57 protein-coding genes, 1 rRNA gene, 1 pseudogene and 1 riboswitch (1 of these 60 running past the window's edge) are annotated in these 57,671 nt (G+C 51.5%); of the genes and pseudogenes, 54 read left to right on the plus strand and 5 right to left on the minus strand.

What is annotated here, in order from left to right:
* Positions 1-81 (plus strand): 5S ribosomal RNA (rrf, locus tag PUT07_RS35725); the annotation flags it as partial.
* Positions 82-182: 101 nt separating this feature from the next.
* On the opposite strand, the gene PUT07_RS33505 is transcribed toward rrf, so the two are convergent.
* A complete protein-coding gene (locus PUT07_RS33505) occupies positions 183-710 on the minus strand; it encodes a hypothetical protein (protein WP_274473162.1) in 528 nt (175 codons plus the stop codon).
* Between the two features lie 137 nt (positions 711-847).
* Between PUT07_RS33505 and PUT07_RS33510 the strand changes: the two genes are divergently transcribed.
* From PUT07_RS33510 to rsmI, 10 genes are all read left to right on the plus strand, one after another.
* Entirely contained in the window at positions 848-1,051 is a 204-nt protein-coding gene (locus tag PUT07_RS33510; protein WP_274473163.1) for a sigma factor G inhibitor Gin, read from the plus strand.
* 95 nt (positions 1,052-1,146) lie between these two features.
* Positions 1,147-2,682, plus strand: a complete 1,536-nt coding sequence (locus tag PUT07_RS33515; protein ID WP_274473164.1) for an aminotransferase class I/II-fold pyridoxal phosphate-dependent enzyme — start codon at positions 1,147-1,149, stop codon at positions 2,680-2,682.
* A 42-nt stretch (positions 2,683-2,724) separates the two neighbouring features.
* Positions 2,725-3,381 carry a dTMP kinase gene (gene tmk / locus PUT07_RS33520; protein ID WP_274473165.1) on the plus strand — a complete coding sequence of 219 codons (657 nt, stop codon included), beginning with the start codon at positions 2,725-2,727 and terminating at the stop codon, positions 3,379-3,381.
* Between the two features lie 64 nt (positions 3,382-3,445).
* Positions 3,446-3,775, plus strand: a complete 330-nt coding sequence (locus tag PUT07_RS33525; RefSeq protein ID WP_079417169.1) for a cyclic-di-AMP receptor — start codon at positions 3,446-3,448, stop codon at positions 3,773-3,775.
* Between the two features lie 39 nt (positions 3,776-3,814).
* Positions 3,815-4,261 carry a YaaR family protein gene (locus tag PUT07_RS33530; RefSeq protein ID WP_274473167.1) on the plus strand — a complete coding sequence of 149 codons (447 nt, stop codon included), beginning with the start codon at positions 3,815-3,817 and terminating at the stop codon, positions 4,259-4,261.
* Positions 4,262-4,277: 16 nt separating this feature from the next.
* Entirely contained in the window at positions 4,278-5,255 is a 978-nt protein-coding gene (gene holB, locus PUT07_RS33535; RefSeq protein WP_274473168.1) for a DNA polymerase III subunit delta', read from the plus strand.
* A 1-nt stretch (position 5,256) separates the two neighbouring features.
* Positions 5,257-6,060 carry a PSP1 domain-containing protein gene (locus tag PUT07_RS33540; RefSeq protein WP_274473169.1) on the plus strand — a complete coding sequence of 268 codons (804 nt, stop codon included), beginning with the start codon at positions 5,257-5,259 and terminating at the stop codon, positions 6,058-6,060.
* 60 nt (positions 6,061-6,120) lie between these two features.
* Entirely contained in the window at positions 6,121-6,462 is a 342-nt protein-coding gene (yabA, locus tag PUT07_RS33545) for a DNA replication initiation control protein YabA (protein WP_274473170.1), read from the plus strand.
* A gap of 81 nt (positions 6,463-6,543) precedes the next feature.
* Positions 6,544-7,305: a tRNA1(Val) (adenine(37)-N6)-methyltransferase gene (locus PUT07_RS33550; protein WP_274473172.1), complete on the plus strand. Its 762-nt coding sequence runs from the start codon at positions 6,544-6,546 to the stop codon at positions 7,303-7,305.
* A gap of 36 nt (positions 7,306-7,341) precedes the next feature.
* Positions 7,342-8,229 (plus strand): 16S rRNA (cytidine(1402)-2'-O)-methyltransferase, encoded by an 888-nt coding sequence (gene rsmI, locus PUT07_RS33555; RefSeq protein WP_274473174.1) that lies wholly within the window; start codon positions 7,342-7,344, stop codon positions 8,227-8,229.
* Positions 8,230-8,406: 177 nt separating this feature from the next.
* On the opposite strand, the gene PUT07_RS33560 is transcribed toward rsmI, so the two are convergent.
* Complete coding sequence (locus tag PUT07_RS33560) at positions 8,407-8,661, minus strand: AbrB/MazE/SpoVT family DNA-binding domain-containing protein (RefSeq protein ID WP_127457122.1); 255 nt, start codon at positions 8,659-8,661, stop codon at positions 8,407-8,409.
* A gap of 372 nt (positions 8,662-9,033) precedes the next feature.
* On the opposite strand from PUT07_RS33560, the gene PUT07_RS33565 reads away from it, so the two are divergent.
* Together PUT07_RS33565 and PUT07_RS33570 are read left to right on the plus strand one after the other, a co-directional pair.
* Positions 9,034-10,311 carry an HD domain-containing protein gene (locus tag PUT07_RS33565; protein WP_274473175.1) on the plus strand — a complete coding sequence of 426 codons (1,278 nt, stop codon included), beginning with the start codon at positions 9,034-9,036 and terminating at the stop codon, positions 10,309-10,311.
* Positions 10,312-10,366: 55 nt separating this feature from the next.
* The gene (locus tag PUT07_RS33570) at positions 10,367-11,134 is read left to right on the plus strand and encodes a TatD family hydrolase (protein WP_274473176.1); all 768 of its coding nucleotides are present in this window, start codon (positions 10,367-10,369) and stop codon (positions 11,132-11,134) included.
* Here PUT07_RS33570 and PUT07_RS33575 read toward each other — a convergent pair.
* Entirely contained in the window at positions 11,120-12,352 is a 1,233-nt protein-coding gene (locus tag PUT07_RS33575) for an ABC transporter permease (protein WP_274473177.1), read from the minus strand. The genes PUT07_RS33570 and PUT07_RS33575 overlap by 15 nt on opposite strands.
* Positions 12,349-13,092 carry an ABC transporter ATP-binding protein gene (locus PUT07_RS33580; protein ID WP_274473178.1) on the minus strand — a complete coding sequence of 248 codons (744 nt, stop codon included), beginning with the start codon at positions 13,090-13,092 and terminating at the stop codon, positions 12,349-12,351. Before PUT07_RS33580 ends, PUT07_RS33575 begins: the two co-directional genes overlap by 4 nt.
* A 282-nt stretch (positions 13,093-13,374) precedes the next feature.
* Positions 13,375-13,568, plus strand: a riboswitch (cyclic di-AMP (ydaO/yuaA leader).
* A 289-nt stretch (positions 13,569-13,857) separates the two neighbouring features.
* Here PUT07_RS33580 and PUT07_RS33585 point away from each other — a divergent pair.
* From PUT07_RS33585 to PUT07_RS33640, 12 genes and pseudogenes are all read left to right on the plus strand, one after another.
* A complete protein-coding gene (locus PUT07_RS33585; protein ID WP_274473179.1) occupies positions 13,858-14,997 on the plus strand; it encodes a 3D domain-containing protein in 1,140 nt (379 codons plus the stop codon).
* A 163-nt stretch (positions 14,998-15,160) separates the two neighbouring features.
* Entirely contained in the window at positions 15,161-15,706 is a 546-nt protein-coding gene (gene rnmV / locus PUT07_RS33590; RefSeq protein WP_274473182.1) for a ribonuclease M5, read from the plus strand.
* A gap of 18 nt (positions 15,707-15,724) precedes the next feature.
* Positions 15,725-16,633 (plus strand): 16S rRNA (adenine(1518)-N(6)/adenine(1519)-N(6))-dimethyltransferase RsmA, encoded by a 909-nt coding sequence (gene rsmA, locus PUT07_RS33595; RefSeq protein WP_274473185.1) that lies wholly within the window; start codon positions 15,725-15,727, stop codon positions 16,631-16,633.
* A 56-nt stretch (positions 16,634-16,689) separates the two neighbouring features.
* On the plus strand, positions 16,690-17,568 hold the full coding sequence (gene yabG / locus PUT07_RS33600) for a sporulation peptidase YabG (protein ID WP_274473186.1): 879 nt from the start codon (positions 16,690-16,692) through the stop codon (positions 17,566-17,568).
* A 253-nt stretch (positions 17,569-17,821) separates the two neighbouring features.
* The gene (gene veg / locus PUT07_RS33605; RefSeq protein ID WP_028557365.1) at positions 17,822-18,097 is read left to right on the plus strand and encodes a biofilm formation stimulator Veg; all 276 of its coding nucleotides are present in this window, start codon (positions 17,822-17,824) and stop codon (positions 18,095-18,097) included.
* A gap of 117 nt (positions 18,098-18,214) precedes the next feature.
* Positions 18,215-18,385 (plus strand): annotated as a pseudogene (locus tag PUT07_RS33610) (small, acid-soluble spore protein, alpha/beta type); the annotation flags it as partial.
* A gap of 325 nt (positions 18,386-18,710) precedes the next feature.
* Positions 18,711-19,565: a 4-(cytidine 5'-diphospho)-2-C-methyl-D-erythritol kinase gene (ispE, locus tag PUT07_RS33615; protein WP_274473187.1), complete on the plus strand. Its 855-nt coding sequence runs from the start codon at positions 18,711-18,713 to the stop codon at positions 19,563-19,565.
* A 269-nt stretch (positions 19,566-19,834) separates the two neighbouring features.
* Positions 19,835-20,671, plus strand: a complete 837-nt coding sequence (gene purR, locus PUT07_RS33620; protein WP_274473188.1) for a pur operon repressor — start codon at positions 19,835-19,837, stop codon at positions 20,669-20,671.
* Positions 20,672-20,673: 2 nt separating this feature from the next.
* A complete protein-coding gene (locus tag PUT07_RS33625) occupies positions 20,674-21,057 on the plus strand; it encodes a RidA family protein (RefSeq protein WP_274473189.1) in 384 nt (127 codons plus the stop codon).
* Between the two features lie 119 nt (positions 21,058-21,176).
* Positions 21,177-21,461, plus strand: a complete 285-nt coding sequence (gene spoVG, locus PUT07_RS33630; RefSeq protein ID WP_028557369.1) for a septation regulator SpoVG — start codon at positions 21,177-21,179, stop codon at positions 21,459-21,461.
* A gap of 136 nt (positions 21,462-21,597) precedes the next feature.
* On the plus strand, positions 21,598-23,004 hold the full coding sequence (gene glmU, locus PUT07_RS33635; protein WP_274473191.1) for a bifunctional UDP-N-acetylglucosamine diphosphorylase/glucosamine-1-phosphate N-acetyltransferase GlmU: 1,407 nt from the start codon (positions 21,598-21,600) through the stop codon (positions 23,002-23,004).
* A 151-nt stretch (positions 23,005-23,155) separates the two neighbouring features.
* Complete coding sequence (locus PUT07_RS33640) at positions 23,156-23,791, plus strand: 50S ribosomal protein L25/general stress protein Ctc (protein WP_274473193.1); 636 nt, start codon at positions 23,156-23,158, stop codon at positions 23,789-23,791.
* Positions 23,792-23,856: 65 nt separating this feature from the next.
* On the opposite strand, the gene PUT07_RS33645 is transcribed toward PUT07_RS33640, so the two are convergent.
* Positions 23,857-24,057 carry a hypothetical protein gene (locus PUT07_RS33645; protein ID WP_274473194.1) on the minus strand — a complete coding sequence of 67 codons (201 nt, stop codon included), beginning with the start codon at positions 24,055-24,057 and terminating at the stop codon, positions 23,857-23,859.
* A 127-nt stretch (positions 24,058-24,184) separates the two neighbouring features.
* Between PUT07_RS33645 and pth the strand changes: the two genes are divergently transcribed.
* From pth to PUT07_RS33790, 29 genes are all read left to right on the plus strand, one after another.
* Positions 24,185-24,745 carry an aminoacyl-tRNA hydrolase gene (pth, locus tag PUT07_RS33650; RefSeq protein WP_274473195.1) on the plus strand — a complete coding sequence of 187 codons (561 nt, stop codon included), beginning with the start codon at positions 24,185-24,187 and terminating at the stop codon, positions 24,743-24,745.
* Positions 24,746-24,866: 121 nt separating this feature from the next.
* On the plus strand, positions 24,867-25,094 hold the full coding sequence (locus PUT07_RS33655) for an anti-sigma-F factor Fin family protein (RefSeq protein ID WP_274473196.1): 228 nt from the start codon (positions 24,867-24,869) through the stop codon (positions 25,092-25,094).
* An 89-nt stretch (positions 25,095-25,183) separates the two neighbouring features.
* Positions 25,184-28,711 carry a transcription-repair coupling factor gene (gene mfd / locus PUT07_RS33660; protein WP_274473197.1) on the plus strand — a complete coding sequence of 1,176 codons (3,528 nt, stop codon included), beginning with the start codon at positions 25,184-25,186 and terminating at the stop codon, positions 28,709-28,711.
* A 34-nt stretch (positions 28,712-28,745) separates the two neighbouring features.
* Positions 28,746-29,777: a peptidylprolyl isomerase gene (locus tag PUT07_RS33665; RefSeq protein WP_274473198.1), complete on the plus strand. Its 1,032-nt coding sequence runs from the start codon at positions 28,746-28,748 to the stop codon at positions 29,775-29,777.
* Positions 29,778-30,024: 247 nt separating this feature from the next.
* Positions 30,025-30,567, plus strand: coding sequence for a stage V sporulation protein T (spoVT, locus tag PUT07_RS33670; protein ID WP_274473199.1), 543 nt, complete (start codon positions 30,025-30,027; stop codon positions 30,565-30,567).
* A gap of 128 nt (positions 30,568-30,695) precedes the next feature.
* Positions 30,696-32,405, plus strand: coding sequence for a putative polysaccharide biosynthesis protein (locus PUT07_RS33675; RefSeq protein WP_274473200.1), 1,710 nt, complete (start codon positions 30,696-30,698; stop codon positions 32,403-32,405).
* 61 nt (positions 32,406-32,466) lie between these two features.
* Positions 32,467-33,984 carry a nucleoside triphosphate pyrophosphohydrolase gene (gene mazG / locus PUT07_RS33680; RefSeq protein WP_274473201.1) on the plus strand — a complete coding sequence of 506 codons (1,518 nt, stop codon included), beginning with the start codon at positions 32,467-32,469 and terminating at the stop codon, positions 33,982-33,984.
* 157 nt (positions 33,985-34,141) lie between these two features.
* Positions 34,142-34,414 carry an HU family DNA-binding protein gene (locus PUT07_RS33685; protein WP_029197991.1) on the plus strand — a complete coding sequence of 91 codons (273 nt, stop codon included), beginning with the start codon at positions 34,142-34,144 and terminating at the stop codon, positions 34,412-34,414.
* Positions 34,414-34,677, plus strand: coding sequence for an RNA-binding S4 domain-containing protein (locus PUT07_RS33690; RefSeq protein ID WP_274473204.1), 264 nt, complete (start codon positions 34,414-34,416; stop codon positions 34,675-34,677). The genes PUT07_RS33685 and PUT07_RS33690 overlap by 1 nt, the downstream gene beginning before the upstream one ends.
* Before the next feature lie 112 nt (positions 34,678-34,789).
* Positions 34,790-35,077, plus strand: coding sequence for a sporulation protein YabP (gene yabP / locus PUT07_RS33695; RefSeq protein ID WP_274473206.1), 288 nt, complete (start codon positions 34,790-34,792; stop codon positions 35,075-35,077).
* Positions 35,074-35,649 carry a spore cortex biosynthesis protein YabQ gene (gene yabQ, locus PUT07_RS33700; protein WP_274473207.1) on the plus strand — a complete coding sequence of 192 codons (576 nt, stop codon included), beginning with the start codon at positions 35,074-35,076 and terminating at the stop codon, positions 35,647-35,649. Before yabP ends, yabQ begins: the two co-directional genes overlap by 4 nt.
* Before the next feature lie 15 nt (positions 35,650-35,664).
* On the plus strand, positions 35,665-35,985 hold the full coding sequence (locus tag PUT07_RS33705) for an FtsB family cell division protein (protein WP_274473208.1): 321 nt from the start codon (positions 35,665-35,667) through the stop codon (positions 35,983-35,985).
* Positions 35,986-36,080: 95 nt separating this feature from the next.
* Complete coding sequence (locus PUT07_RS33710) at positions 36,081-36,662, plus strand: S1 domain-containing RNA-binding protein (RefSeq protein WP_274473209.1); 582 nt, start codon at positions 36,081-36,083, stop codon at positions 36,660-36,662.
* A 590-nt stretch (positions 36,663-37,252) separates the two neighbouring features.
* A complete protein-coding gene (spoIIE, locus tag PUT07_RS33715) occupies positions 37,253-39,745 on the plus strand; it encodes a stage II sporulation protein E (RefSeq protein WP_274473210.1) in 2,493 nt (830 codons plus the stop codon).
* A gap of 88 nt (positions 39,746-39,833) precedes the next feature.
* On the plus strand, positions 39,834-40,586 hold the full coding sequence (locus PUT07_RS33720; protein ID WP_274473211.1) for a class D sortase: 753 nt from the start codon (positions 39,834-39,836) through the stop codon (positions 40,584-40,586).
* Between the two features lie 181 nt (positions 40,587-40,767).
* Positions 40,768-44,139, plus strand: coding sequence for a collagen binding domain-containing protein (locus tag PUT07_RS33725; protein WP_274473212.1), 3,372 nt, complete (start codon positions 40,768-40,770; stop codon positions 44,137-44,139).
* Positions 44,140-44,285: 146 nt separating this feature from the next.
* Positions 44,286-45,005 (plus strand): vWA domain-containing protein, encoded by a 720-nt coding sequence (locus PUT07_RS33730; RefSeq protein WP_274473240.1) that lies wholly within the window; start codon positions 44,286-44,288, stop codon positions 45,003-45,005.
* Positions 44,989-45,900, plus strand: a complete 912-nt coding sequence (locus PUT07_RS33735) for a serine/threonine-protein kinase (protein ID WP_274473213.1) — start codon at positions 44,989-44,991, stop codon at positions 45,898-45,900. The genes PUT07_RS33730 and PUT07_RS33735 overlap by 17 nt, the downstream gene beginning before the upstream one ends.
* 36 nt (positions 45,901-45,936) lie before the next feature.
* Positions 45,937-47,352, plus strand: a complete 1,416-nt coding sequence (gene tilS, locus PUT07_RS33740; protein ID WP_274473215.1) for a tRNA lysidine(34) synthetase TilS — start codon at positions 45,937-45,939, stop codon at positions 47,350-47,352.
* Positions 47,353-47,422: 70 nt separating this feature from the next.
* Positions 47,423-47,962 carry a hypoxanthine phosphoribosyltransferase gene (hpt, locus tag PUT07_RS33745; RefSeq protein ID WP_274473217.1) on the plus strand — a complete coding sequence of 180 codons (540 nt, stop codon included), beginning with the start codon at positions 47,423-47,425 and terminating at the stop codon, positions 47,960-47,962.
* A gap of 95 nt (positions 47,963-48,057) precedes the next feature.
* Positions 48,058-50,007 (plus strand): ATP-dependent zinc metalloprotease FtsH, encoded by a 1,950-nt coding sequence (ftsH, locus tag PUT07_RS33750; RefSeq protein WP_274473218.1) that lies wholly within the window; start codon positions 48,058-48,060, stop codon positions 50,005-50,007.
* Between the two features lie 200 nt (positions 50,008-50,207).
* The gene (gene nadA / locus PUT07_RS33755; RefSeq protein ID WP_274473219.1) at positions 50,208-51,146 is read left to right on the plus strand and encodes a quinolinate synthase NadA; all 939 of its coding nucleotides are present in this window, start codon (positions 50,208-50,210) and stop codon (positions 51,144-51,146) included.
* 159 nt (positions 51,147-51,305) lie between these two features.
* Entirely contained in the window at positions 51,306-52,916 is a 1,611-nt protein-coding gene (nadB, locus tag PUT07_RS33760) for an L-aspartate oxidase (RefSeq protein ID WP_274473221.1), read from the plus strand.
* 1 nt (position 52,917) lies between these two features.
* A complete protein-coding gene (gene nadC / locus PUT07_RS33765) occupies positions 52,918-53,787 on the plus strand; it encodes a carboxylating nicotinate-nucleotide diphosphorylase (RefSeq protein ID WP_274473222.1) in 870 nt (289 codons plus the stop codon).
* Entirely contained in the window at positions 53,784-54,548 is a 765-nt protein-coding gene (locus PUT07_RS33770) for a type III pantothenate kinase (protein WP_274473223.1), read from the plus strand. The genes nadC and PUT07_RS33770 overlap by 4 nt, the downstream gene beginning before the upstream one ends.
* 23 nt (positions 54,549-54,571) lie before the next feature.
* Positions 54,572-55,438, plus strand: a complete 867-nt coding sequence (gene hslO, locus PUT07_RS33775) for an Hsp33 family molecular chaperone HslO (RefSeq protein ID WP_274473224.1) — start codon at positions 54,572-54,574, stop codon at positions 55,436-55,438.
* Between the two features lie 36 nt (positions 55,439-55,474).
* Positions 55,475-56,425, plus strand: a complete 951-nt coding sequence (locus PUT07_RS33780) for a peptidylprolyl isomerase (protein ID WP_274473225.1) — start codon at positions 55,475-55,477, stop codon at positions 56,423-56,425.
* Positions 56,426-56,535: 110 nt separating this feature from the next.
* Positions 56,536-57,477 carry a cysteine synthase A gene (gene cysK, locus PUT07_RS33785; RefSeq protein WP_274473226.1) on the plus strand — a complete coding sequence of 314 codons (942 nt, stop codon included), beginning with the start codon at positions 56,536-56,538 and terminating at the stop codon, positions 57,475-57,477.
* Positions 57,478-57,586: 109 nt separating this feature from the next.
* A protein-coding gene (locus PUT07_RS33790; RefSeq protein ID WP_274473227.1) for an anthranilate synthase component I family protein crosses the window boundary here: on the plus strand, positions 57,587-57,671 show its 5' end (the start). It continues 1,439 nt past the right edge of the window; 85 of the gene's 1,524 nt are visible here — the first part of the coding sequence; the start codon lies at positions 57,587-57,589; its stop codon lies off the right edge, out of view.

Here is a 57,671-nt window from a genome sequence, read left to right on the forward strand (position 1 = left end):
ATCTCGAACACGACCGTTAAGCCCTCCAGCGTCGATGGTACTTGAACCGCAGGGTTCTGGGAGAGTAGAACGTTGCCAAGCACGAGAGAAAGCCTTTCTGAGAGAAATCTCAGGAAGGTTTTTTTGTATGTACGCAACTGCCGGCAAAGCGGCTGCATGTCAAAGAGACCCTTTACCGCCTGTTATTGCAGGTAGCAAGAGGTCTCTTTTTCCGTAATTTTGATCAAACCGCTCTTCCGGTATGGACGGAAACGAAAAAGCATCCATAGCCGCGGCATGAGCATCCACAAGTGGAAAATCACGAGGTAGAGGAGCCAAGGATGAGGAATCCATGGATAGAGCAGCATGATCATGGAAAGTCCGATCCAGAACAAGTGGAGCTGGATGCGATTAACGAGCTTCACGGAAGCATGTCCCTCTGGCAGCGATCCGCACCAGAAGACGCCCCAGCGATAAGTCCACCCTCGCATAGCCATCCCGATGGTGTATTGAAAATAGACGCGCACGAGCAGCGTATGAAACACAAGTAGAATCGGGTAGCCCAGCAAGAGAGGGAGCCAGTTCTCGGGGTCGAATTTGAAGAAGAGTGCTAGCGCTAAAACTAGAAGATATAAGATCTTTTTATACAGGGAATGATAAATTCGTTTAACTAAAGTATAGCTATAAATCGTAGATTGCTTGGAGAGAGTTGCTTCTTGTTTCGTGGACATGGATGCTGACCTCCGTAAGCCGGTTAATCTTATATTAGGGTATATCGGCACATTCCTTCCAAAATATGAGCGTTTAGCTAGTTTGGGAGAATCGCGAGCCGGATATACTAATAGTAAAAGAACATGGGGTGATTCATATGGAGGAGAACCGAATTGGGATATGTATGATCTGTGAGCAGCAGCGTATTGGCGGCATTCATATTATTACAGCTTTCATTTGCGATGAATGCAGCGGTGAAATTGTGAGAACCAATGTGAGCGATCAGAAATACCCGTTCTTCGTGAAGCAGATGAAAAAAGCATTTTATACAGGGAATTCTAAACAGCATTATATGAATTAATGGGAGAAGCTTCTGTTCGGAAGCTTTTTTGTTTTTTTGGCTTCAATCCACTACTATAAGGGTACTAAGTAGAAAGTTCAAGGAGCCTCTAGCGAATGGATAGCAATTCTCAAAGCAATCACCAGGACAGCCGGCACCGGGCACCGCTGTTTCAAGCGATGGTCGATCATCAAGCACGGAACCCGGTAAGCCTCCATGTCCCCGGACATAAGTCAGGCCAAGGCCTGCTGAGCGAGGGGGCTGATTATTTGCAACAAGTGATGTCGGTCGATTTCACCGAAATAACAGGTCTGGACGACTTGCACCACGCCGAGGGTGTGATTCTGGAGGCGGAGCAGCTGGCCGCGGACTGTTTCGGAGCGGAGGAGACGCATTTTCTCATTGGGGGCAGTACAGTCGGGAACTTGGCGATGATTTCAGCCGTTTGTGAAAGAAACGATATATTGCTCGTACAAAGGAACGTTCATAAATCAGTCCTGCATGGACTTATGTTAGCTGGAGCAAGAGCAGTGTTCATTGCCCCGGCCATCGATTCGGAAACAGGGATAGCGGCCAGTGTACGCATAGAGGATGTAAGACAAGCACTGGAGCAGTATCCCGAGGCCAAAGGGCTCTTCCTCACCAATCCGAATTATTACGGTATCGGCACGGAATTGACGCCTTTCGCCGAGCTGATGCATGCCCATGGGAAGGTGCTGCTTGTGGATGAAGCGCATGGGGCACATTATGGCTTTCATCCGCAGGTTCCGGCCTCCGCTCTCTCGCATGGTGCGGACGCGGTTGTGCAATCCACGCATAAGATGCTGACAGCCATGACAATGGGCGCTATGCTCCATCTGCAAGGTCCGCTCATCGACCGCGGCGCCATCCGGCGGCTGCTCGGGATGCTGCAGAGCTCGAGTCCTTCGTATCCGATAATGGCCTCTTTGGATTTGGCCAGAAAGAGGATGCATACGGAAGGTCAGGCATGGATGGCAGCAGGGATTGCCGTCGTGACAGAATTCAGATCCTTGCTGGATGGAATAAGCAGGTTTCACTATTTCCCGAAGGAATTCCCGGCGGTTCAACCAACAGACGTGAGTGAAGAAGGCCGCGAGACGGCGGACCCGTTCAAGGTCGCCCTATATGATGCAACGAATAGGCTGACTCCGACAGAGCTCAAGGAGCGGTTGGAGGAGCAGGGCGTTTACATAGAAATGACGGATGCCCGTCATGTGCTGCTCGTTTTCACGCCGGCTACGAGTCGTGCGGAGATGTTAAGGGTCGCAGATGCATTGAATAACATTTGTTTGGACGCGCCGGAACAAAAGAAGGAACTTCAGGCGCCCATCTCGAATATACTTAAATTACCCTACTACACACGAATCTCTTCGCCGGTGGCTTTTGATCTGAGAGAAAGATCAGGCGCGAAGCAAGGGGAGGAAGCGGTGAGGAAGGTAAGCATTCAGGATGCGGTGGGCATGAAGTCTGCGGATATGGTCATCCCGTATCCACCAGGCGTTCCTTATCTTTACCCCGGCGAAATCATCACAGAATCGATAGTCCAAGCGCTGGAGCAGCTTGCAGCAAGTGGAATCAAGTTTCAAGGTACAGAATTCGGTCAGACACACAAGTTGAAGATATACACATAAACTATTTTATATCGACTGGTAAAGCAGCATGCAGGAGGAAGAGTGAACGGAATATTCATTACGTTTGAAGGGCCGGACGGCTCAGGCAAAACGACGCAGTTGAAGAAATTAGGTGAGGAGCTGGGGAAATTAGGACATGATGTCCTCGTTACGCGAGAACCGGGCGGAACCGCGATCAGCGACAAGATTCGCAGCATCATTCTGGATCCGGTTAACGAGGAGATGGTGGATCAGGCGGAAGTGCTGCTGTATGCGGCTTCCAGAGCGCAGCATGTTCACCAATTGATTATACCGGCGCTTGAAGCAGGACGGATCGTATTATGCGACCGGTTCATCGATGCAAGTGTTGCGTATCAAGGATATGGGCTTGGCGTTGACGTTGAGCAAGTCAAGGCAATTTCGCGCTATGCCAGCTCCGGACTGCAAGCGACGCGCACTTTCATTCTGGATGTTCCTGTAGAGGTCAGCATGGCCAGATTGCATCAGAGAGCAGCAGGAGCGAGCGGCGCTGCCGAGCAGCTGGACCGCATCGAGCAGAAGCATGTCGATTACCATAGCCGGGTAAGGGAAGGCTTTCATCAGATTGCAGCCGATCATCCTGATCGCGTAAGAGTAATCAATGCGAACCGCAGCGTGGAGGAGATTGCGGAGGACATTTGGACTCAATGCAGCCGACTGCTAGAGGAACATTTTGCATAGGGAGCATTTTTCTCCCTAAAGCAGAAAATGCATTCTTAGTTTATAATAAGAGGAGGCAACCCCTATGAAACTAGTCGTAGCCGTAGTGCAAGATAAGGATAGCAACCGTCTTTCCAATGCTTTGATCAAGGAAGGGTTTCGTGCGACGAAATTGGCAAGTACAGGCGGATTCCTGCGCGCAGGGAACACAACGTTCATGATCGGTACGGAAGATGAGAGAGTCCAGGAAGTTATGCAAGTCATTCGCGCCAATTGCAAGATTCGGGAGCAGCTCGTTACGCCGGTTTCTCCGATGGGAGGAACGACGGATTCCTACATTCCGTTTCCGGTGGAAGTGCAAGTTGGCGGAGCGGCGGTTTTCGTACTGCCGGTCGAACGCTTCGAGCATTACTGATTGCATTGTAAATTAGATCTATACGAGGATGGATGTACGGTGAAAATTAATCCGGGGTGGCAGCCCATCGGTAAGAACGTCAAAGTGAATGAGAACGTCCCGCCGCCACAGATGGCCCCCCGGAATTTCTCTGAAATCATGCAGCAGCATGATGAGAAGTTTACGCAGGAGCAATTGTCCAGAATGGTGCAGCAAATTACGCTGCAGGGAGACCGTCTGTCGCGGGCGATGACGGTGAGAGAGCTGCTTCAGTATAAGCTGTTGATCAAACAGTTCCTGGAGGAAACGGCTCGCCGCGGCGTTAATTTACGAGATACGAAGGGCTGGGACCGACGCGGCCGTTCGAAGCGATATAAGCTGTTGGAAGAAATCGACCTGGAGCTTCTCTCCTTGGCGGATGAGCTGCTGGAGAGCGAGCAGGGGCGCATTGAAATTTTGCAGAAAATCGGAGAAATCCGAGGGATGCTGATTAATTTGTTATTCTAGGATGGTGCCAGAACGAATGTCCTTCCAATCCATACCGGGACAAGCTGCGGCGAAGCAGCTTCTGCAGAACGGGCTGCGACAAGATAAGCTGTCTCATGCCTACATATTTAGCGGACCTGTGGGAACAGGGCGTTCAGCCATGGCGATCGCTTTGGCCAAAGCGATATATTGTCAGCACGGGACGGATGATGCCTGCGGCGAATGTCTGGAGTGCCGCAAGGTGGAGCACGGGAATCATCCTGATTTGCATATCGTGAGTCCGGAAGGAGCTTCGATCAAGATCGAGCAAATCCGTGAGCTGCAGAAGGAGTTCGCTTATCGCGCAACAGCTTCCGGCACGAAAATCTATATGTTGCATCACGCGGATAAAATGACGGTGCAGGCTGCCAACAGTCTGCTGAAATTCTTGGAAGAGCCGACTTCGCGAGTCATTGCGATTCTGATTACGGAGAATGGCAACGCGCTGCTGCCGACGATTCAATCGCGGGCGCAGTGGATCCAATTCACGCCTATGCCGCGTGAACAGATGATCCTCGCACTCCTGGAGGAGGGCTATCCCTCAACGCTTGTACAGCCCGCCGCGCATTTAACCGCAGGATTGCAAGCTGCAAGGGAACTGATCGGTGCGAATTGGTTTGCAGAAATGAGAACCGTAATGTTACAATTAGCGAAGGAGACACTCACGCGGTTTCCTACTTCTATGATTACGGTTCAACAACGAATTGTGAAAACAGAGCTTGCGGAGCATATGTCGAGTCTTTTCGACTTGTTGATCCTCTGGTTTAAAGATATGGTGCAGCTGCGTTTAGAGCGCAGGGACAAGCTTGTATATAACGACCAGCTGGACTGGATGAGCTCCCTCGCGCTTAGCCGGGACGTTTCGGTCTGGGTGCGTATGATGGAGCAAGCCGTAGATTTGCAAAAGCGACTGCGCTTCAATGCCAATTCTCAGCTGGTTATAGAGAAAATGCTCGTGGAGATGCAGGGGGTGTAAAATGTATTCGGTTGTAGGCGTCCGCTTCAAAAAAGCGGGTAAAATATATTATTTCGATCCGATCGATTTGCCGATCGAGAAAGAAAGTGCCGTCATTGTGGAAACCGCTCGCGGTGTGGAATACGGCAAAGTGGTCGTAGGCAAGAAGAATGTCAAAGAGAACGACGTTGTGCTGCCGCTCAAGAAGGTCATTCGCATAGCGGATGATTCGGATGCTGATTTGGTCGAAGAGAATAAAAAAGCAGCCAAAGATGCCTTCCAGACGTGCCACGACAAAATCAAAGACCATAATCTTAAGATGAAACTTGTGGACGTAGAGTATACCTTTGACCGCAATAAAATCATTTTTTACTTCACGGCTGAAGGGCGGGTCGATTTCCGCGAGCTGGTGAAGGATTTGGCGAGTATTTTCCGGACCCGGATCGAACTGCGCCAAATTGGCGTGCGGGACGAAGCGAAGATGCTGGGCGGGATCGGCCCGTGCGGCCGGATCTTATGCTGCTCGTCGTTCTTGGGTGATTTTGAGCCGGTATCGATCAAGATGGCCAAGGATCAGAATTTATCGCTCAATCCGACGAAAATTTCCGGCTTATGCGGCAGGTTGATGTGCTGTCTCAAGTATGAGCACGACAATTATGAAAGTGCGAAGGATTCATTGCCAACCGTCGGAAGGCATGTAATCACCTCTTTTGGTAACGGTAAGGTATTAGGATTAAACATCAATGAGCGTACGGCCAAAGTTCAGCTGTTTGAACTAGGCAAAACACTTGATTTACCTTTCGACGATGTAGTTGAACAAGAATAGCGACAGTAGGATCCAAGGAGGCGCTGGCCAGTAAGCATGCATGGCACTAGAGGTGAAAGCGTGGATAAACAGGATATTTTTGGACAAATAGATGGAATCGAAGAAAGAATGGGTGCCACTTATGCGGAACTAGGCGCCTTGAAGAAGCAAATCATTATACTCATTGAAGAAAATAAGCGACTAAGCATAGAGAATCAGCAGCTGCGCAAACTGATCCGGCAAGAGGAAACGGTTGTCGAGAAGCCTGTCGGCGTTGCGGAGGAACCGGTGTCCATGCCGGGAGCCGGATATGATAATTTGACCCGCTTGTACAATGAAGGCTTCCATATTTGCAATGTGTACTATGGTCACCTTCGGACTGAGGGAGATTGTTTGTTTTGCTTATCCTTTTTAAATAAATAAGAGCAATTGACCGTAGGGGTGTATGCCTTACGGTTTTTTTCCATAACTCAGCAAGACTTAGCAAAGGAATGAAATTGACGAATGGTGCCACTCAGACCAACCGAGCGAATTGACGATTTACTGACTTATGATTTGAAAATCATTCAAAGCGACGAAGTGTTCAGCTTCTCGATGGATGCTGTCCTGCTGGGACGGTTCTGCAGTTTGCCGCCGAAAGGCCGCGTCATTGACTTATGTACGGGCAACGGGGTCGTACCGCTGCTCTTATCCACACGAACGCGCGCGGAGATCTGGGGCGTTGAGATTCAGGAGCGTCTGGCCGATATGGCGGTGCGCAATGCCGTGTTGAATGATTTGGGGGACAGGCTGCATATGATACAAGGTGACCTCAAAACGATTCATGGCACCTTGGGCCACGGGCAGTTCGATGCCGTAACGGTGAACCCGCCGTATTTGCCTGTACCGAACGGAGAACAGAACGTGAACGCGCATGTTGCGGCAGCCCGGCATGAGATTCATTGCAACCTGGAGGATGTCGTTGCTGCGTGCGCGAAGCTGGTGAAAGCAGGCGGGAAGACAGCGATGGTGCATCGGGCTACGCGTGTGGTCGACATCATATGCTTGATGAGGAAATACCGCCTGGAGCCGAAGCGGATTCGCTACGTTCATGCCCGGGCCGGCGAAGAGGCGATGATGGTGCTGATCGAGGCGATCAAGGATGGAAAGCCCGAAATCCGTACGCTGCCTCCACTTATCGTCTATGATGAGAACCAGGAGTACTGCAAAGAACTGAAAGACATTTATTACGGGGGCAGAGCCTCGTTAGAGTTTTCAGAAGCGTAAAGGTAGAACAGACTATAGGCGAAGAGGGAACTGACATTGAGCTTGCATGTGCAGAAAAGTTATCGCGAAGACGGGAGCGCCGCAGGTACGCTCTATCTGGTTGCCACACCGATCGGCAACCTTGAAGACATGACCTTCCGGGCGATCCGCATCCTGAAGGAAGTGAACCTGATTGCCGCAGAGGACACGCGGCAAACCCGCAAGCTGCTGACGCACTTCGAAGTCGCCACGCGACTCGTCAGCTATCACGAACACAACAAGCAGGCAAGCGGTCCGGAGCTCGTCCGCTTGCTGCTTGAAGGGCAGAGCATCGCGCTGGTCAGCGATGCGGGTCTGCCGGCCATCTCCGATCCAGGCTACGACCTGGTGAGGATGGCCATAGAGCAGGGCGCGCCGGTGGTACCGGTGCCCGGCGCGAATGCAGCCCTGTCGGCGCTGATTGCATCAGGCTTGCCGACAGAGCGTTTCACCTTCGTTGGATTTCTCCCCCGGGAGAAAAAGGAGCAGACGAAGGTGCTGGAAGGGCTGCAGCATGCGCAGGAGACGCTGCTGTTCTATGAATCGCCGCACCGCGTCGACAAGACACTTGCCCGCATGGCGGAAGTGTGGGGGCCGGAGCGCCGGGTGTGTATGGCCCGCGAGTTGACGAAGCGGTACGAGGAGTTCGTGCGCGGCACGATTGCAGAGTGCCTGGCGTTCCTGGAGCAGAATCCGCCGCAGGGCGAATACTGCTTGATCGCCGAAGGCGCGTCGGCCGAAGCGGCCAAGGAGGCCGCGGACGGCTGGTGGGAGGCGAAGACGCTTGCCGAGCATGTCGAGCATTATGAGGCGCAAGGCAGCGACCGGAAGGAAGCCATGAAGCAGGTGGCGAGCGACCGCGGGCTTTCCAAGCGAGACGTCTACAATGCTTTGCTTGATCGTTAAGGCGAGGGTGCCGATCGGGGTGGGGAGAGGGAACCGCAAGCAAGGTTCCCTGCGTTCCGGACAAAAAAAGATCTCTAACCTGTGGCCGGAGCCAACACGATTAGAGATTAGAGGAGATATGAAAAAGGTTAGAATTACCAATAGGATAAGTGCTACTTCTATTATATACTATTTTTCTTATTTTGTCACAGGTGTTGGCATCTCTGCTAAACAAATATGACAAACAATTTTTCCCTTAAAGTACGAAACGCCTTCGGCATTCCCGCAGAAGATGCAGGCAGGCTCATATTTCTTAAGCATGATGCGTTCGCCATCTACATAAATTTCCAAAGCGTCCTTCTCGCCAATACCTAGCGTACGGCGCAATTCAATTGGAATTACGACGCGCCCCAACTCGTCAACTTTTCTTACAATACCCGTAGATTTCATCATCTATGTAAACCCCTTTCGATTTTATTAAAATTTTATCAATATCGTCATGTTTCGACATATCTTCTTGTCTTATGATACCAACCATTCCCAAAATAGTCAACTGGTTTTTCGCTCTTTCAAGCATAAAATTCATTTTTTTTCAAAAACCCGTTTTGCATGAAAAAGAGCGAAAAACCTTATAGAATAGGGGTTTGTAAATAATATATTACTACCATTCCGCGATAAAAGGATGAATTAGCCAATGGGTACGCAGAGGTCGAGGGTAAGAAAAATTGGGATTTGCTAATTCGACAAAATACGACATACCTTGTCGAAGTGTTGGATGGAAATGTCGAAAGTATGTAGAATGGAAGGAAGAGAGGTTGTGGACAGATGAAAGAAGAGAAAGTGTTTAAAGATCCGGTTCATAAATATATTTACGTACAGGATGATACGATCTGGGATTTAATCAATACGCGGGAGTTTCAGCGACTGCGCCGCATCCGGCAATTGGGCACCTCGTATTTAACTTTCCATGGCGCAGAGCATAGCCGGTTCTCGCATTCGCTCGGCGTATATGAAGTTACGCGCAAAATCATTTCTCAGTTCGAGCGCAATCAATATGAAGACTGGCCGAAGGAAGAACGGCTGTTGTGCCTGTGTGCGGCGCTGCTTCACGATTTGGGCCATGGCCCCTTCTCCCATTCCATCGAGAAAGCTTTCGGTACGAGGCATGAAGACTGGTCCTGCAAAATCGTGCTTGGCGATACGGAGGTCAACAGGGTACTCAGCCGGGTTTCGCCTGATTTTCCGAAAAAGGTGGCTGGCGTTATCTGCAAATCCTATAGCGAGGAAATCGTCGTTTCCCTAGTCTCCTCTCAGTTGGATGCCGATCGGATGGACTACCTCCTGAGGGATGCGTATTTCACCGGCGTTAACTACGGTACGTTCGATCTGGAGCGGATTCTTCGTGTCATTCGCCCTTACCGGGGGCATATTGTGGTCAAGGAGAGCGGCATGCATGCCGTTGAGGATTATTTGATGTCCCGCTATCAAATGTATTGGCAAGTCTATTTCCATCCGGTGACACGGAGTGCGGAGATTTTGCTGCATAAAATTTTCGCCAGGGCCAAACATTTATACGAGGATCATTATACGTTTGGCTTCATGACCGACCCGATTCTGCACCTCATTCAGAACCAAATTTCGCTGGACGATTATTTGCTGTTGGATGAATCCGTGATGCAGTCGATGCTGACGTTCTGGATGAGCGAGAAGGACCTCGTACTGGCCGATATGTGCAAGCGGTTCTTGGATCGGAAGCTGTATAAATACAGCACCTTCGATGAGTCCAATCAGCGCGTTATTCCGCTTATGGAGCAAGTGATGGAGGAGGTCGGCTTCGATCCGATCTACTACATGGAAATTGATTTCCCGACGAATCAGTCCTATGATGTGTACAGACCCGGGGAGACGGAGGACAATTTGCCGATTCTGTTGCTGGATCATAAGGAGACGCTGACGGAAATTACGCATCGGTCGGAGATTGTGCAGTCGATCAGCGGCTTCCAGATGGGCAAGCATCATGTCTACTATCCGGAGGAGTTTCTCGAACGCTTGAATCCGGGGGATTACCCGGATTTATGGAAGCTGCTCGGCGAGCGGGATTAGGAAATAGCTGAATTATGAAAGTATACATAAGAGATAAGGGAGAGTTACAGTTACCATGCTGACGGATTCGCATACACATCTAAATGCAGAACAGTTTCAAGAGGATCAGGAGGAGGTCATTCAGCGTGCGCGCGATGCCGGTGTTACGCGGATGGTGAATGTCGGATTCAACCGGGAGACGATTCCCAGTTCCATCGAACTTGCGGAGAAATATGATTTCATCTATACGACAGTGGGATGGCACCCTGTGGATGCTATCGATATGATGCCCGGTGATTTGGAATGGATTGAATCGCTATGCGCGCATGAGAAGGTGGTCGCTATCGGGGAGATCGGGCTGGACTATCACTGGGATAAGTCGCCGAGGGACGTACAGCAGCGTGTCTTCCGGGAGCAGATCGCACTTGCGCGGAAGCTGCGGATGCCTATCGTCATTCATAACCGGGACGCCCATCATGATATTCTGACCATATTGAAGGAGGAGAAAGCGTCCGAGGTCGGGGGCATTATGCACTGCTTCTCGGGCAGCTGGGAGACGGCGAAGCAATGTCTCGACATGAATTTCCATATTTCCTTCGGGGGTCCGGTAACGTTCAAGAATGCCAAACAGCCCAAAGAAGTCTTGGCTCAGGTTCCGTTGGACCGGTTGTTAATCGAGACGGATGCCCCTTACCTGACTCCGCATCCTTTCCGCGGCAAGCGCAATGAATCGGCTTATGTTCGACTGGTCGCTGAGACAGCCGCGGAAATACGGGGGCTTACGCTGGAAGAGATTGCAGAAATTACGACAAACAACGCTATTCGTTTGCTAGGACTCAAGTGATGCGTTCTTCGCGAATTTGCGCCGAAGGATGACGCCGCAGCCCAGCGAGATGAGAGCGAGCCCTAGAAGCGGAACTGTGTAATAAATCGGTGTGGAGCGGATGAGCAGAGGCACCGAGAGGATGCACAGCTCCAAGAGCAGGACGGCCCAGATGATGAAGGCCACAGAGCCTGCTTTCAGCCGGCGGTCCAGCGGATACATCTCCATCCAGAAGGTGTAGCGGTGCGCTCGCTCCAAGGGTGTCAGCTGGATCATCGAGACAAGTAAGGCGATCAAGAAGATAAGCGTTCTCGCCGCAGGGCTGCTCGAGACGGCGATGGCGAGTGCTCCCAGCAAGGAAACCCGCAGCACGATGGAGAACAGCTCGGTACGCAGTAAAGTTTTCATATATATGTAGAGATAGGTTGCATCCTGTTTAAAAGGAATAAATCTCGTCACCCCGCTGATCCAGCTTCGGCGGGTTATTCGCGTTCCCAGCTGAGGCACGTCAACGAACCAGTTGAAGAAGGCGTAAAGCCGTGCCTGCTGCTGCTTTTCCCTTGTAATGAGGTAATCCCAGCCGATGACAAATTTGGTGACGTAATGCGCGGCGGTCAGCCAAGCGAGCGTCAGCAGAAGAGCGGCTGCGCTTGCCCAGAATACGCTGCCCAGGAATTGCAGGGATACGAGGCCTGCCGTAGCGATCCAGCGAAAGCCTGCCGAAAGCCGTCTAGCCCGCTCGCTCGTGAACCGGCTCTCCTGCCAGCTTGCCAATAAATTGGCTACCTTTATTAATAGTAGAAGAACCAGCATGACGAGAAAGTGCTGTTCGGAAGACCCGAGACAATGGTGGTACAGCGGCCATAGGACGACCCAGGCAATGAATGTCCAGAAAGCCTGCAGAGCCAGACTGTACATGAAGCTGCTGCGGAAGTAAGGGCCCATTCGATGCTCGGCGGGAAGCAGGAACATCCGGTCGGCGCCCCTGACCAACGTGCGAATCGGGCTTGATGCCAGCAGGGGGACAAGCAGCAGGAGGACGACCCAAAGATAGGGATAATCTGTCGGAAGACGCTGTAATATTTTTGCATAATAATAGGAAGAAACGATGACAAGAAATAACAGCAGGCCGAAAAAATTGCTGCGTGCCGCATACTGCAGATAGCCCATGGATTCCTTCATATAATGTTCGAATCTGCGCTGCCACAGGGTGCGGGTGTCTAGGTCCATGGCATTCATAAGGACTCCCCTTTGACCAGTTTATAGAAGATGTCGTCCAGTGACGCTTGCTGGAGCCCGGTTTGCTGACGCAATTCGACTAAATCTCCCTGTGCGACCATATGCCCTTTGTGCAGAACGACATAGTTATCGCAATATTTCTCAATTGTAGACAAAATGTGTGACGAAATCAGGAAACTTGCGCCTCGGCGTTTCATCTGCACCATAAGCTCCAATAAAGAGCGGATCGCCAAAGGATCGAGGCCGAGGAACGGTTCGTCGATAATGTACAAGGAAGGCTCGATAAGGAAGGCATTCATGATCATGACCTTCTGTTTCATTCCTTTGGACAAGTGGCTGGCGAAGGCGTTCAGCTTGTCCTGCATCTGAAATTGCTCCAGAAGCTTCTGCGAGCGCGACAAGTAATCCGCTTCGTTTAATCCGTAAGCCCTAGCGGTGAGCTCGAGGTGCTCGCGGATCGTCAATTCTTCATACAGCTCCGGACTTTCCGGCACGTATGCGTAAGTTGCGCGATAAGGCAGCGGGTTCTCCGCCAGCGTCAGGCCGTTGATTTTGATCGATCCCTTTTGCGGTTGAAGCAGGCCGAGGATATTTTTGATTGTTGTGCTTTTACCTGCTCCATTCAATCCGATCAATCCCATCATTTCGCCTTGTCGAATCGAAAATGTGAGGTCATGAAGTACAGGTTTATTTGGCAAATATCCCCCATATAAAGCGTTTACTTCTAGAATGGGCCCCATCTCATAGCCTCCCTGAATAGCAAATTATTGGTATTTCGGAACGTATTTCTTTCACGAACATTATAAACAAATTTAGTTTCTAAGCCTAGTTTCGTAGTGAAAACACGAAAAAACCTAGTATTCGTACGTTATAGTGAGAAAAAGGTAGATAAAAAGTGGTTTTATTTCACAAACAAGCGAATTTTAATCGATTTAGCCCTTTTTAATAGGTGTCAATCCCTTTACAGCCAGAGATTAACAGCGTAATATACTTTTCATAATAACTTAATAACCAATTTGCCATTTTTCCATTCGCTGAGTTCCAATTATGGGAACGGGGGAACCACTGTAAGCCGGATTAGCGCATAAGCTGATCAAGCGAACAGAGTGTGTAACAGGGGTGAATCTTGGGTGTTAAACGTAAGTTGACATCCGAGTAGGGCGACTCTCACGTCCGAATCCGTCAGCTAACCTCGTAAGCGTAAGAGAGGTAACGATTGTCGTGCGTGCTATTTTGTGTATTTAACTATGCAAACTAAGCCAGCGAGAAGAGTCCTCTTCTTGCTGGCTTTTTATTTCCTGTAAGGACCTATCCGATCCGGACGACGATTCGCGTACCGGAACTCAGAGGAGGATGAACCGGCAATCGGGGTGAATCGCCGATTCGCAGCTCTATATTCAGCGGGCTGGCGGTGATGAACACGTTAAGTTAAATTTAAACCTTAGTCGCGTCAAATCTAATCATGCTGTAACCTGGCGGCGAGGCTTTGAAGGAGGACCGAAGAAGTGGGCAGTATCTCTTTAAGCGAGACCCATGTAAAACGATCATCCAGCATGTCCTTCGCATTGCGATGGAAGCATGAAAACTTGCGTTTGATTTTGAGTTTGGCTCTTATCTCAATCGCAATGACTTTCATGTTTTTGGTGTTGTTGTACGGTACGGCTACCAAGAGCGTATCCGTGGTTGTGAATGGACAAGAAACCGTTGTGCACACGAAGCAATGGGTCCTGCAACGCCTACTGGATGAACAAGCCATAACGATTGGTGAACACGATGAAATATCTGCAGAGCCTTCGACTACGATCAAGGGCGGAGATAAATTCGTCATCGAACACGCTTCCCCAATTCAATTGACTGCTGATGGAAAGACCACCACTGTTTACACAACTGCAAGAACGGTCGAAAGTGCATTGCAACGTTTACATATTGCACTTGGGGAGCAAGATAAATTAACTCCTGAACCGACAGCCGCTCTGAACGCCGGCGATGAGATCAAGATCGTCCGCGTAAAGAAAGAGACGGAGGAAGTGACCGAAGCGATTGCATTCGATACCGAGAAGAAGAACGATGCATCGATGCTTAAAGGCAAAGAGCAAGTTGTTCAAGAAGGCAAAGAGGGCGTTCTGCTGAAAAAGAAAGAGAAAACGTATGAAGACGGTGTACTCGTTGCGGAAGCCGTTGTAAGCCAAGAAGTGAAGCAAGAAAGCGTCAATAAAGTCGTGTCCGTCGGCACGAAAAATCCCGTTGTTGTTCTATCGGCCTCATCTCCAAGTGTGGATGAAGTTTCTAAAAATGGTGTTACATTCGGCTATAAGCAAATTCTGAAAAATGTGAAGCTGACCGCCTATTCGGCAGGGGTTGATTCGACAGGCAAAGCGGAAGGAACTCCTGGGTACGGTAAGACATACACAGGAACTACGGTTACTGAAGGCAGAACGATTGCAGTTGATCCCAAGGTGATCCCGCTCGGATGGTGGGTTTACATTGAGGGTGTGGGCTTCCGTCGTGCCGAAGATATCGGCAGCGGTGTGAAAGGCCAAATGATTGACGTATACTTCGAAGACCATAACTATGCCAATAAATTCGGAACGAAACAAGGGTACACCGTATATGTCGTAGGACCAAAAAAACCGTCTGAAAACTAAGTGTAAACGTCTGTTATAGCGGGAAGAATGTCATATATACGTGGCCAGGCTGGCAGTCTGGGCGAAAGAAGAGGGGTCCCCTCTTCTTTTTCTGCGTAGATAAGATATTATATACTTTAGGCTTGCAATGGCTGTATCTGGGGTACGGAAAGGGAATCGATTTATGATCAAAGAAGTCATTGTCGTCGAAGGCAAGGATGACACGGCCGCGATCCGCCGAGCTGTCGAGGCGGATACGATAGAAACCGGCGGCTCCGCCATCGGGCAAGCCGTCTTGAAACGCATTGCGCTAGCGCAGCAGCGCAGAGGCGTTATTATTTTCACGGATCCCGATCACGCCGGCGAGCGGATCCGCAAGATTGTCACCGCCAAGGTGCCGGGCTGCAAGCATGCCTTCATCACGCAGGAGCAGGCGGAGTACAAGGGCGACATCGGCGTGGAGAATGCGTCGCCGGAGACGATCCGGCAGGCGCTGCAGAACCTTCGGACGGAGTACGAAGGGGCTGTCTCGCAGCTAACCATGGAGGATCTCGTGAAGGCAGGGCTGATCGTCCATCCCGAGGCTGCGTCACGCCGGCTCGTTGTAGGGAACGCGCTTGGCATCGGCTACTGCAATGGCAAGCAATTTTATAAGCGATGTGCGATGTTCCAGATTTCGCGTGAGGAATTCGAGGCGGCTCTGGAGCATCTGGAAACGACGAATATATAGATAAATGAGGTCTATAGGATGAATATACCCGGCAATCCCGTGAATGTAACAGCAGAGGACGTGGCAACACCCAGCAAGACGAAGCAAATTATCAAGAAGCATAATCTCGTGCTCAAGAAGAGTCTGGGTCAGAACTTCCTGATCGACCAGAACATCCTGAGCAAGATCATCTCGGCCGCCGAGCTCGGGCCGAATAAAGGCGCGTTGGAGATCGGCCCCGGCATCGGGGCGCTCACCCAGCAGCTGGCCAAGCTCGCAGGGCGCGTCTTGGCCGTGGAGATCGACCAGCGTCTGCTGCCTATTCTAGGCGAGACGCTGGAACCGTACCCGCATGCCACCGTCGTCCATAGCGACATCTTGAAGACCGACCTGCCGGAGCTGTTCCGGCAGCACTTCGCGGGCGTGGATGGCGTCAGTGTCGTCGCCAATCTGCCCTACTACATCACGACGCCGATTATCATGAAGCTTCTCGAAGAGAAGCTCCCTCTGGAGAATATTGTCGTGATGATTCAGAAAGAAGTGGCGGATCGCATGGCCGCCCGCCCCGGCACCAAAGATTACGGCAGCCTCAGCATTGCCGTTCAGTTCTACTGCGAGCCGGAGCTCGTCACGATCGTGCCGCGCACCGTCTTCGTGCCGCAGCCGAACGTCGATTCCGCCGTCATCCGGCTGCGCGTGCGCCAAGCGCCGCCGGTCGAGGTGGCGGACGTGGACTTCTTCTTCGCCGTGGTCCAGGCCTCCTTCGTGCAGCGGCGCAAAACGCTGTACAATAACCTGGCTGCGCGGTTCTTTACCAAAGACAACAAGGCCGAGCTGGAAGCGCTGCTGCACGGCTGTGAGATCGAGCCTTCGCGCCGCGGCGAAACGCTCAGCATGGCAGAGTTCGCGCGTCTGTCGACGGCGCTGCGCGCGCACGGCTGCAAATAAACCCGCACCAAATGCCCAGTCCCGCCATAGGATAACCCTAGGAGGGGATTGGTGCGATGAGGCAAGGAGATTTTGTAACCCGTAAATCCTATGGCGGCGACGTCATGTTTAAGATTGAACGCATTGAACAACTGAAGGCTATCCTGCGCGGTGTCGATTATAGATTGCTTGCAGATGCGCCCTTAGTGGATTTAACGTTGAGGAACCCAGCCGATTCGGCGGATCTGGATCATCCCCGGTCGAGTTCGCCGGAGTTCCGAGAATCGCTGCGGAGACTCGCAGTATCCCAGATGCAGCTGCAGGAGAAGAATCATCATTCCGTGACGCATAACCAGAAGCCTGGCATGGGGTATTTCGAAGTGCCCGGCAAGGTGCTGCACTTGGACGGAGACCCGACCTATCTGCGCAAAAGCATGCAGCTTTACGGAGAGCTGCGGGTACCGGCAGAAGGCTATTATATTCCCGAATCCCAAATGGCTGACGCACTTCACCGGCTGCTTCCGCAAATCAAGCCGGACATTGTGGTCATTACCGGGCATGACGGCATTCTGAAGCATCGCAAAGCGGCCGGTCCGAGCGGTTTGGCCAGCTATAAGAACTCGCAGAACTTCGTCAACGCGGTCCATGTGGCCCGGCAGTATGAACGCAATCGGGATTCGATGATTATCGTGGCCGGTGCCTGTCAGTCGCATTTCGAGGCGCTGCTGCGCGCGGGGGCGAATTTCGCTAGCTCGCCGGCCCGTATCCTCATACACGCCCTGGATCCGCTCTGTATTGCCGCGAAGCTGTCTTATACGTCAGTGAAGGACACCATATCCATGCTGGACATTATGGACTTAACGGTAACGGGTCTGGACGGACTGGGAGGCGTAGAGACGAGAGGGAGCTACCGGATGGGGGTTCCTGGCATTCAACATACCGAAGAGCATACGTGAACGGTGCTTACTCATATAATGACACTTTCCTAATGGCCGGCTCCTTGGCGGAGTTGGCGGGGGAGTGTCTTTTTTTATTGGAAAAGTGTGAATAATTTGCGAACTTTGGAGACAACCTGTACAATGGGCAATTCGAGAATTAGGCGAAAATGCCGTTGACAACTGGATTGAGGTGCTGATATAATATTTGACCTCATTTGACATGCCTGTCAGAATGGGTTATAATTACTTAGGAAAGAGGTGGTAGTTGACAATGGCAAAAAATGCGCTGTTGGAAATCAAACGCAGTTTGGAGCCCCACGTCGGGCAGAAGATCATGTTGAGAGCGAATGGTGGCCGTCGAAAGACAGTCGAGCGTTCCGGTGTTTTAGAAGAAACCTACCCTTCTGTGTTTATTGTGAAGCTGGACCAAGAATCACACGCCTTTAAACGAGTATCCTACAGCTACGCCGACATTCTTACCGAATCTGTTGAAGTGACGGTGTGCAATGACGACGGCCAGGTGCGAATTACCTATATCCAACATTAAACAACCGTTTCTATAATGAGCAGACCTGAGGGTCTGTTTTTTGCATTGAATGGACCGAAGACCCCTTGTGCATACTAACGTTACTTTATGCTAACCAAGCCAAAGGAGGTTCGCAGTATGAGTCGCAGAAGAAGTGTTATGTCCGAGAGTTTCAAAAACGAGCTCGCCAAAGATCTCGGGTTCTACGAGGTGGTGCAGCGTGAAGGCTGGGAGGGCATTCGAACCAAGGATGCCGGGAATATGGTCAAGCGGGCTATACAGATTGCCCAGGAAACGCTGGTGAAGCAGCAGACAGCCTCAGCGCCGCCGGCACAAGCTTCTTATCGGCAGCCGTATGCTCAAGCGCCTGCTCCGCAGCCATATGCTCAAGCTCCTGCACCTGCTCAGCAACCGTATGCTCAGACGAGCTATAACCAGGGCGGTTACGGCGGTTATTCACCGAATGCAATGACGAATCAGGCACCAACAGGCTTTCACGGGGCAGGCACGGCCCCTCAGCAAGGATCTCCAGCCGATCAGCGCCCTTCCTACAGCTAAAGCGAATGCTTTAGCTTTTTTTTTGCGCTTTTGTTATAATATTGAAACGGCAAACGAGCAAAAGAAGGTGATTCGGTTGAAAATATTTGAAAAAGCACCGGCTAAAATCAATTTATCCTTAGATGTTTTACATAAAAGACCCGATGGCTATCATGAAGTAGAGATGGTTATGACGATGGTTGACTTGGCTGACCGGATCGAAATGCAGGAGATGTCGCGGGACACGATCATTATATCCAGTCAGGCGGGCTATATTCCGTTAGATGAGAAGAATTTGGCCTTTCAGGCGGCGCGCCTGATCAAGGACCGTTATGACGTCAAGAAAGGCGTCTACATACACTTGGACAAGAAGATCCCCGTAGCTGCGGGACTGGCAGGAGGCAGCAGCGACGCTGCGGCGACGCTGAGAGGCTTGAACCGGCTGTGGGATTTGAATATTCCGATGGAAGAGCTGCAGGTGCTTGGCGCGGAGCTCGGCTCCGACGTGCCTTTCTGTGTAACGGGAGGGACGGCGCTTGCCACGGGACGGGGAGAGAAGCTGGAGCCGGTCGTCTCGCCGCCGCAGTGCTGGGTTGTGTTGGCCAAGCCGCCGATTAATGTGTCCACATCCGAGATCTACGGGAAGCTGAACGCCCGCCAGATTAAGCGGCATCCTTCGACGCAGAACGTCTTGAAGGCGATTCGGGAGAAGCAGTTCGATCAGCTCTGCGCGAACCTCGGCAACGTGCTGGAGGAAGTGACGCTGGACTTGTATCCGGAGGTGAGACACCTCAAGGAATGTATGCAGCGTTTGGGAGCGGACGGCGTCTTGATGTCAGGAAGCGGGCCGACCGTATTCGGACTTGTTTCCAAGGAAGCGAAGGTGCCTCGGATTTATAACGGCTTGCGCGGCTTCTGCAAGGATGTCTATGCGGTGCGCATGCTGACATAAGCGACGGAAGTGTGTGTAGAGGGCCCTGCAAGGGCTCTTTTTTAAGGTGCGGCGTATGGAAGTCCGAAGGGATTTTGGCATTACTAAGATTACTTATGTTTGCTGCTATAGGAATTCGAGGGCAAGCCCAGGAGAACGTATAGCATTTTTAAGTATGTAACGTATGTGTCAGGTGTGTGTCAAGTTAATTTTCATGCTAAGCTTGAATAAATACGTATAAAAGTGGTATATTTTCATTATATTATTCGGATTTTGTGGGGGGTAGTGCGATGAAAAAGTTGAAAAGGAGCGCTAGGCTGGTAGAAATGACGCAGTACTTGTTGTTTCGCCCCCATTCGTTAATTCCTTTAACGACTTTTGCCGAGCGTTACAACTCAGCGAAGTCCTCGATCAGCGAGGATTTGGCAATTATTAAAGAAGTTTTCGAGGAAGAGGGGCTCGGCGAGCTGCAAACGCTTGCGGGTGCTGCCGGCGGCGTGAAGTTTTCGCCCAAAGTGCCTAAGGAGACCTCGCTGAAGTTCATTGAACAGCTGTGCTTGCAGCTGCAGCAACCGGAACGGATCCTGCCGGGCGGTTACTTGTATATGTCTGATATTATGGGGCAGCCCCAATATTTGAATGAAATCGGCAAAACGTTCGCTTCAGCCTTCGCAGGCCGGGATATCGACGTGATTATGACCGTAGAAACGAAAGGCATTCCGCTCGCTTACGCGACGGCTACTTATATGAATTTGCCCGTTGTCGTCGTTCGCAGGGACAGCCGGGTAACCGAGGGCTCCGCTGTGAGCATTAACTACGTATCGGGCTCCAACAAACGGATCCAGACGATGTCGCTCGCCAGACGCGCCTTGAAAGAGGAGTCGAAGGTGCTTATCATCGACGATTTCATGCATGTCGGGGGTACCATTCACGGGATGATGGATTTGCTCGCCGAATTCAAAGCCTCCGTGCAGGGCGTCGGCGTCTTCATGGAGTCTTGCGAGGTCGAGGAGCATCTCGTTGACGATTACGTGTCGCTTGCCCGCCTATATGGCGTAGACTCGAAGACCAAGCAGATTACCGTGGAACCGGGAAATTATTTTGATCATACAAAAGGAGACGCATAGCGATGGAATTCATTTCAACAACGGCAGCGCCTGCTGCTATCGGACCTTATTCGCAAGCCGTTAAGCTGGGCAACCTGCTGTTCACTTCGGGACAAATCCCGCTCGGCTTGGACGGACAAATCGTACAGGGCGGAATGAAGGAGCAGGCGCATCAAGTTTTCGCCAATTTGAAGGGCGTGCTGGAAGCGGCCGGCTCTTCCTTCGGACAAGTCGTGAAAGCGACGGTGTTTCTGAAGGATATGAACCAGTTCGCAGAGCTGAATGAAATTTATGCTTCGTATTTCGGCGATCACAAGCCGGCCAGATCGACTGTCGAAGTTGCTCGATTACCTCGTGATGTTTTTGTCGAAATTGAGTTAATTGCTGTGATTCCTGTCGAAAATTAACAGTAACATTAAGATTGTATAAAATTATCGAAAATTTCAAAAAAAGAAGAAGGAATTTGCACGCCGATGTGGAATATTACACCCAAGTCTCAGAGATGGAAAAAGGTGGTGAACACAAAGTGCAAATTACAGATGTAAGGCTCCGCCGGGTCAACTCCGAGGGGAGGATGAAAGCGATCGCTTCGATTACGATCGATAACGAGTTCGTCGTACACGACATACGTGTTATCGATGGTAACAACGGGATGTTCGTAGCTATGCCTAGCAAACGAACGCCGGATGGAGAGTTCCGCGACATCGCTCATCCAATTTCTTCCACAACACGCGAGAAAATTCAAGCTGCCGTATTGGCTGAATACGACCGCGCAGCCGTGGAAGAAGAAGTTATTGAAGAAGGTGCATAAAGTAAAATATGAAGGGAGCCCTTAGGGGCTCTCTTTTCTTTTGAGTGGTTTTGGTGCTATATTGGAAGGTGATGAACTTATAAATCCATGAATCCAGGCATACAGCATTCACGATAATAAAGGGGTTGGATAGGCATTGAAGGTTATGGCGATAGTGTTGGCGGCAGGGCAAGGTAAACGAATGAAATCGAAGCTGTACAAAGTGCTTCATCCCGTTGTCGGCAAACCAATGGTAGGGCACGTTGTCGATACGCTTCAGCAAATAGACGCAACAAGAACTTTGGTCGTCGTCGGCTTCGGTGCTGAAGCTGTGAAGAGCTACCTTGGCGACCGCGTCGAGTATGCGCTGCAGGAGCAGCAGTGCGGAACCGGTCATGCGGTACTGCAGGCCAAGGACCAGCTTGGCGATGAGGAAGGGATGACCGTCGTGATTTGCGGCGATACGCCGCTGATCTCGGATACGACGCTGCGCAGTACGATCGAGCTGCATCAGCGGTCCGGCGCGTCGGCGACGATTCTGACGGCGAAGCTGGATGAGCCGCAAGGCTACGGCCGTATTATTCGAGGTGATGACGGGCGCGTGGTGCGGATTGTCGAGCAGAAGGATTGCACCAGCGAGGAAGCGGCTGTCCAGGAGATCAATACGGGTACGTACATTTTCGATAACCGCAAGCTGTTCAAGGCGCTGGGTTCCGTTACGAACAACAATGCCCAGAACGAGTATTATTTGACGGATGTCATCGGCATTCTGACAGGCGCAGGCGAGATCGTTCAAGGCTACTGCATGGAAGATGCGGCGGAGTCGATCGGCGTGAACGACCGGGTCGCCCTGGCGGAAGCGGAGCGTTTGTTCAAAGCCCGGATTAATCGCGAGCACATGCTGAATGGGGTCACCATTATCGATCCGTCCAATACGTACATCGAGAAAGGTGTGACGATCGGAGCGGATACGGTGCTGCTGCCGGGCACGATTTTGCGCGGAAGTACGGTTATCGGCGAGCAGTGCACGATCGGCCCGAACACGGAGATTATCGACTCTGTCGTGAAGGATGACGTGACGATCAAGCAGTCCGTACTCCAAGGCGCTACTGTCGATAACGAAGCCAGCGTTGGCCCGTTCGCTTATTTGCGGCCTGGCGCCAATCTCGGGAAGCAAGTGAAGATCGGCGATTTCGTCGAGATTAAGAATGCGACCCTGGGCGAGGGGACCAAAGTATCGCATCTGAGCTATGTGGGTGACGCCGTGGTCGGCACGAACGTCAATATTGGCTGCGGTGCGATTACGGTCAATTACGACGGCTTCAACAAGAGCCTGACGGAAATCGGCAACGATGCCTTCGTAGGCAGCAACGTGAACTTGATCGCTCCGGTGAAGATCGGCAATGGCGCCTACGTTGTCGCAGGCTCTACGATCACGCATGCCGTGAATGACGGGGATTTGGCGATCGCACGGGAAAGACAGACGAACAAACCGGGCTATGCGGATAAGATCAAAGCGCGGATGAAAGCGAAGAAGGAAAACGGCAAAGCGAAGAAAGAATAGCAAGAGATAACCGCACGGTAAATCTCCCTTGCTAGGATGAATTTGGATGGAACCTCCTAAGGTTGGGTACGCTATGAACTAGCGGTTACCACTTGGCGTCTTTTACGGAAGTAATTGTGCTGAGCAAAATTTTTAGGAGGTTCTTTGTCATATGGCAATGTCATTGAAAGCGGAAGCCCGCAAAGAGACTACAAAATTCGATATCAAGCAGCTGCGTGTAAAGGGCAAAGTGCCGGCGGTCGTGTACGGCAAGAAGGTGGCCTCAACGGTCATCACCGTCGATCAGAAGGATCTGATGGCGCTGCTACGGAAAAACCCGCATGCGATCATTGATCTGGACATGCCGGACGGCGGCAAGCAGCCGGTCATGATCAATGAGATCCAGCGCAGCCCACTGAGCCGGGAACTGCTTCATGTGGACTTCCACCAAATCAACATGGATGAGCCGGTGAAAACCGTGGTGACGCTCGATTTCGTGGGAGATGCGATCGGAGCGAAGGAAGGCGGCATTCTGCAGATTCAGCTGCATGAGCTGGAGATCCGCTGCCTGCCGAACCAGATACCGGCTTCCATTACCGTCGATATATCGAATGTCGGCATCGGAGAGAACATGCTCGTCAGTGAGCTGACGGTGCCGGGGAATGTTGAAGTGAAATCGGATCCGAACGAGCTGGTGCTGACCATCCTTGCGCCACAGAAAGAGGCTCCGGAGGACGTTGCTGCTCAAGGCAAGGAAGATAAGCCGAACGAGGTTAGTGAGGAAGCGAAAGAGGAACAACCGGTATAAAGGCGAAGAAGGGGTACCCTCGGCAGAAGCGAAGGGTATCCTTTTTTTCTTCGGATTAGGCAGGGTCAGTAACCGGGGCGCGAGACGATAAAGTGCGTTTTGCGGTTATAGAACGTATTGCCGACTTTGACGAAATGTTCCGTATAAATTTCGATATAGCCTATATCCTTATGCAAGTTTTGGTAGTATACTTGGACGGGAATACCGGCATCTATATGATCCTGGAAATGGTGATCGCTGATTAGTTGTTGTCCGTTGAGATACATATTCTCTGAATCACCCGCAGCTAGGTATTTGTTGGTTCATTGAAGTCACATATAGGTACACAATAACCTTAAAAAGCAGAATCCGCCAAGGATTTTTTAGTTTACGGCTAGGAGGAAATGGAAGAACATGAAATGTTTTATCGGACTGGGTAACCCGGGAAAACAATATGAATTAAACCGGCATAATGTCGGGTTTCTGGCTATTGATCGTTTCGCGGCGAAAATGGGGATAAGCTCGTTTCAGAATAAGGGCAAAGGGCTTCTCGCGGAAGGCAACGTGAACGGCACGAAAGTATTTCTGCTGAAGCCGATGACGTATATGAATCTCTCCGGCGAATCGATGAGAGCGGTGCTGGATTTCTACAAAATCAAGCTGGAGGACGTCGTCATTATCTATGACGATATGGATACGCCATACGGGCAGATCCGGCTTCGCTACCAAGGGAGTGCGGGCGGCCACAACGGCATTAAGTCCATCATTCAGCATGCCGGCACACAGAGCTTCAACCGCATCCGCGTAGGGGTAAACAGGCCGGCGCCCGGCTACAATATCGCCGATTATGTGTTATCCAATTTCACCAAGGATGAGATGAAGTCGCTGGAGGACGTGCTGGACTTGACGTGCGAAGCGATGCTGTCCTCGATGAACGAGCCTTTCGAGAAGACGATGGGTAAGTTTAACAAATAGGTCAGGCGCTGCCTTATTGTATGTGTGTCCCATTCAAAAATGTCCATGGCACATTCGGCTAATATCTCCGGAGAATGGCCATACTAGGATGTAATTGAATTGTCGAAGGAGGCATACATATATGATTAAGTACATTTGCAGACATTGTCACACGTTTGTCGGGGAAATCAATCAACATTCGATCACGGAGCAGCAATTGGGTTTCCATTTCTTGACCCCCGATGAGCGTAGAGATATAATATCGTATAACGCAAATGGAGACGTTACGGTCAGGGTCGTGTGCGACTACTGCCGCGAGGCGCTGGAGGCGAATCCGGAGCTGTCCTTGCTGGCCAGTCCCTTGCAGTAAAGTGATCTACCTGAAGTAAAATGATGATGAAGAGTTTATAGCCGAGGCAAGTGTGCCAAGGCTTCTTTTTGTGAGAGGAGTGTACTTGTTTGCAAGCTTTAATTCAGGCTTTTTCTGCGGATACCGACTTTCAAACGATCGTGTCAGGCATCAGGTCCGAGATGAAAGAGCAGCTCGTTGCCGGACTTACCGGCTCCTCCAAGCAAGTGATGATCGCAACTCTTGCGCGAGAGCTAACGCGCCCGCTATTCATTGTTACTCATAATATGTTTGCCGCTCAGAAGATAGCGGAGGATTTGCTAGAGTGTCTATCGGAAGACAACGTCCTGCTGTATCCGTCGCAAGAGGTTCTGACGGCGGAAGAAGCGGCCTCCAGTCCGGAAATGCTGGCGCATCGCATCGATGTGCTTACTAAGCTGGCTAGCGGCTACCGCGGTATTGTGATCGCGCCGTTCGCTGGGGTGCGAAGGCTGCTGCCGGTCAAACAAGTGTTCGAGGAATCGCGAATCACCGTACAAGTTGGGGATAACGTCAACTTGGAAGAGCTTCTCGGGTCCCTATCACTATTAGGCTACGAGCGTGTGGAGCGGGTCGAAACGAAAGGGGAAATGAGCGTTCGGGGCGGCATTCTCGATTTGTTTCCGCTGACGTCGGAGAACGCCATTCGAATCGAACTGTTTGACGTCGAGGTAGACTCTATTCGGACCTTCGATGTGAGTGACCAACGGTCAATAGATAAATTACAGTCCATAACGATCCCTCCTTGCCGCGAGATTCAAGCGGATAGAAAGCGATTACAATCGGCTGCGCAGGGCGCTTACGAACTGCTGCAGGTCCAGTTGGACAAAATGACCGACCGCTCGGCCAAAGACAAGCTGCTCGAAGGGATCGGACACGATATTGAGCTGCTCCGCGAAGGGCAGACGTTTCCCGGCATTTATAAATATATTTCGCTTTTATATACGGAAAGACAGACCCTCATGGACTACATGCCGAAGGATGCTGTGCTGATCATCGACGAACCGGCCCGCTTGCTGGAAACGGCGAAGCAGCTTGAGCGCGATGAGGCGGAGTGGATGATGCATGCGCTGACCGAGGGGAAGAGCTTGCCGGCTTTTGTGCTGTCCAAATCTTACGAAACTTTGCTGCACCGCAGACCGTTCCCGACGGTATACCTGTCGCTCTTCCTGCGCCAGGTCGTGGGGATTCAGCCGCAAAATATCGTGAACTTCGTCTCCCGGGCGATGCAGAACTTCCACGGACAGATGAATCTGCTCAAAGCGGAGATGGAACGCTGGAAGAAGAACGGCTCCAAGGTCATTCTGCTCGCAGGCGGCGAGGAGCGGGCTGAGCGCGTGAGACGCGTTCTGAACGACTACCAGATCGAGCTGCCGGAAATTGTCGACGGCAATTTGCAGACGGGGTTCGAGCTGCCTTCGATTCATCTGGTCGTCATTACGGAAGGCGAAATCTTCACGCAGAAGCAGCGGAAAGCCCGCAAGGTTGAGAAGAAGCTGGAAAATGCCGAGCGGATCAAGAGCTATCAGGAGCTCAAAATCGGCGATTACGTCGTTCATGTGAACCATGGCATCGGGAAATACGTCGGTATTGGTACGCTCGAAGTGGGCGGTATTCATAAAGACTATCTGCATATCATGTACGCCGGCGGCGATAAGCTGTCCGTACCGATTGATCAGATCGATCTCATTCAGAAGTACGTAGGCTCTGAAGAGAAGGAACCGAAGGTGTATAAGCTTGGCGGAGCCGATTGGGCCAGAGTGAAGAGCAAGGCCCGGGCGTCCGTGAAGGATATTGCCGACGAGTTGATCAAGCTTTACGCCGAACGTCAGGCGACGACAGGCTACGCGTTCAACAAAGACAGCTCGTATCAGAACGAGTTCGAGGCTATGTTCCCTTACGACGAGACAAGGGACCAGCTGAGAGCGATCGAGGAAATTAAGAACGACATGGAGAAGTCGCGTCCGATGGACCGCTTGCTCTGCGGCGACGTGGGCTACGGGAAGACCGAGGTGGCCGTTCGCGCGGCCTTCAAGGCGGCGATCGACGGGAAGCAGGTCGCTGTACTCGTGCCGACGACGATTCTGGCGCAGCAGCACTATGAGACTTTCCGCGAGCGTTTCTCCGGCTATCCGTTTAACGTCCGGGTGCTGAGCCGTTTCCGCTCCAAGAAAGAGCAGACGGAAGTTATGAAGGGCGTGAAGAAGGGGACGGTCGACGTCGTCATCGGTACGCACAGGCTGCTTTCCCAAGATGTGCAGTTCAAGGATCTTGGTCTGCTCATTGTCGATGAAGAGCAGCGTTTCGGCGTGTCGCATAAGGAGAAGCTGAAGCGTCTCAAGACGAATGTCGACGTGCTGACGTTGACGGCTACCCCGATTCCGCGGACGCTGCATATGTCCATGCTCGGGGTTCGCGATTTATCCGTTATCGAGACGCCTCCGGAGAACCGCTTCCCGGTTCAGACGTATGTGGTCGAGTATGGCCCGGCGCTCGTTAGAGAAGCGATTGAGCGGGAGCTGGCGCGTGAAGGCCAAGTGTACTATCTCTACAACCGGGTGCAGGGAATTACGCAAATCGCCGATCAGATCTCCATGATGATACCGGATGCCCGAGTAACCGTCGCGCACGGCCAGATGGGCGAGCAGGAGCTGGAGAAGACGATTCTCGACTTCCTTGATGGGGAATACGACGTTCTTGTGAGCACGAGCATTATCGAGACGGGTGTCGATATTCCGAATGTGAATACGTTAATCGTGCATGATGCGGACAAAATGGGACTCTCCCAGCTCTACCAGCTGCGCGGGCGCGTAGGCCGTTCCAATCGCGTAGCCTACGCCTACTTCACCTACCAGCGGGATAAAGTGCTGACCGAAGTGGCGGAGAAACGTCTGCAAGCGATTAAAGAGTTTACAGAACTTGGCTCAGGCTTTAAAATTGCGATGAGGGATTTGTCGATTCGCGGCGCAGGGAATCTGCTGGGTGCCGAGCAGCACGGCTTCATTGCTTCCGTCGGATTCGATCTTTATTCGCAGATGCTGGCAGAGGAAATTGCTAAGCTGAAGCTGGAAATAGATGGGGAAGCGGCCCAACCGGAACCGGAATGGAACACTTCCATCGACATACAACTGGATGCGTATCTGCCATCCGATTACATCTACGACAGCATGCAAAAAATCGAAATCTACAAAAAAGTGGCCGCTATCCGCACGTTGGAGGAGGCCGCAGATCTGCATGACGAGCTTGTTGACCGCTTCGGGGATCTGCCGCAGGCTGTGTTCAACCTGCTGTCCGTAGCCCGGTTGAAAGCGTACGGCTCGGAGTACCGGATTGAGTCGATCAGCCAAAAAGGGGATGATTACTTAATCAAGGTGCATATCGATCAGAATGGCAGGCTGGACGGACAGAAGCTCCTTAATCTGACCAAAGGCTTCGATAATCGCATCAAGCTGAATGCAGACCCGCAGCTGCATATCGCTATTCGCTGCAAAGGGTTGAAGCCAGAAGCTTCCATCGAGTTGGTGGAGAAATTCTTGGTACAATATAAGGATGTTCTGAAAACGAAAGGGGAATTAAAGGATGTTGCCAAATCATACTAGCAAACGACTTTTTTCGAAAAAATGGATATTAAGCATGGTGGCATTGCTGCTTGCATTTACGGTGCTGAGCGCTTGCGGCAAGAAGGAAGGCGAAGCGGCAGCTTCTCCTTCACCTTCTGCAGCAGCTGCAGGCAATGCGAGCGATGTAATCGCCACTTACAAAGAAGGCGGCAAAATTACGCGCGGCGAGTTCGATTCGTTCATCAACGTGAACAAAATGTTTTCCCCGCAGTTGGCGCAATTCATGGCAGATCCTGCTTTCCAGCAAGATATGTTGAAGCAAATGGTCACTTTCCGCGTATTGTCCGCGAAAGCCGACGATAAAGTGAAGGCGGATGCCGACAAGCAAGTCACCGAGCAAATGAAGGCGATCACGGATTACTTCGGCAAACAAGAAGGCGGAATGGACAAGCAGTTGAAGGACAATGGCATCGAGCTGAAGGATATCGAATCCCTGATGAAAATGAGCTTCTATACCATGGGCAGCATGGAAGGCAAAGTGACGGACAAAGAGGTTCAAGACTCCTACAACGAGCAAGCGGCGGCGCACGCTTTTGATATCGCGACGGTCAGCCACATTCTGATTTCCTTGAAAGATGCGGCGACACAGAAAGATCTGCGTACCAAAGACGAAGCATTGGCAAGAGCCAAAGAAGTCAAAGCGAAATTGGACGGCGGCGGCGATTTCGCGGCGCTTGCGAAAGAGTACTCTGACGATCCGGGTTCCAAAGATCAAGGCGGTACGTACAAAGATGCGGACATCAACCAGTGGGTGCCTGAATTCAAAGAAGCGGCGAGCACACTTCCGCTGAACAAGATTTCTGATCCGGTTGAATCCTCCTTCGGTTACCACGTGATGAAAGTGGAATCCAGAAGCACGAAGCAGCTGGACGATACGCTCAAGACGCAAATCAAATCCCAGCTCGCGGAGAAATCCCTCTCTGAGTTTGCGGAGAAAGAGTATCCGAATTTGATTGAGACGAATAATCTGCCTAAGCCGGAAGCGAGCCCTGCTCCTGCGGCAAGCCCTGCAGCTAGTCCTGCAGCGAGCCCGGCGGCGAAGTAAGAACTTACCAGGATGTCCGATTATGGACATCCTGTTTTTATTTGTTATTTTTGGACAACCTAATCGCAGCAGGGTGCAGAGCTACATAGAGAGTAAATTCCTCAGCAGGCGCGACTGCATAGAAGATTGGGAAGTGAAGAATACTATGGATAGAATTCAAGGTCCCACCAAAACCCCGATCTAGCATACAAGATAACATGCTCCTGTCGTATCTAATTCTTGAGCGGAAAGTGAGGCATCTAGAGGTATGAAGGCAACTGGAATTGTCCGTCGGATAGATGATTTAGGGAGAGTAGTTATTCCCAAGGAAATACGACGCACATTGCGAATTCGCGAGGGTGACCCTTTGGAAATCTTCGTGGATCGTGACGGTGAAGTGATTCTTAAGAAATACTCGCCGATAGGTGAGCTTGGCGATTTTGCCAAAGAATATGCCGAGTCGTTATACGAGAGTACCAATCATGTTGCTATGATTTCAGACCGAGACACAATTATTGCAATGGCGGGTGGGTCCAAGAAGGATTTCTTAGAAAAGTCTGTCGGGTCGATTATCGAATCCTGTATGGAGAACCGTAAACCGATTCTTGAAAGCAACACAGGCCAGTTTGAAATTATTAAGGATGCAAGTGAAACCTTCTCTTCTTTCGTAGCGGCTCCGATTGTGGCAGGAGGAGATCCGATCGGTGCGGTCATTCTCATCTCCAAAGACGAGAGTGTGAAGATGGGCAATATGGAAGTGAAAATGGTAGAAACAGCAGCAGGTTTTCTAGCGAAACAGATGGAACAATAGCGAATACGAAAACACAAAGGCTTCCTTACTGAGGTGACGATCATCTGTAAGCGAAGCTTTTTTTGTCTGCCATGGCGGATTTCGTTATAATACGTGTAGATAACAAGTTCTGGCAGAGGAGAAATGGGATGGGGGAAGAGCTCCAGCAGGAGGCAAGTAATCAGCAAGGTCGGAGCCAAGCACAAGGACATGTTCAGAGTGCTCCCAAGCTATTAAAAGGTGCCGCCGTACTCGGTGCCGCTGCCGTGCTCTCCAAGCTGCTTGGCACGCTGCAGAAGATTCCGCTGCAGAACGTAGCGGGAGATACGGCGTTCGGTATTTATAACGCGGTTTATCCGCTTTATATTTTAATTTTGTTCGCAGCTACGGCAGGGTTTCCGGTGGCGGTTTCCAAATTCGTGGCGGAGAGCGTCATTCACGGCAATCATCGCGAAGCAAGGCGTATCGCCCGCATCTCCGCGGCGGTGCTGCTCGGGTCTGGTGTTGTTATGTTCCTGCTGCTCTATGGAGGAGCGGGCCGGATAGCCGCATGGATTGGCATCGCCCAGACGGAGAAGGCAATCCGCAGCGTATCTTTCGCTTTGCTGCTGGCGCCTGTGCTGGCGGTGCTCCGCGGTTATTTCCAGGGGTATCACAACATGGTGCCGACCGCCGTCTCACAAGTGCTGGAGCAGCTCGTTCGTGTCATCACGATGGTTGCGCTGCTGCTATACTTGGCTGCGCTTGCTTACGATGAGGAATGGATTGCGGCCGGCGCGACATTCGGTTCAGTCACCGGGTCAGCCGCAGGACTGCTCGTGATGTACGTCTATTGGCGCAAAGCGAAGAAGCTGCGGCCTGGCTCGGGCCAAGAGGAGGACACAGGCGGGAAGTCTGCGTACGGGACGTCCTCCCGGCAGTGGGCCGTCAAGATTGCGGCTTACGCCATTCCAGTCTGCTTAGGTGCTATCGTCGTGCCGCTGCTGACGCTAGTCGACACGTTCACGATGCCGCGGCTGCTGGAAGCGTCGTATGGCGGCGAATGGGAGGCGATGCGCCAGTTCGGGTTATACAACCGGGGACTGCCGCTCGTCCAGCTGGTCGTGATGATCGCGTCCTCCATGTCGGCCGTGCTCGTTCCGGCGTTGGCGGATGCGAAGGCAAGAGGCCAGCTCGATGTCATGCGCTTCCGGGCGGAGATGGCGGTCAGGCTCTCTTGGCTGACCGGGCTGGGCGCCTCGTTCGGGTTAGCCTTGACTGCCGTACCGATCAACGTCATGTTCTACAAGAGCAGCGAGGCGAGCTTGACGATGGCTGTCTTGGCGTTCACCGCCTTATTCAGCACGCTGAACGCTGTCTCGGCCAGCGTGCTGCAGGGCGCCGGCGCCATTCATACGCCGGCGAAGGCCCTGCTCGTTGCCATCGTGCTGAAAGCACTCGGCAACGTGGCACTCATGCCCCGCTGGGGCATCGACGGCGCCGCGCTCAGCGCGGTGGTCGCTTACGCCGCTGCGGCGGGGCTGAATCTGGTGCAGCTGCGCCGCTGCACCGGAGCGCGCTTCGCGCTGCGGCCTTACGCCATCGCCCCCGCCATAGGCGTGGCGGCGATGTTAGGCGTCCTTGCAGCGCTGCAAGGGCTGGCCATGCCCGCTGCGGCGGCATGGCATGTCCCTGAGCGATTGAGCGCGAGCGCCATCGCTCTGGTTGGGGTAGCCGGCGGCGCGGCCGTCTACGGGCTGGCGCTGCTGCGCAGCGGCGGCATCAGCCGGGAGGAGCTGCGGCTGATGCCGGAGCTGGACCGGAAGCTGGGACCGGTCCTGGACAAGCTGGGGCCGGCTAGGCGTTCGGCCGGCCGGTAGGGCCGTTGCCGCGGCGTGATGATTACGATTCGCAGGCACATATTCAGGAGGTGTTGTATATATGTCAACCCATGCTACGATTACCGTTGTCGGGCTCGGAACGGGGGACGAGGACCAGCTTACGCTGGGTATTTGGAAGAAGCTGCAGAGCGCAGCGCAGTCGCAAGCCGTTGTATTTCTCCGGACGGTAGATCATCCGATGGTTCATATGCTGGAGAATAACGGAATTCCTTACCGAACCTTTGACGCGAATTATGTCGCCCACCAAAGCTTCGAAGAAGTGTATGAATCCATCGCCGAAGCGCTGATCCAATCCGCCATGGGCTCAACCGGCGAGGTGATCTATGCGGTGCCGGGTCATCCGATGGTAGCGGAGTATACCGTGCAGTTGCTGAAACAACGCTGTCCGGAGCAGGGCGTTACCCTGCAGATCATGGGGGGCGAGAGCTTCCTGGATCAAGCTTTCCTTAGATTCGGTTTCGATCCGATCGACGGTTTCCAACTGCTGGATGCGACGAGCCTTAGCCGCTACACGTTGAACCCTCAGCTACATACGATTATCGGACAAGTGTATGATACCTACACCGCATCGGATCTCAAAATCTCGCTCATGGAATCTTACCCGGACGAATACCGCGTGGTCGTGGGCCACTCTCTGGGCGTAGCCGGCGCGGAGCAAATCATCGAGGTGCCGCTGCATGAGCTGGATCATGTGAAGGGGTACGGCAATCTTTCGCTCGTATGGGTGCCGAAGAGTGAGCAGGACGAGGTCCGTTACCGGAGCTTTGGCCGCTTGCACGAAATCGTGCAAATTTTGCGCAGCCCCGAAGGCTGTCCGTGGGATCGCGAGCAGACGCATGCCAGCCTGCGCAAAAACCTCATCGAAGAAGCTTACGAGGTGCTCGAAACGATCGATGAGGACGACCCCGAACATATGTGCGAGGAGCTGGGAGATCTGCTGCTGCAGGTGATGCTGCACGCCCAGATGGAAGAGGAAATCGGCACGTTTACCGTCTATGACGTCATTGCTACGCTGAATGAGAAGCTGATTCGCCGCCACCCGCACGTATTCGGGGAGAATAAAGCGGAAGATGCGGATGAGGCGCTCGTGAATTGGAATGCCATGAAAGCGGAGGAGAAGCGGAAGAAAGGCATCGACGTGACGAAGCAATCCGTACTGGACGGCATTCCTCGGGAGCTGCCGGGACTTATGAAGGCGCTCAAGCTGCAGAAGAAAGCGGCAACCGTCGGCTTCGATTGGCCGGAGCTCGGCGAAGTGATGCAGAAGCTGGAGGAAGAGCTGGCGGAGCTGCGCGAGGCGATTGCGGATACGTCGGAAGATGCGGCCGCAGCCCGTCTCGGCGAGCTGGGAGATGTGTTGTTTTCTATGGTCAATGTTGCTAGATTCCTCAAAATCGATCCGGAGGAAGCTATCATGCGCACGAATCGAAAATTTATTCAAAGATTTTCGTATATTGAGGATCAGCTACGTTTAAAAGGGCTTTCTTTTGAACAAACTGGGTTATCAGAGATGGAAAAATATTGGCAGGAAGCAAAAAAAGTTACAAAACTTCACTAGACATAGAAGGAATTTGACGAAAAAAGAAGAATACTAAGTTTGGTGTAAGGTTGAATATGGAAATATGGCAAGCGGAGAGACTTTGAAACTGCATTCAAAGATCCCTATGTCGTATAGAAGACATGATCTTCAACTATTTTAGGAGGTAACCTATCTCATGAACAAAACAGATTTGATCAACAACATCGCAGAAAAAAGCGGCTTGACTAAGAAAGACGTAGAAGTAGTTCTTAACGGATTCCTTGGTGAAGTGACAGACGCTCTTTCATCCGGAGATAAAGTTCAATTGATCGGTTTCGGAACTTTCGAAACTCGCAAACGTTCCGGCCGTACGGGCCGCAACCCGCAAACGGGCAACCCGATCGTGATCGCGGAATCCAACGTTCCAGCTTTCAAAGCGGGCAACAAGCTTAAAGACGCTGTAAAATAATGCGGATCGACAAGTTTCTCAAAGTCTCTCGTCTGATTAAGCGCCGGACCGTGGCGAAGGATGTGTCCGATCAAGGGCGCGTCTGGATTAACGGCCGGGACGCCAAGGCAAGCACGCAGGTGAAAGTCGGCGACGAGCTGGCTATCCAATTCGGCCAGAAAAAGGTGACGATTCGCGTGGAGCTTCTATCGGAGTCGACCCGCAAGGAAGATGCGGCGAAGATGTACACCTTGCTGGGGGAAGAAGCTTATCAGTCGGAGTAAAACATGCACATATAGCTCAAGATTCCCGGATGAGGGGTCTTGGGCTATTTTTAGGTTCTAAAAGCGGACATCCTCCCATATCGTAATGATAGATGAAGGAGGGGTACAGGCCATGGTTGAACCCGTGAAAACGACGAACAAGCGGCAGGAAATTAAAATGCTGAATCGCAAGCTCTTGGAGATCTCCGGAGTTTTGAACGTAGAAAGCTTTGACAGTGAAGAGTTCCTCCTTGAAACGGAAATGGGTTACTTGATGATTAAAGGGCTGAATTTGCACATTAAGAATTTGAGCTTGGAGCAAGGGTTGGTCGCCATTGAAGGATTCATTCACGAATTAGCTTATGTGGACGGAAACACCCCGGAGAAATCCAAGGGGTTTCTCGGTAAGTTATTCAAGTGACGCTGAGCGTTCAGTTTCATACGATTTTCATGATGTTCGTCGGCGGGGTCGCCATCAGCGCGATGTTCGATGTGTTCCGCGTGCTGTCCGGCAAGCTGAAGCTGCCGCGGTGGACGATTCCGCTCGTCGATATAGTGTATTGGATTGTGGCGACAATCCTCGTGTTCCGTTTGCTCATTTACAGTAATGAAGGACAAGTTCGTGTCTTTATTTTTCTCGGCATGGGGATCGGCATCTGCTTTTATTTCGCTTTCCTCAGCACCTGGACGATACGTCTGACGCTCCTGATTATTCGAATTGTCATTGCGGTATATAAGTTTATTGCCAAAACTGTCGAAATTGTTATCTTTAAACCGATCATTGGCTTATATCGTCTAACTGTGATAATTTTGGGCTTTTTGCTTGCCGTAGCTATATTCCTTTACAGAATTGTGCTACAATTGCTGTATCCTTTGTGGAGACTACTCCTTTGGATGACTCGGCCTGCTCACAAATATTTCGTAATCCCTGCCTGGCTGAAGAAGCTGACGGACAAGGTGATTGCGGTCTACCGCAGGTTATTCTCAAAGTAGGAGGAATTCCTATTCATGCAGGCACAAGCAACCGCACCAAATAAGCGCAGCAGTAGTATAGGCTCAAAGCGAAGACTGCGTTTTCTCTTGATCTTTGTCCTATGTTTTATGAGTTGGGCTGCTGTTAACATTTGGGGGCAGTTCGCCAAGCTTCACGAGAAGAGAGATGCCGTCGCGAATATAGAGCAGCAGCTCGCCGATGCGAAGAAAGTCAAGGAGCAAACGCAGAAAGAAATCGCAAGGCTTCATAATGACGAATATTTGGATCAAATTATTCGCCGGGATTTTCACTATAGCAAACCGGGAGAGACGCCTTTAAGCGTATCGAAGCAATAACAAGCGGCTAATGCCGTGTTGACCGTGGTTTCAGCATCGGTTATAATCGGCGTAGCCAGTGTTTTCAACATTTTAAGGGAGGAACATTTTACTTTATGGCAATTGAAGTTGGCACCAAGTTAGAGGGTAGAGTGACGGGGATTACTCACTTTGGAGCATTCGTCGAGCTTGCTGAAGGAGTTACCGGTCTTGTTCACATTTCGGAGATCGCAGACAATTATGTGAAAGACGTTAATGACCATTTAAAGCTGGAAGACAAGGTATTGGTCAAAGTGATTAACGTGGACAAGGATGGCAAGATCGGACTGTCGATCAAGCAAGCGATTGACAAGCCAGTTGAGGAAAGACCAGCTCGTCCTGAACGTACAGGTGGCAGCAGCTATCAAGGACGCCCTAGCGGAGATCGTCCAGGCGGTTACCAAGGCAGCCGCCCAAGCAGTGGCGGAGATCGCAGTGGTCCTCCGAGCGGTGGTCCGGGTGGTGGCGGTCGTCCAGGCGGCGGCTTCAATCGAGGCGGTGGCGGCCGTGGCGGCTTTAACAAGCAGCAAGGCGGAGCTAGACCTGCTTCTTTCGAAGATAAAGTATCTCGGTTCCTTAAAGATAGTGAAGAGCGGATTTCGTCCTTGAAGAAGAACACTGAGTCCAAACGCGGTGGCCGGGGCGGAAGAAGAGACTAATAGATGATAATAAGAACCACATTCGCTTAGGCGGATGTGGTTTTTTTCGCTTTTGCTGCTTGGGTACCTGGTGTATGCTGAATTGTGCTGACGAAGCCGAAAGAATCGCGGCGCCATGAAACGGAAATACGATCCCTTATTTACTCCAAATGCGCCTCGTTAGCCCTCGAAGGGGAAATACGATCTTCTATTCTGCTGTTTTTGGCTGAACAGAGTGGCAGCGAATGTGAATAAGGCCCTGTATTTCCGCAAAGTCAGGAAAATCGGCTGAATCTGCTCAAATAGCGCACTCCATTTCCCTTTCGTTTACATTACCCGCATATTACAATTCATCGGACCGCCCATACGAATCGACAGGGTGTTACGGGTATCTCCCCCATCTGCATGGCGAAAGTTCGGGGCGATCAGACTTTTGGATACGCGCTCACCCGGAGAAAGCGAGGCGAGGCAAGGGTTGGCGCGTGCTGACACGGCCGGCGCGGCTTGTCGGAAATTTCTTTGAATCTATCAACTCATTCTGACAAACTTTCTGCTAGATTGTCTCTATACTAGAGAAACAAATAAGGGAAGAAATGGATGGTGTTCAAAACATGCAAAGACGAAGCTTAGGTGCGGTGATTGGTGGCGGAATGTCAGGATTGTGGCAAAGAACGAAAACAGGTGCACGCAGCGCAGCAGTGGAAAACCGGTTTGTTCAAGCCTTCGTGGCGAAGAAGTGGACGCTTCTGCTCATCGTAATGGCTTTCCTGCTCGGACGCGCAATGATTTTGGAACAGTTGTCCCCGTTTGCTCTTGCCTTTATAGCGGTTATTTATTTTACAAGAAGAGATATTCTGCATTGGGTTGGGGTTGCAGCGTTCGCCGGAAGCTTGCTGTCGCTAGGCGCCAACACCGGATATCTCGTGACAGAGATCATCGTATTCCTGCTCATTCAGAAAGCGCTGGAGAAGTTCGAGCGCTCCGATGTATCGTTGGCGCCGATTCTTGTGTTCAGCTCGACGTTTCTGGTTCAGCTCTTTGCCGAGCTGGTCGTATCGAACCTAACCTGGTATACGCTCATGATGCTCTCGGTGGAGGCGCTGCTCAGTCTGGTGCTGACACTGATTTTCATACAAGCTATTCCCGTCTTCACTCTTACCCGGAGAAACTATCATCTGAAACATGAAGAAATCATATGCTTAATTATTCTGCTGGCATCCGTTATGACAGGGACGGTGAGCTGGATCATGGGACCTGTCACGGTGGAGCACGTGCTCTCCCGTTACTTAATTCTGCTGTTTGCGCTAGTAGGCGGAGCCCCTTTCGGAGCTTCGGTTGGCGTCATCACAGGGCTAATCTTAAGCCTTGCGAATAGTAACGCCGTGTACCAGATGAGCTTGCTGGCCTTCTCTGGCATGTTAGCGGGCCTTCTTAAGGAGGGGAATCGGCTCGCCGTTGCCTTTGGGATGCTGCTCGGATCATCGATTCTATCGTTCTATATGGGAACGGGCGCCGATGTCATTAATTCAACCTGGGAGTCGCTCGCCGCCGTGACGCTGTTCCTGCTGACGCCGCGAAGTCTTATTCAAACATTGGCGAAATACGTGCCGGGCACGCAGGAGAATCTCAAGTCGCAGCAGGATTACGCGAAGCGGGTGCGCGATGTGACCGCCAGCCGGGTGGAACAGTTCTCGGAAGTGTTCCGCCAGTTGTCCCGCAGCTTCAAGCAATTAACGTCAGACGATGCGGTCAGCCGCAAGGAGGAGGAAGTCGGGCATTTCATGAATGCCGTTGCGCAGAAGGCGTGCGATTCTTGTTGGAAGAAGAGCCAATGTTGGGACCAAAAATTTTATCAAACGTATACCTATATGACGGATATGATGACCTCTATCGAATCGAAGGAGAATATGAGCAAGAAACACATACCGCCGGAATGGAAGAAGGTGTGCAACCGTACGGAACAAGTGCTCGATGTCATGAAGCACCAATATAGCTTGTATAAGAATGATTTGCACTGGAAAAAGCAGATTATGGACAGCCGTCAACTCGTGGCGGATCAGCTGTCCGGCGTATCGCAGGTGATGGAGGACCTGGCGAAAGAAATTAAGCGGGAAGGGCAGGAATTGTTCCTTCAAGAAGAGCAAATCCGTCATGCGCTGGAGGAACTGGGCTTATCCATTCACAGCATCGACATCATCTCCTTGGACGAAGGAAATATTGAAATTGAAATAATCCATCAATATACGAAGGGATTTGATGAATGCCGCAAAATCATTGCGCCGCTGCTGAGTGAAATTATTGGCGAGAATGTCGCCGTGATGCGAGAGGAGATGCATGAGCGCGGCGAGGGCTACAGCACGGTCGTGTTCGGCTCCGCCAAGGAATACGTAGTGGAAACCGGCGTCGCCGGTGCAGCGAAAGGAGGCGACATTTTCTCCGGCGACAGCTATTCGACCGTAGAGCTGGGCAATGGCAAGTACGCCGTTGCGCTGAGCGACGGCATGGGCAATGGCGAGCGGGCGCGGGCTGAGAGCCAGACCGCCCTGAACATTCTGCAGCAGCTGCTGCAGTCGGGTATGGACGAGAAGCTCGCGATCAAGTCGCTGAATTCGGTTTTGATGCTGCGCTCCTCCGATGAAATGTACGCAACGGTGGATATGGCTTTGATCGATATGTACAACGCCAACACCACGTTCATGAAAATCGGCTCGACCCCGAGCTTTATTAAACGCGGAAATGAGGTGATCCCGATCTCCGCCAACAATTTGCCGGTAGGCATCTTGAACGAGATCGATGTGGATCTGGTTTCGATTGCCCTTCAACCAGGCGATATCCTCGTCATGATGACCGACGGCATTTATGATGCGCCAGGGCATGCCGTGAATAAGGAGATGTGGATGAAGCGGATGATCCACGAAATCGACACGACCCTGCCGCAGGAGTTCGCGGACTGCTTGTTGGAGCGTATTTTCCGCCATCATCATGGCGAAATTCAAGACGATATGACGGTGCTCGTCGCGCGCGTTGAGAAACGGCAGCCCGAGTGGGCTACGTTCCGCTGGCCGGGAATTACGCGGATGGAGCGTCCGAAGACCGTCAGCTAGCCAGGAAAGTGAAGCCGTAACAGCTCATTTGCTGTTGCGGCTTTCGCTGTGAACTTGAAGATGAGAAGGTGAAGAAAGGCGGTACGGCATGTTCAGGAAAATGCTTTCCCTCATATGCATCGTTCTTGGTGCCTTGATTTTTCTATATCCGACCCTGAATGATCGGTATGAGAGTTATCAGCAGCAGAAGATTATGAACCAGTGGCAGGAAAGTTTGCAAATCATGGATCAGATTTCGGATGAGGAGCGTGAGACGGTATTACCTGCAGGCACAGATCCAACGATAGAGAACGTAGAGACTGCTGAGGCAGCCCACGCCGCAGAGGCGGTGAATTCAGCGGACGCTGTTGTGCCAAGTCCGCAGGCAGCTTTGCCTAGCGATAAGCCGGTTAAGCCTGTGGTCATGCAAGCTGCAGCGAAGCCGACACCAATGCCCAAGAACGTTGAGGGCGTGCTGAAGATCGAGAAAATTAATTTGAAACTACCGATACTGACGGATGCAACCGTCAAGAATTTGAAAGTTTCCGTCGCGAGTATAGCCAATACGGGGAAACCGGGCGAGGTTGGCAACTATGCGATTGCCGGCCATCGAAATTTGACGTACGGGAAAAACTTCAATAGGTTGGATGAGGTCGAAGCGGGAGACGTCATCGAAGTAGAGACCGGCAGCAAACAGTTTGTATACATCGTGGAAGAGAAGCAATATGTCCTGCCCACGGACATTTCAGTCCTGAAAGGAAATGGCACAGACAAGGAGATTACGCTAATTACCTGCCATCCGATGGATAATCCGACGCATCGATTAATAATTAAAGGGAAGATTGTAGAATCATCGGACTAATGAGAAATAGGGACCCTAGGGGTCCTGTTACGCCGTATACAATACAAAATGTATCTGTCATTATTAAAAATGATACAATTTGTATTGTATATTTTCGGTTATTTTGATACATTTTGTTTCATAGACTATAAAGATATTTGTTTATTTCAGATTCACACACTCAATAGGAACGGAGGGAATTATGAACATGTTGAAGAAGGAAATGAAAGTTTTGCTAGTTATTCTGTTAGTCTTCATGCAGTGCCTGTATGCAGTTGGTCTCTCGACCAAAGCCAGCGCTACCGCAATCTCCGATAATATCTTGGACAGCGTAACCATGGCTGTCTACGATAGTTCGGGACAAGTCGTGACCGGGAACGTATATGAACAAGGCGCCAGAGTGAGGCTGGACTACACCTGGTCTTTGCCGGACGGTCATAGTTACCGCTCAGGCGACACCTATCTGTTTACTCTGCCGGAGCAATTTCTGTTGTACAATAGCGTGAGCGGTATATTGAGCGCCGGTGACGATCAGGTTGGAACCTTTCAGGTTGATAAGGATAGCCGCAAAGTTACCATTACATTTAATAATTTTATTGAGAACCATGATAATGTGAGAGGTACCCTTACTTTCAATACCCAATTCAACAAAAGCCAAATAAAAGGCAGCACGACGCAGATTATCAAAATTCCGGTTCAATCCGGAGAACAGGTGTTTACGATCGTCTTCAGGCCGGATGTTCCTTCTACCATTAGCAAATCCGGAACGGCCGAGGGCTTTAATACGAAGCGAATCGATTGGACCGTCGACGTCAATAAATCGCTAGACGTCATTCAGCAGGCGATCGTTACGGATCCTCTCCCTGACGGGTTGGCCGCCCCGGTCACCGTTGCCGTTTATCAACTGGATGTGCAGTTGGATGGCACGACGACGCTGGGTACGCTGCTCGACAGCAGCCAATATACGATCAATACGGCTGGAGGGGGACTTTCGGTACGATTCGCGGATAATCCGATAACGACTGCCTACCGGATTCAATTTGCGACTCCCATTACGGATACTTCCAAAACGTCGTTTGTGAATACCGCTACTCTGGCCGGAAGCAACAAGGCGCCGGTTCAAGCAACTGCAACAGTTGCCGTCCAGCATGGCAGCGAGCTTGATAAAATCACAACTGACTATACAACAGGAACCCAGACCATAGGTTGGGCAATCAAATACAATTATAACGAAGCCAACATCGCACAGTCGGCCGCTTGGCTGTCGGACCTGTTCAATGAATCCCAGGAACTCGTTGCAGGCTCCATGCAAGTCTATCCCGTTACATTGTCTGCTTCCGGCAGCGAGGTGCTGGGCAGCCCGCTGTCAGACGCAGAGTATACGGTAACTCCGCAAACGGCTGCGGGCAAAAAAGGATTCAAGCTGCAGTTCCTTCATGATATTTCGCAGGCGTACAAAATAGTATATAAGACTAAGTCGAGCAATCCCGTTCTGGACAATGGTTCCGTCACCAACACCGTGACGTCGGGCGGCGGAAGCAGTGACACGGCTGTAAGGCCCATCACGCAGGTGGCGATTGTCAAAAGCGACGGGCATGTCGATTATAATACCAAGATCGTTGAATGGAATATTGCGATCAACGGGGACAGCCAGCAAATGAGCCACGTGATTGTAACGGATACGTTCCCGTATAAGGGCATGCGTCTGCTTCCCGAAACCTTCGTCATTAAACAAGGCACAGGGACACTAGACCCGTCTGAATATACATTAGACAGTACGGTAGCTCCTGAGGATGGCTTCCTCGTCAGGTTCAATCATCTGCTAACCGGACCGGTGACCATCAATTACAAAACATCGTTTAATTTGGATTGGATTCAACCTGCAGGCAGCAGAACCGACTTCCTGAATTCGGCCCAAATCGCCTGGTTGGATCGTGCGGAGGAAGAACAAAGCAAGACAGTGACGGATATTTTCAATCCAAGGAATGAAGTCAAGAACAACGGGTTCAAGAACGGCGCTTACAACCCGGTGACCAAACAGCTTACCTGGATCGTCGGTGTGAACTACAATAGTAAACCGATCCAACAGGCCATCGTGGAAGATCTGCTGGAGTCCAACCAGAAGCTCGTCGAAGGCTCGCTTGCCGTTCACAACATGGTTATCGCCGCGAACGGCAATCAGTCCGTAGGCACAGCTATCGACCCTGCCGCTTATGAGTATCAGGTGGATGCGTCCAATAAGCTTATAGTGACATTTAAGCAAGCGATTGACGGGCCCTATTCCATCGTCTTCAAAACAAGTCTGGACGGACAGTTAATTAACGGTTCCGTGAAAAATACGGCGAAGCTGTTCGATGGGAACTCGCCTGTATCGAATGATCTGACCGGAACGGTTCCGATCCCGCACGGGGGCGAGTACGTGACCAAGAAAGGGCTGCAGAGCGGAGATAAGATAAACTGGACCGTTACGATCAACCAAGGGCAGTCCACTCTGAACGACGCCGCCATCATCGATACGCCGACGGAGAATCAGGTCTTGCTGCTCGATACGTTCCATTTGTATAAAACGACGGTTGCTATAAATGGGGATATTACCAAAGGGGCGGAATTAACGAAGGGGGTCGACTATACGCTAGTTGTCGATACCACGGCCAAAGGCAAGCAAACCTTCCGCCTGAAGTTCGTAAATCCCATTCATTCCGCCTATATCTTGGAGTACCAATCGCTCATCGCTGCCAATGATAAAGACACCGTATCCAATCAAGTCAGCTTGACCGGCAACAATACAACGACGGTAACCAAGGAGACGGTTGAGGACATTATTGTCGGCGTTTCCAGCGGCTCCGGTACCGGCAGCGGAGTGAGGGGCTCGCTTTCCGTGAAGAAGGTGGATGCGTCGAATAACACGGTACTGCTTAGCGGAGCTACGTTTGACTTGTACCGGAAGGCCGGCCAGACGCGCGACAAGGTGGGCACCATGGCCACGAATGCAAGCGGGATCGCCCAATTCGCCGGCCTGTTGAAGGGTGACTATATCGTGAAGGAAAGCACGGCGCCTGCCGGGTATGAGCTCAATACCAGGGAGTATCCGGTTGCCCTTGGTTCCGGTGAGAATGTAACGATAACCGTCACCAATACCAAGTCTACCGAGCCGCCGGAGCCGACCAATACGCCAGGACCGACCAATACGCCAAGGCCAACCGAGCCGCCGGGGTCTGACACCTCGGATGATGGTCCGGACCCGACGCCAAGCGCTTCGGTAACGCCGGTGCCGAGCGGGACGCCTGCTCCTTCCGCCTCACCGAGCCCGAGTCCAGGCACAAGCGCGAAACCGAGTCCAAGCCCAAGTCCGAGTCCGGGGCTGACACCATCGCCATCGCCATCGACCGGACCGGTTCCTTCCGTCAGCCCTAACCCGACGGATCCGAACCCTCCGGCGGTGGATCATTCGCCAGGCAACCAGCCGGAGACGCTTCCGGTGACGGGCGAATCCAGTCATACTGCGGTGAAAATCGCCGGACTGGCGCTTATTGTTTTGGGCTTCATTTTAAGAAGAAGATGGCGTAGAAATTGAAATTGACCCTAAGCCTTAACAGCTCATTTGCTGTTAGGGCTTTTTTGTCCGCTTCCTATGATTAGAGCCTCTCGAAAATGGAAAAACTAGGAGAAGAACTGCTAGAGAGATCAATCTTTTGTTCCACTAGGGAGGCAATTGTCATGATGAAACAGATTTTGCTGATTACAGATGGATGCTCGAACGTCGGCGTTAGTCCGGTTATCGCGGCTGCAGAGGCGCACGCTGAGGGGGTTACAGTGAACGTCATCGGCGTCGTCGACCAGGGAGAGCTTGGCGTACTAGGCTCTGAGGAGATTCGTGAGATTGCGGCCGCAGGGGGCGGGATGAGCCGGATTGTGAATTCCGTGCAGCTGTCCCAAACGGTTCAGATGATGACGCGCAAGACGGTAAGCACAACCATCCAGCATGCCGTAGGCAAGGAGCTGCAAAGCATTCTGGGCATCAACCAGCTGGAACAGCTTCCGCCGGAGAAGCGGGCCGAAGTGGTTCAGGTCATTGACTCGATGAGTGAAACCTCTGCGCTGCGCGTTGCGCTTTTAATAGATGCTAGTGCTAGTATGAAGCCTAAGCTCGCAGCTGTAAGGGAAGCGATCCACGATCTGCTGCTGAGTCTCAGAGCCCGCACCGGCAAGAGTGAGCTGGCTGTGTTCCATTTCCCTTCGACGAAAACGAGAGATCAGGAACTCGAGATGGACCACGGTTGGACGAATCAGCTTGCAAATTTGGACAAGATGTTCTATAAAATAAACATGAAGGGTACGACTCCGACAGGTCCGGCGCTCCTGCAAACCTTGCAGTACGTGGCGGAGAAGCCTTTCTCACCAACGACCGGGGATGGGATGCTGAGTGACTACGTGGTATGAGGAAGCCTTTCGCCCAGGCTCAGAAATCCGAGGCAAATGGAACGGCCGCACCTATGTGGTCGAACGTCTGTTAGGTGCTGGGTCGAACGGCGTCGTGGTTCTCGTACGAAGAGGAACAGCGAGGTACGCATTGAAAGCAGGACACGAAACGGTCGACCATCAATCGGAGATCAACTCGCTGCTTGCCATATCGCTCACAGACACTTCATTCAAAAATTTTCTGATTGATACCGACGACATGTCGTTCAGCGGGAAGGATATATCGTTCTATGTCATGCGGTATATCGAGGGAATGACGGTATCGCAATTCATTGCGAAGCGCGGCCAGGATTGGATTTATGTCATCGGCGCGAATCTGCTCCGCAAGCTGACCGAGATTCATAAGAGCGGTTACGTGTTCGGAGATTTGAAGATTGAGAATATGATCGTATCCAATTATGGGAATGTCGACCTCATCGATTTCGGCGGTGTGACGCCGAAGGGCAGAGCGATTAAGCAATTGACCGAAGTATACGATCGCGGCTTCTGGAATATGGGGGAGCGGGTAGCGGAAGAAAGCTACGATATTTTTTCATTTGCCATTTTACTTTTGAAATCGCTCGATCAGCGCAAACGTTTTGCCTCTTATATCAAAATGCTTCCGCAGAACAGGGACCTGGATCAATTGGCGGCCATCATCAGCGAGAATCCGGTCGCCGCGCAGCTTGCCCCGTTTCTGCACAAAGCGCTGCGGGGGGAATTCCGCACTTCGGAGGAAGCCTATCATTTCTGGAAAAAGCTCATGTCAGGCAAGAAGCTGGCGCAGCCTGCGCTGAGCATGCCGTGGCTCAAAATTTGTTTCGCCGCTTCCATTTTTATTTTCGGGGCTACCGTTTATGTATATTGGTTGAGTTAATGGATAAGGAAAGCGTAAGTGGGAAAGGATTACACAATGAACATCGATCTTGCCGCCAGCGTGCGGCAGCGAATCATCGAAGAGAAGCTCGCGGTTTCGGGAGATGTTGTGGTTGTTGCGGTATCAGGGGGGCCTGATTCCGTGGCGCTGCTTCATGTCCTTTTTGCGCTTGCCAAGGAGTTCGACTGGAAGCTGGTTGTGGCACATGTGAATCATCAATTCCGCGGAGCGGAATCGGATGCCGAGGCCGCCTTCGTCGCCCGCTTGGCGGAGCGGCTGGGGCTGCCTTGTGAAATCGGCGTTATTGATGTGCCTGCTTATATAGAGGCGACATCGCTGAACGGGCAGGCCGCGGCCCGCGAGAAACGGTACGAATTCCTGCATCAGGTGGCGGATGCCTACAAGGCGGAGCGGATTGCCTTCGCCCATCATGCGGATGATCAGGCCGAGACGGTGATGATGCGAATTGTGCGGGGAACCGGCCCGTCGGGGCTTGTGGGAATGCCGGAACGCAGGCGCGAAAAAAAAGTGGAACTGATCCGGCCTTTTCTACGTATATACAAATCAGATATTGTGAATTATTGCGCTCAGCACCAAATTACTTATTGTAAAGACAGCAGCAATGAGCTGCGGAAGTACTTTCGTAATCAAATTCGGCTTGATGTGATGCCGATGCTGAAGCAGTATAATGAACAGCTTCCGGAATCGCTGAACCGTTTGACGGAGATGATGCGCGCTGAGGACGATTATCTGGCAGTAGAAACCGAACGGGTACTGCGCCGGATAGTGACTTTTCAGGGGGCGGGCTGCCGCTTGACGCGAAGTGATTTCACCGGACTGCACGTTGCTTTACAAAGGCGTTTGATTAAATTAATATTAAACTGTCTTTGTTTGGGAATGGACCGGCTGGACTTTATCAGGATTGAAAGTATCCGTGAGTTGATGTCGCAGGACCAGGTTTCGAATCAAGTACTTCAGGTCGATGATGCGCTTTATATTGTGAGAGAATATGAAGCCATTCTGTTTCAGACATCTGAGCCTGTCCCGAAGCCCTATGCTTATGAGCTGGGGGCGGACACGGATGAGCTGGACCTTCCGGAAGCCGGGGCCAAGCTGCTATGCGCCAGGATGCCTGCCAATTCGGTAGATGCCTCTTCCATTGTTCCGTTAGCAACGGACATCTATTTGGATCTCGGTCAACTCCGGTGGCCTCTTACGATAAGGAGCCGCAGGTCGGGAGACCGATTGGAACCACATGGTTTAAACGGGTCCAAAAAGGTAAAAGATATGTTCATTGATGCCAAAATGCCGTTAAGCCGGCGTGATGTCATCCCGTTACTGGTCGATGCTTCCGGGCAAATCCTCTGGATTGCCGGCTTTCGTAGGTCCAAGCATGCTCTGGTCGGAACCGACACAGAACGTGTGCTTCATATGAAGCTCGTGCTGAAGTAACATGCGTAAATTTCGTTCTTCTAGAATGTAAATTTATAAGGATTCATAATATAATCTAGGGGGTTCATCCTTGTACAGCGACATTCAAGAGGTTCTTTACAGCGAAGAACAGATTCAAGGGAAAATTAAAGAATTGGGAGAGAAACTCTCCAACGATTACGAAGGCAAGAATCCATTGGTTATTTGCGTGCTTAAGGGAGCTTTCATTTTCATGGCAGACCTCGTGAAGCAAATCCGCGTACCATTGGAAATCGATTTCATGGCTGTATCGAGCTACGGACAATCCACGAAGTCATCCGGTGTCGTCAAGATTATCAAAGATCTTGATGTACCTGTAGAAGGACGGCACATTCTTATCGTGGAGGACATTATCGATAGCGGATTGACGCTGAGTTATCTGATAGATGTGCTAGAGCGACGCAATGCCAAAACGATCTCGGTCGTGGCGCTGTTTAATAAACCGGCACGCAGAACCGTTGAGCTCGAACCTGATTACGCAGGGTATGAGCTTCCCGATGAGTTCGTTGTCGGATATGGTCTGGATTATGCAGAGAAATACCGCAACCTTCCATTTATCGGCATATTGAAACCAGAGATCTACACGACGTAATGTCATATCACCGGCTCATCCATGCGGTTAATTTGTAGTGCTTTACCGGGATATGGTAAAATAATAAAAGTGTGCCGTTCGAGAGGAGGCTTGGGATGAATCGAATTATCCGGAATACCGGTTTTTATTTGCTTATATTTTTGGTAACAGTAGGTATCGTCCATTTCATCAGTACCCAAAACGAACAAAAGGAATTAATTACTTACGATAAATTCCGCCAAGCGGTCGTTAACAAAAACGTGGAATCCGTAACCCTGAAGTTCGATGGATACACGTATTTGATTAAGGGTAAGTACATTAACCCTCCTAATGGTGTGGATAAGAAAAGCTTCGAAACCCATGCTCCATATGAGCCTTTGGTCGTTCAATTGATTGAAGCGAATGGCGTTCCGACGGAAACCTACGAGACGATGGAGCGGGATAGCGTCTGGATTTCCTTTCTTACATCGATTATTCCATTTGTCATTATCTTCATCTTGTTCTTCTTCTTGTTGAACCAAGCGCAGGGTGGCGGCGGCAAAGTGATGAACTTCGGCAAGAGCCGTGCCCGCTTATATAATGAGGAGAAGAAGCGTGTCACCTTCGAAGACGTGGCAGGCGCAGATGAAGAGAAGCAAGAGCTGGTTGAGGTTGTTGAATTCCTGAAGGATCCTCGGAAATTCGCCGCGGTCGGCGCCAGAATTCCGAAGGGGGTTCTGCTCAACGGGCCTCCGGGAACAGGTAAAACATTGCTTGCACGGGCGGTTGCCGGTGAAGCGGGCGTACCGTTCTTCAGTATCTCCGGTTCCGACTTCGTAGAGATGTTCGTCGGTGTCGGCGCATCCCGTGTGCGTGACTTGTTCGAGAACGCGAAGAAGAATTCGCCTTGTATTATCTTTATCGATGAGATCGATGCCGTTGGTCGTCAGCGCGGCGCCGGCTTAGGCGGCGGACATGACGAGCGCGAGCAAACGCTCAACCAATTGCTCGTTGAGATGGACGGGTTTGGCGCGAATGAGGGCATCATCATCGTTGCGGCGACGAACCGCCCTGACATTCTTGACCCTGCGTTATTGCGTCCAGGCCGTTTCGACCGTCAAATCACGGTTGACCGTCCGGATATCAAAGGACGCGAGGCTGTACTGAAAGTACATGCCCGCAACAAGCCGCTCGCCAAGGACGTGAAGCTGGACTCCTTGTCCCGTTACACAACCGGATTCACGGGCGCTGATCTGGAGAATTTATTGAACGAGGCGGCTTTGATTGCCGCACGTCGCAACCGTAAAGATATTTCCATGGCGGAGATCGAGGAAGCATTCGACCGGATTATCGTCGGTACGCAGAAGAAGAGCCGGATCATCAGCGAAGCCGAGAAACGCATCGTTGCTTATCACGAGGCCGGACACGCAATCATCGGCTACTATGCGGAGAACGCAGATATGGTGCACAAAGTAACGATCGTGCCGCGCGGACGCGCTGGCGGATACGTGATGATGCTGCCCAAAGAAGGCGAAGACCGCATGATGCAGACGAAGAACGAGCTGCTGGATAAAGTGACGGGCCTCCTTGGCGGCCGTGTTGCCGAAGAGCTTTTCATCGGCGAGATCGGTACAGGGGCTTACAGCGACTTCCAGAAAGCGACGGGCATCGTTCGCCGCATGATTATGGAATATGGGATGAGCGATAAGCTTGGACCTATGCAATTCGGCAGCTCCCAAGGCCAAGTGTTCTTGGGCCGCGATATCGGCCATGAACAGAACTACAGTGATGCGATTGCCTACGAGATTGACCAAGAGATGCAGCAATTTATTCGTACGTGCTACGACCGCGCTCGCGCGATTCTAACTGAGCACACGGATCAAATGCACCTCGTAGCGAAGACGCTGCTGGAGAAGGAAACGCTGGATAAAGATGAAATTATCGAGCTCTTGGAGAAAGGCAAGTTGAATGCAGGCGACGATGAAGATGTCAAAGTGAACATTCAGCCGCAAAGCCAAGCTAACGATAGCAATAAATTCGGGTTCGATAAAGAGAAGGATTCGAATTCGGGTCAATCCGAAGAGTAACAAGCAATGGCATGACGCAAATCCGGGTACACGTTTGGTGTACCCGGATTTTTCTGCTTATTTCGGCTTTTTTACGCATTGACAGGGGATGCGGGAATGTGTAAATTAGTTGTAAATCTCTAATTTCATGACGTTTAGATCATACTACGTTCAGTTAGTTATGAAATACATTTACGTCCCAGACAGGGGAGGAAGCATCCATGGAAGCTTTAGCACTAGAGCGCAAAGCGGAGCAGAACCGTCAGTTGAAAGAACGGTTGCTTCAACTGAAGAAAGAACGGAATGCTATTATTCTTGCTCATTATTATCAGCGTGATGAAGTACAAGAGGTTGCCGATTTCCGGGGGGATTCCTTCCTGCTAGCGCAGAAGGCGGCACAGACCGATGCAGATGTGATTGTATTCTGCGGGGTTCATTTCATGGGGGAAAGCGCCAAGATTTTAGCGCCGAACAAAACGGTTATTATACCGGATGAACGCGCAGGCTGCCCAATGGCCGATATGGTCAATGTCGAAGGACTGCGGGCTTTGAAGAGACAGCATCCGAATGCCAAGGTCGTTGCTTACATTAATACATCGGCCGACGTAAAGTCAGAAACAGATATTTGCTGTACATCGGCAAATGCCATAAACGTCATCAATTCCGTCGACTCGGATGAGATCATCTGGGTACCGGATAAAAATTTGGGCGACTATGTATCAAAATTCACAAGCAAGAAGGTCATCATCTGGGAAGGCTACTGCAACACCCATGATATGCTGACTGTCAAGGACGTAGAAGAAATGAAAGCGCAGTATCCGAACGCTCAATTCGTCGTTCATCCGGAATGCCGTCCGGAAGTGGTGAAGCTCGGCGACTTCGTAGGCAGCACGACGGCGATTATCAAATATTGCAAAGAGTCCGATTGCAAGGAATTTATTGTCGGTACGGAAGACGGAACAGGGTATCAACTGCGTCTGGACAGCCCGGACAAACAGTTCCATTTTGCTACGAAATACTTGGTTTGCCCGAATATGAAAGTGAATAACCTGAAGAAAATTGTGAAATGTCTGGAGACCATGCAGCCGGAAATTTATGTACCGGAAGATGTAGCCGATAGAGCAAGATTGTCATTAGAGCGCATGTTACAAGTAAAGTAGCATGCGCTACTCTCTTGTTGGATTGAAATTGATAGGAAAGCAGCGTGTTGATCTTATTAGATGAAGCTACCCTCGCATGGAGAAGGAAGGAATCTCTCAGTCCGTCTTGGATTCTATCCTTCCCTTGCGAGAAATAATGGTAAAGAACGGGTGGGCGGCATGATTCCTAGATATCTCATAGACATAGATTTAGATTCCATTCCTCATGTACATACCGATGTCATCGTCATAGGTGCCGGCATTGCCGGTTTATTCACGGCGCTGCGCGCCAGTGAGACGAAGAAAGTATTGATGATTACGAAGAAGTCGCTCTTGGACAGCAATACCCGCTATGCGCAGGGCGGTATAGCAGCCGTTATCTCGGATGAAGATTCACCGGAATATCATATGCAGGACACGTTGATTGCGGGAGCGGGGCTCTGTTCGCCAGAGGCGGTCGACGTTCTTGTTCACGAGGGTCCGAATGGCGTTCAGGACCTCATTCGCATGGGAACCAAATTCGATCTGGAGAACGGGGAATTCGCTCTGACCAAGGAAGGGGCGCACAGCCAGCGTCGTATCCTGCATGCGCAAGGCGACGCGACGGGCGCCGAGATCGTAAGAGCCTTGTCGGAGCGCACGAAGCAGGACCCGAACATCGAGATCTGGGACGATCATTTCGTCATCGATCTGATTACGCAGGACGGCGAATGCTACGGTGCCCTTGTGCAGAAACCGAACGGACAACGCGTGTTCGTTCGCGGCAACGCCACGATCCTCTGTTCAGGCGGTACCGGCCAGCTATTTCGCTACACGACCAACCCGGATATTGCGACCGGCGACGGCATCGCGATCGCTTATCGGGCCGGCGCGCAAATTCAAGATATGGAATTCGTGCAATTCCATCCGACAGCGCTGTGCTACCCCGGTGCACCGCGCTTTCTTATCTCGGAAGCGGTGCGAGGCGAGGGGGCTTATCTGCGGAATGTCAAAGGCGAGCGCTTCATGGACCGCTACCATCCCCAGCTGGAGCTGGCTCCAAGGGATGTTGTCGCCCGTGCCATCGTAGATGAGATTGAGAATTGCAAATCTACCTTCGTCTATTTGGATATTACGCATGAATCCGAAGAATTGATTAAGCACCGTTTCCCTACCATTTACGAATACTGCCTGAATTATGGCTTGGATATGAGCACCGACTGGATTCCCGTCGCTCCGGCAGCGCATTATATGATGGGCGGCGTGAAGACGGATCTGCACGGGGAAACGCTTGTTCGCCGGCTGTTCGCTTGCGGAGAAGTGTCGTCTACCGGCGTGCACGGAGCCAACCGGTTGGCGAGCAACTCCTTATCCGAGGCCATCGTATTCGGAAGAAGAATCATTGAGCGCATTCAGGAGCTGCCGCCTCTGAATAGCGACATTCAAATACGTGCGGAAGCTGCCGCCCCGAGAACGGAAATTCCGAATCAGGCCGTCGTCGAGAAGAAGCTGAAGCTGCAGAAGGTGATGCTTCGCTGCGCGGGCCTGAGGCGTTCGGCCAAAGGACTCGAGAAAGGGTATGAGGAGCTCTCGAGACAGCTATCGATCTTCGATTCGCTGATGACGAAACGGGAAGAGTATGAGTTTGCGAATTTGCTGAGCTGCGCTTTGCTGACGACAACAGCGGCCATTGCCCGGGAAGAGAGCCGCGGCGGCCACTACCGGGAAGACTTCCCGGAACGCAATGACGAAGTGTGGAAGAAGCATATTGTTTTCAAGCGCGGGGAAGATAGCATTGAGGAGTGGATATAACATGCTGGATATAAATATGGAACTCATTCGTAAACATATACGCCTTTGGTTAGAAGAAGATATTGGCACAGGTGATGTCACGACTCTGACAACGATCCCTTTGGACCACGCGTCCAAAGGGATTATCCACGTCAAAGAAGACGGAATTATTTGCGGACTGCCGATTGCCCGTGAAGTGTTCGCTGTCGTAGATCCGTCTCTTCGTTATGAAACTAAAGTCGCCGAAGGATCGTCTGTAGTTAAAGGGACCATACTAGCGGAAGTGGAGGGCAGCACCCGGAGTATTTTGCTGGGCGAGCGGTTAAGCCTGAATCTGATGCAGCGAATGTCGGGAATCGCGACGCGAACCAGGGAGTTCGTGAACGCGCTCGAGGGGCTGCCGACGAGGTTGGTCGATACGCGCAAAACGACGCCTGGCCACAGGCTGCTAGAGAAGTATGCGGTTCGTGTGGGCGGCGGACACAATCACCGTTTCGGCCTGTATGATGCGGTCATGATCAAGGATAACCACATCAAAGGCTCGGGCGGGATTACGCAAGCCGTGCAAGCGGCCAGAAGCCAAATCCCCCACACGATGAAGATTGAGGTTGAGGTTGAAGATTTCGACCAGCTGCAAGAAGCGTTATCGGCCGGTGCAGATATCATCATGCTGGACAATATGGTACCCGCCAAGATGAAAGAAGCCGTAGCTATTATTAAAAACAAAGCACCGCATATTGTAGTAGAGGGCTCGGGCTCGGTGACGACGCAAACCATCAAGGCGATGGCGGAATCCGGTGTTGATGTGATTTCCGTTGGACGGCTGACCTACTCGGTAGCAGCGCTGGACATTTCATTGGATCTTAACGAACGGAAGGGGACGGCGTTATGATTCTTGTTATTGACGTAGGGAATACCAATATTGTGCTTGGTCTCTATCGGGAGCGTACGCTGCTGCACCACTGGCGGGTTAGCACGAACCGTTCGGCGACCGTTGATGAGTACGGAATGCAGCTGCACAGCCTGTTTCAACATTCGGGAATTCATTTCGGCGAAGTCGAAGGGGTTATCATTTCCTCTGTCGTTCCTCCGCTCGTGAGCACCATGGAAAACCTCTGTCTGCATTATTTGAAGAAGACGCCGTTCATTGTGGGTCCGGGGATCAAGACAGGACTTAACGTGCGCGTGGATAATCCCAAAGAGGTCGGAGCCGACCGTATTGTGAACGCGGTGGCGGCACTGGAGCTTTACGGTGCTCCCAGCATCATCGTAGATTTCGGAACGGCGACGACGTACGATTACATCGATCCTTCCGGGCAGCTGGTCGGCTGCGCGATTGCACCGGGCATCGGGATCTCGACTGAAGCGCTGTATCAGAGGGCGGCGAAGCTGCCGCGTATCGAGCTGGTCAAGCCGAAAAGCGTAGTGGGCAGGAATACGGTAGCTGCGATGCAGGCCGGGATCATCTTCGGATATGTTGGGCAAGTCGATGGAATTGTTGAACGTGTAAAGCAGGAATATAATGTCAATCCTACAGTCATAGCGACAGGCGGGCTTGCGGAGCTCATCTCCAGCGAATCCCGGACGATTCAAATCGTGAACCCCTTGTTGACCTTACAAGGACTGCAAATGATTTATGAGAAAAATGCTTAGGCTTTTTCAAGAAAGGACGTAACATGAGCGATTATTTGATTCGGGGAACAGCCCTGCAGGGGAGAGTCCGCGCATTTGCGGTGCAAACGACGGAACTCACGGACGAACTTAGCCGAAGACACCAAACGACGCCGACGGCGACAGCCGCTCTGGGAAGAACGGCCGCAGCAGGTCTGCTGCTGGGTGCGATGCTCAAAGGCGAAGAGCACCTGATCGTTCAAGTCAAAGGCGGTGGCCCCATCGGTCAAATCGTTGTAGACGCCAATGCCAAAGGCGAGGTGCGGGGATACGTAGATAATCCGTTCGTTGACCCGCCGCTCAAGGAGAACGGTAAACTGGACGTTGCTGCTGCCGTAGGAACGGAAGGTTTTCTTTACATAACCAAGGACCTTGGACTCAAAGAGCCTTATAGAGGCAGTATTCCGATTGTTTCCGGAGAATTGGCCGAAGACTTCACCTTCTACTTCGCGAAATCGGAGCAGACGCCATCGGCGGTAGCGCTCGGCGTATTGGTGAATGTCGACCACTCGATTCAAGCGGCCGGCGGCTTCGTTATCCAACTGCTTCCTGGCTTAACGGATGAAGAGATTGGCGAGATCGAGGAGATGCTTTCGCGCATCCCATCCTTTACGACGATGCTCGGCGGTGGGCTGTCCCTAGAGGAAATTCTCCTAACGGTTCTGCCTTCCTTCCAGAAGCTGGACCAGATGGATGTGAGGTTCCGATGCAAATGTGACCGGAAGAGAATTGAGGCTACGTTAATTTCTTTGGGCAAAGATGAACTTCAAGAAATTTTGGATGACGAGGGCTTTGCGGAGGTCGTTTGTCATTTCTGTAATGAAAAGTACCGCTTCAATGAGGAAGAGCTGAAGCAGATGATCAACCAATAGTTCAGCTGCATTAAGTGAAAGTAAGAGGGAGTCAGGATGCAGAACGTAAAGCGGTTGTGGGGAGCCATCATCGTGATGGCCGTATGTTGTCTCGTGCTCGCATCCTTGCTGATCATCCGTTCCATGAACCCACCAGAACCAAGTCCCCAGGCAAGTCCTGGGCAGCAAGGCGAGAAGAGCGACGGGCAGGTCATCGCCAAAGTCGGAAGTCGTGAGATCACGAGGCAGGAACTTCAAGCGGCGCTGGAAAGTCACTATGGCGCAGAACTGTTAGGTCAACTGTTGGATCGTGAAGTGATCCGTCTGGAGGGCGACGAAACGGGAACGTCGGTTGGAGAAGCGGAGATAAACCGTGAGCTGAAGCGGATGCAGCAGGGCTATGAGAGCGAAGAGCAATTTTATGCATCCATGCAGAATCAGTTGGGGCTATCTCAGCAAGAAATCAAAGAAGATGTGATGAATAAGCTGCTCTTGGAGAAGCTGGCCACCATCCATATTGTAATTACGGATGCGCAGGTTGATGATTACATCAAGACGCATCAGGATGAATTTAAGCAGGAGATCGAGTATGACATCCAGCAGATTATCGTCAGCACCAAGGATCAGGCGAACAAGGTTCTGGCGGAGCTGGCGAAGGGCGAACGGTTCGAGATATTGGCCAGAGACCGGTCTTTGGACGATGCAACCAATAATTCAGGCGGTGAGCTAGGCTGGATTGAAGGGGACGATCCGTTCGTAGCGGCTCCCGTTCTCGAGGCGGCTAAGCTGCTGAAGGCAGGGGAGGTCAGCAAGCCTGTGCCTGTCGCTCAAGGCTTCGCTATTGTGAAGCTGCGGAATAAGCGGGAGAAGGTGAATCCGGACAAAGCTTTCATCCGCGAGAATGTGCGCAGGGAGCTCGCGCTTCAGGAAGCGCCGCCGCTGAAGGACTACGTCTCCCAACTCCGGACGAAGTGGCAAGTGGCCATTGTAGACCCGTCATTCAAGTGACCCCCTGAAAATGGGGTTGACAACCAGTGGGCGCGTTGATAAGATAAGTAATAATACCTACTAATTAACTCGGAAATCATTCTTTACTCAATCTGGAGGGGGACCTAGCAATGGCAAGATTAGTTCAGAGCGTTACGGATTTGATTGGAGATACACCGCTTGTTCGTTTGAATCGTGTGGTTCCGGAAGGAAGCGCTGAAGTTTATGTGAAGCTGGAGTACCAGAACCCGGGTGCCAGCGTTAAGGATCGTATTGCAATCTCCATGATCGAGGTAGCGGAGAAAGAAGGCATCTTGAAGCCGGGCGATACCATCGTTGAGCCTACTAGCGGTAATACAGGTATCGGTATTGCGCTTGTTGCAGCTGCCAAAGGATACAAAGCGATTCTGGTTATGCCGGAAACGATGTCCTTGGAGAGACGCAACCTGCTTCGCGCTTATGGCGCACAGCTCGTTCTTACACCTGGAGCGGAAGGCATGAAAGGTGCGATCAAGCGTGCGGAAGAGCTGAAAGCGGAGAACCCGTCCTATTTCATCCCGCAGCAGTTCGAGAACCAAGCGAATGTGAAAATTCACCGCGAAACAACAGGCCCAGAAATCGTGGAAGCGATCAAAGGCCATGACGGTAAACTGGATGCTTTCATTGCGGGTATCGGTACCGGCGGTACAATCACAGGGGCTGGCGGCGTGCTGAAAGAAAACTTCCCAGGCATCAAAATCTATGCGGTTGAGCCATCCGCTTCCCCGGTTCTTTCCGGCGGCAAGCCAGGCCCTCACAAAATTCAAGGTATCGGCGCAGGCTTTGTGCCAGGTATTCTGAACACGAACATTTATGACGAAATTATTCAAGTCGAGAATGAAGATGCATTCGAGACTTCACGCCGCGTAGCGAAAGAGGAAGGTATCCTGGGCGGAATTTCCTCCGGTGCTGCCATTTACGCAGCGTTGAAAGTAGCCAAAGAACTTGGTGCCGGCAAGCGCGTTGTGGCTATTGTGCCTAGTAACGGTGAGCGTTACCTGTCCACGCCGCTTTACCAATTCGAAGAGCAATAAGACAACCGAAGCAAGCCTCAGCTCCTGGAGCTGGGGCTTTTTTTCTGTGTGTCGTTAGAGTATACTAATGGACAACTAATCATCGGAAAGAACGGAAGGAGGGGCGGGCATGATTCTAACGACATTCGAGCAGTGGCGCAGTTGGTCCTCCTCGTATACCATGCTGCCTTACATGATCAAGCTCGGCCTGGCCG

Origin of the sequence: Paenibacillus sp. MAHUQ-63 (assembly GCF_028765165.1) — a bacterium.
Classification (GTDB): domain Bacteria; phylum Bacillota; class Bacilli; order Paenibacillales; family NBRC-103111; genus Paenibacillus_E.

Bases quoted from the DNA above. Each gene is read 5' to 3' on its own strand.
- PUT07_RS33705 (WP_274473208.1), top strand. From the start codon at position 35,665: ATGCAGGCACAAGCAACCGCACCAAATAAGCGCAGCAGTAGTATAGGC.
- PUT07_RS33505 (WP_274473162.1), bottom strand. From the start codon at position 710: ATGTCCACGAAACAAGAAGCAACTCTCTCCAAGCAATCTACGATTTAT.
- veg (WP_028557365.1), top strand. From the start codon at position 17,822: ATGGCAAAAAATGCGCTGTTGGAAATCAAACGCAGTTTGGAGCCCCAC.
- purR (WP_274473188.1), top strand. From the start codon at position 19,835: ATGAAAAAGTTGAAAAGGAGCGCTAGGCTGGTAGAAATGACGCAGTAC.
- PUT07_RS33710 (WP_274473209.1), top strand. From the start codon at position 36,081: ATGGCAATTGAAGTTGGCACCAAGTTAGAGGGTAGAGTGACGGGGATT.
- nadA (WP_274473219.1), top strand. From the start codon at position 50,208: ATGGAAGCTTTAGCACTAGAGCGCAAAGCGGAGCAGAACCGTCAGTTG.
- mazG (WP_274473201.1), top strand. From the start codon at position 32,467: ATGTCAACCCATGCTACGATTACCGTTGTCGGGCTCGGAACGGGGGAC.
- PUT07_RS33780 (WP_274473225.1), top strand. From the start codon at position 55,475: ATGCAGAACGTAAAGCGGTTGTGGGGAGCCATCATCGTGATGGCCGTA.
- yabP (WP_274473206.1), top strand. From the start codon at position 34,790: ATGGTTGAACCCGTGAAAACGACGAACAAGCGGCAGGAAATTAAAATG.
- PUT07_RS33665 (WP_274473198.1), top strand. From the start codon at position 28,746: ATGGTGGCATTGCTGCTTGCATTTACGGTGCTGAGCGCTTGCGGCAAG.
- cysK (WP_274473226.1), top strand. From the start codon at position 56,536: ATGGCAAGATTAGTTCAGAGCGTTACGGATTTGATTGGAGATACACCG.
- PUT07_RS33655 (WP_274473196.1), top strand. From the start codon at position 24,867: ATGATTAAGTACATTTGCAGACATTGTCACACGTTTGTCGGGGAAATC.
- rsmA (WP_274473185.1), top strand. From the start codon at position 15,725: ATGAATATACCCGGCAATCCCGTGAATGTAACAGCAGAGGACGTGGCA.
- PUT07_RS33575 (WP_274473177.1), bottom strand. From the start codon at position 12,352: ATGAATGCCATGGACCTAGACACCCGCACCCTGTGGCAGCGCAGATTC.
- PUT07_RS33510 (WP_274473163.1), top strand. From the start codon at position 848: ATGGAGGAGAACCGAATTGGGATATGTATGATCTGTGAGCAGCAGCGT.
- holB (WP_274473168.1), top strand. From the start codon at position 4,278: ATGTCCTTCCAATCCATACCGGGACAAGCTGCGGCGAAGCAGCTTCTG.
- PUT07_RS33540 (WP_274473169.1), top strand. From the start codon at position 5,257: ATGTATTCGGTTGTAGGCGTCCGCTTCAAAAAAGCGGGTAAAATATAT.
- PUT07_RS33525 (WP_079417169.1), top strand. From the start codon at position 3,446: ATGAAACTAGTCGTAGCCGTAGTGCAAGATAAGGATAGCAACCGTCTT.
- PUT07_RS33685 (WP_029197991.1), top strand. From the start codon at position 34,142: ATGAACAAAACAGATTTGATCAACAACATCGCAGAAAAAAGCGGCTTG.
- tilS (WP_274473215.1), top strand. From the start codon at position 45,937: ATGAACATCGATCTTGCCGCCAGCGTGCGGCAGCGAATCATCGAAGAG.
- PUT07_RS33580 (WP_274473178.1), bottom strand. From the start codon at position 13,092: ATGGGGCCCATTCTAGAAGTAAACGCTTTATATGGGGGATATTTGCCA.
- spoVT (WP_274473199.1), top strand. From the start codon at position 30,025: ATGAAGGCAACTGGAATTGTCCGTCGGATAGATGATTTAGGGAGAGTA.
- PUT07_RS33625 (WP_274473189.1), top strand. From the start codon at position 20,674: ATGGAATTCATTTCAACAACGGCAGCGCCTGCTGCTATCGGACCTTAT.
- PUT07_RS33675 (WP_274473200.1), top strand. From the start codon at position 30,696: ATGGGGGAAGAGCTCCAGCAGGAGGCAAGTAATCAGCAAGGTCGGAGC.
- PUT07_RS33570 (WP_274473176.1), top strand. From the start codon at position 10,367: ATGCTGACGGATTCGCATACACATCTAAATGCAGAACAGTTTCAAGAG.
- hslO (WP_274473224.1), top strand. From the start codon at position 54,572: ATGAGCGATTATTTGATTCGGGGAACAGCCCTGCAGGGGAGAGTCCGC.
- PUT07_RS33730 (WP_274473240.1), top strand. From the start codon at position 44,286: ATGAAACAGATTTTGCTGATTACAGATGGATGCTCGAACGTCGGCGTT.
- PUT07_RS33515 (WP_274473164.1), top strand. From the start codon at position 1,147: ATGGATAGCAATTCTCAAAGCAATCACCAGGACAGCCGGCACCGGGCA.
- PUT07_RS33690 (WP_274473204.1), top strand. From the start codon at position 34,414: ATGCGGATCGACAAGTTTCTCAAAGTCTCTCGTCTGATTAAGCGCCGG.
- nadC (WP_274473222.1), top strand. From the start codon at position 52,918: ATGCTGGATATAAATATGGAACTCATTCGTAAACATATACGCCTTTGG.
- spoIIE (WP_274473210.1), top strand. From the start codon at position 37,253: ATGCAAAGACGAAGCTTAGGTGCGGTGATTGGTGGCGGAATGTCAGGA.
- ftsH (WP_274473218.1), top strand. From the start codon at position 48,058: ATGAATCGAATTATCCGGAATACCGGTTTTTATTTGCTTATATTTTTG.
- PUT07_RS33725 (WP_274473212.1), top strand. From the start codon at position 40,768: ATGAACATGTTGAAGAAGGAAATGAAAGTTTTGCTAGTTATTCTGTTA.
- pth (WP_274473195.1), top strand. From the start codon at position 24,185: ATGAAATGTTTTATCGGACTGGGTAACCCGGGAAAACAATATGAATTA.
- PUT07_RS33645 (WP_274473194.1), bottom strand. From the start codon at position 24,057: ATGTATCTCAACGGACAACAACTAATCAGCGATCACCATTTCCAGGAT.
- nadB (WP_274473221.1), top strand. From the start codon at position 51,306: ATGATTCCTAGATATCTCATAGACATAGATTTAGATTCCATTCCTCAT.
- PUT07_RS33565 (WP_274473175.1), top strand. From the start codon at position 9,034: ATGAAAGAAGAGAAAGTGTTTAAAGATCCGGTTCATAAATATATTTAC.
- rnmV (WP_274473182.1), top strand. From the start codon at position 15,161: ATGATCAAAGAAGTCATTGTCGTCGAAGGCAAGGATGACACGGCCGCG.
- yabG (WP_274473186.1), top strand. From the start codon at position 16,690: ATGAGGCAAGGAGATTTTGTAACCCGTAAATCCTATGGCGGCGACGTC.
- PUT07_RS33560 (WP_127457122.1), bottom strand. From the start codon at position 8,661: ATGATGAAATCTACGGGTATTGTAAGAAAAGTTGACGAGTTGGGGCGC.
- PUT07_RS33770 (WP_274473223.1), top strand. From the start codon at position 53,784: ATGATTCTTGTTATTGACGTAGGGAATACCAATATTGTGCTTGGTCTC.
- PUT07_RS33640 (WP_274473193.1), top strand. From the start codon at position 23,156: ATGGCAATGTCATTGAAAGCGGAAGCCCGCAAAGAGACTACAAAATTC.
- PUT07_RS33720 (WP_274473211.1), top strand. From the start codon at position 39,834: ATGTTCAGGAAAATGCTTTCCCTCATATGCATCGTTCTTGGTGCCTTG.
- PUT07_RS33550 (WP_274473172.1), top strand. From the start codon at position 6,544: ATGGTGCCACTCAGACCAACCGAGCGAATTGACGATTTACTGACTTAT.